This window comes from Pseudomonas auratipiscis (genome assembly GCF_036324085.1).
Lineage (GTDB): Bacteria > Pseudomonadota > Gammaproteobacteria > Pseudomonadales > Pseudomonadaceae > Aquipseudomonas > Aquipseudomonas auratipiscis.
The window spans coordinates 114,243-171,518 of record NZ_JAZDCU010000012.1 but is presented as its reverse complement, the minus strand read 5'-3'; the positions used below and the strand labels follow the sequence as shown (position 1 = coordinate 171,518).

The following is a 57,276-nucleotide window of genomic DNA, read 5'->3' as shown; positions in this document are numbered from 1 at the left end:
CTGAACGTCACCCCAGTTCCAGTACTGCTTGTCGGTCACGTTGAACAGGCCGCCGTTGATCGACACCTGTTCAGTCACTTGCCACCAGGCATTGAGGTCGAGTACGCCGTAGCCTGGGGTTTCGAACTGGCGATCGATCAGCAGTTCGGCATCGCCAGTATGGTCAACGCGGTCTTTGGCCTTGACCAGGGTCCACGTCAACTGTCCACCGTAGATACCGCTCGGGGCATCGTAGCCCAGACCAATGACAGCCTTGAGCGGGTCGACACTGTTGAGCGCCTGACCGCTTTCCTCATCCTTGCCGCGGGCATAGGCAATCGAACCCAGGGCACGCGTACCCGCGGGCATGAATGCATCGAGCTTGATATCCCCTTTGGCTTCGGCACCGCGAATGGTGACCTTGCCCAGGTTACGTGGCTGGAAGGTCAACAGACCGGTGCCATTGGGATCCGCTACCGTGTCGGTGGCGATGAAGTCTTTGTACTTGTTGTAGAACAGCGCCACACCGAAGCTGCCCAGGTCGTAACGCCCACGCAGGCCAAATTCATAGCTGTCGCTGGTTTCCGGCTTGAGGTCCGGATTGCCGATCTGCTGATAACCGAACTGCGGGTTGCTGAACTCGCCGTACATGTTCACCGGGCTTGGCGCGCGGAAGCCGGCGGCGTACTGACCGTAGACGCTTTCATGCTCGGTCAATTGATAGGTGACCGCAAACTTTGGCGAAATATGATCATCAGTAATGCGCGATGGATCGGTTTCGGCCGGCAGCCCGTTGAGGAATTCGTCGGTAACGTGTGGGGTCTGGCGGTAGTAGTCGTAACGCAGGCCTGGCAACAAGGTCCAGCGTCCCATCTTGATGCTGTCCTGCACGAACAGGCCCAAGGACTCACTGGTCGGATCCGGGAAGTCGCTGACCGGGAAGTTCTCGGTGGCCGGTACCGTAGCGCCGGTGTCGAGGCGCACCTCGCTGCCTTTGCGCAGGTTGCTGGCCTCGATACGTTTGAGCTCGGCCCCGTAAATCATGTGGTGACGGGTATCACCCATCGCGAACTGTTTGTCTGCCTGGGTGTTCAGGCTCCACAGGCGCTCTTGGTATTGCGAGTCACGCGAACGTACCCGATCAACCCCGGTAGCAGTTTGGCGTTGCTGCAGGGTTTGCTGCTTGTTGAAGCTTTCCTGATAGTTGAGCTGCCATTTCAACTGGTCTGCCAGCAAGCTGTTCAGGCTCAGGGTGTGCTCAAGGCTGTAGCGGTCACGATCGATGCTGTCCTTCGATTGCGAACCGAGAATAGCCGGGCTGGTAAAAGTCGCCCGTGAGGTGATGTCGCTGAGCAGGTTGCTGTTGGCGTCGTCCTGATAACGCTCGTAAGTGAACTGCAGGCGATCGCCATCGGCATAGTCCCAGCCCAGTTTTGCCAACAGGTTTTCGGTGGTGTAATCAAGCGGGTTGGCTTCTTCACGCGAGCTACCAACACCGCCGTTGCCGCCCCAGGTGTCGGTGGACTGACCGTCACGGCGCCCCAGATGCAGCAAGCCGTCTACCGGACCGGTACGCCCGGCGAAGGTGGCGCTGCGCTGCCAGCTGTCATCACTGCCGTCGTAGCCGGTCTTGAAGCGGGCGTAGGTGTCATCACCCGCTTCCAGATAATCAGCGGCATCCTTGGTCAGGAAGCTGACCGCACCGCCAATGGCGTCGCTGCCGTACAACGAAGACGCCGGCCCACGAATGATTTCTACCTGCTTGATGGTGTCGAGGTCGACGTAATTACTGCGCACATCCTGGAACGGACTGAAGAAGTTGCTTTGCGGTACCCGAACACCATCGACCTGGGTGAGCACACGGTTGCCATCGATACCGCGGATATTGGCCCCCGACAATCCGAAGCGGCTACCGGTACCACTCACCGAAACTCCCGGTTCGTAACGCACCAGATCCTTGAGGTTCTTGTCGTTGTGCTGATCGATTTCGCGCTCGTTGTGCACCGACACCGTACTGGGCACCTGCAGCAATGTTTGCTCGGTACGCGTGGCCGTCACGCTGACGGTATCGAATTGGGTAACCGGCTCGGCAGCCAGGGCCAGCGATGGCGATAGCAGTAGCAAGGCAAGCCAGGAACGCTGGGGAAATGGCGGGCGGATCGACATCTGACTGGACTCCTGAACGTCAGCCACGATCACGCGCTGGCGGCCTCAAGGCGCCCTGCACGAGCCGCTGCAGCTGACTGGCATGTGTTTTTTATGAGCCCGGCGATGGCCACATTCTGTGCATGGCTACTCACCGAGTCGTTGTTTTGGCAGCGGCGGCGAAGATAACCAGCTTGACTTGTAAATGCAAATTATTACCATGTGCATTCAATCTTATAAGAACGATCGTGCATGAAGCGCCTTGCCAGCTACCTGATGTTGTCCATTGCGCTGCACGCGGGCGTAGGTTGGCTGCTGCACGAGTTTCGGGTGAAACCCCAGGCACTGGCCTGGCAAGTACCCATCACGATTCAACTGGTGAGCCTCGCTCAGGCGACCCCGGCCCTGGCAACCGAGCCTGTGCGCCCAGCACTGCAGCCGCAGCCAGCTGCAACGGCTCCGCTACCGGAACCTGCAGTGAAACTTGCGGCAAAAGCCATAACGCCCAAGGCGGAGGCACCCCGCTCACAGCCTGCGATTGCCAAATCGGTGCCACCACCGCGCTCCAAACCCCTTGGCGAGCCACGCCCGGCCCGTTCAGAGCGCGCACCTGCGGCGCCGCCAGCGCGTCCAACTGCCGTAGCCAAGAGTGGCCCGGCAGTTGCCAGCACGGTGGCGAGCCCACCACCGCTGGCTCCGGTTGTCAGCCTGCGTCCCAGTTTTGTCAGCCCGCCACCGCCCCCGCGCTACCCGTCGCAAGCCCGACGCCGCAACCAGCAAGGGACTGTGCGAGTCGAGGTGAGCCTCGATGAGCGTGGCAACCAGCTCAAGCTCACCCTGGTGCGATCATCAGGCATTGAAAGCCTTGATCAGGCAGCACTTGAAGCCGTAACCCAATGGCGCTTCCGCCCTGAAGTTGTTGATGGCCGGGCCATGCCCAGCCGCGTCGAAATACCAATAGAATTCGCCCTGACGGCGAATCGATGACCCTGAGGAGTTAACCATGACCGCCCCTACTCTCGCCTTGGCTGCCGGCCCTGAGCTGTATCAGCAATGGCAACAGTTGCGCACCGAGCAATCGGGCCTGCGTGCGCGAGATGCAGCGAACAAGCTTGGCGTCAGCGAGGCTGAACTGACCGCCAGCCGCCTGGGTGTCGATACCGTACGCCTGCGCCCGGAATGGAAGACCTTGCTGCCTGCATTGGGCGAACTGGGTTACATCATGGCGCTGACCCGCAATGAACACTGCGTACACGAGCGCAAGGGTGTTTATCACGAAGTGACCATCATGGGCAGCGGCCAGATGGGCATGGTGCTGTCGCCGGATATCGACCTGCGCCTGTTCCTCAGCGGCTGGGCCAGCGTGTTCGCCGTCGACGAAGCCACCGCCCGCGGACCGCAACGCAGCATCCAGGTCTTCGACCGCCAAGGCACCGCCGTGCATAAGGTGTTTCTCACCGACACCAGTGAAGTATCCGCCTGGGCACCGCTGGTGGAGCGATATCGCGCCGATGAACAAAGCCCGGAGCTGGACCTGCAACCCCTGCCTGCCGTCAAGGCCGCACGTGCGGATGCCGAGGTTGACGCCGAAACCCTGCGCAGCGAGTGGTCGAAACTTCAGGACACGCATGACTTCTTCGGCTTGCTCAAGCGCAATGACGTGGTGCGTACCCAGGCTTTGCGCCTGGCCGGACCGCAATGGGCCGAACGTCTGGCCCCCGTCGAACTGACCCAGCTCATCGAAGAAGCGGGTAAGCGTGAAGTGCCGATCATGGTTTTCGTCGGCAACAAACACTGCATCCAGATTCACTCAGGCCCCGTCACTAACCTGCGCTGGATGGACACCTGGTTCAATGTCCTCGACCCGGCTTTCAACCTGCATCTGAAAACCACCGGTGTGACCGAACTGTGGCGTGTACGCAAGCCAAGCGTGGACGGCATCGTCACCAGCTACGAAGGCTTCGATGCCGAGGGTGAGCTGGTTATCCAACTGTTTGGTGTGCGTAAACCGGGTGTGCCTGAGCGTGACGACTGGCGTACTCTGGCAGAACTTGCGACTCCAATGACCGCCTGAGGAATGACTTTGATGCGTAAGAAAATCCTCCTGGCCTGCGCTGGCGTGCTCTTCAGCCAGCTTGTCAGCGCCAGTGAAGCCTTGCCCCAGCGCTGGGTCAGCGCCGGTGGTGCCTTTAGTGAATGGGTGGTTGCCTTGGGCGGCGAAAGCAAGCTGGTGGGGGTCGACAGCACCAGCCAATACCCGCGCTCGCTGCACACACTGCCCGGCGTCGGCTATCAGCGTCAGCTTGCAGCCGAAGGTATTCTGGCCCTGCGCCCGGACATCCTCGTCGGCAGTAGCGAAATGGGGCCGCCACCGGTTCTGGAACAGCTCAAGGCAGCCGGTGTGCGCATTGAACTGTTGTCGGCCAAAGCCGAGTTGCCCGCCCTGCAACACAACCTGACGACGCTGGGCCAACTGCTCGGAGCGCAGCCTCAGGCGCAAAATTTGTTCACTGACTACCAGCAACGCCTGCAACAACAGGCAGCAGTAGTCAAGCACGCACAACAGCAAAACCCTGCCCCACGCGTGCTGATGCTGCTCAGCCATTCCGGCGGCAACCTGCAAGTGGCCGGCAAGGACACGCTGGCAGCCTGGATGATCGAGCAGGCGGGAGGTAAAAGCCTGGGCGAACACATTGGCTACAAGCCGGTGTCCAGCGAAGCCATGCTGGCGCTCGACCCGCAGGTGATTATTCTGGCCGGCAGCCGCCTGCAAGGTGATGCCGCACGTGCCGCGTTGCTTGAGCAGAACCCGACACTGGCAACCACCCAGGCCGGTCGTGACGGTCGGGTACTGGTGCTTGACCCGACCTTGTTGGTCGGCGGCCTGGGCCCGCGCGTGCCGGATGCGCTGAAGACGTTGACCGCAGCTTTCTACCCCAATGACAAGGCGCTGAGTGCCGAGGCTAGCCAATGACGGCCATTGTCCGGCCGCGTCCGATGTTGTTTGCCCTGGGTTTGTCGTTGCTGGTAGTGATCTGGCTGTCGCTGGCCCTCGGGCCGGTCAGCCTGCCGCTGGGCGAAACACTCAAGGCCGGGCTGCGTCTGCTCGGCCTGACGCTGGAAGGCGATACCACGCAACAGGCGGATCTGATCCTCGGGCAGATCCGCATGCCGCGCACGTTGCTCGGCATTGCCGTAGGTGCGGTGCTGGCATTGTCCGGGGTGGCCATGCAGGGGTTGTTTCGCAACCCCTTGGCCGACCCCGGACTGGTTGGGGTGTCGGGCGGTGCGGCGCTGGGAGCGGCCATTGCGATTGTCGGTGGCAGCATGGTCGGCGGACTGCCGACGGCCATCGAGCCTTACATCCTCTCGGTGTGCGCCTTCGTCGGCGGCCTGATCGTTACCTTCGTGGTGTATCGCTTCGGTCGCAGCAACGGCCAGACCAACGTTGCCACCATGTTGCTGGCAGGTGTGGCAATGACGGCCATGGCCGGCGCCGGTGTCGGGCTGTTCACCTACCTTGCCGATGACGCCACCCTGCGCACCCTGACCTTCTGGAACCTGGGCAGTCTCAACGGTGCCAGCTATCAGCGCTTGTGGCCGTTGCTGATTGTCGCGGTGGGTGTGGCCCTCTGGCTGCCGCGCCGAGCGGCAGCACTCAATGCGCTGCTGCTGGGCGAATCTGAAGCCCGTCACCTGGGCTTCGATGTCGAGCGGATCAAACTGGAACTGGTGCTATGTACTGCCCTGGGTGTTGGCGCGGCTGTGGCCGCGGCGGGCTTGATCGGTTTTATCGGCCTGGTGGTTCCGCACCTGATGCGCCTGCTGGTGGGTCCGGATCATCGGGGGCTGCTGCCGGCCTCGCTATTGGCAGGCGCCGGCCTGTTGCTATTGGCCGACCTGATCGCCCGCCTGCTGCTGGCACCCGCTGAACTGCCGATTGGCATTGTTACCGCGCTGATTGGCGCGCCGTTCTTCCTCTTCCTACTCGTACGAGGGCGTACCTGATGCTTGAAGCAGACAACCTGCTGGTACGCCGCGGGCATCGCACGGTGTTGGCCAACATTGCTGTGCAATTGCATCCCGGTGAAGTGCTGGGGGTCCTTGGGCCCAACGGCGCCGGCAAGAGCACTTTGCTCGCAGCCCTGTGTGGCGAGTTGCCGATCAGCGACGGCCACGTCAGCCTGGATCAGCGCAAGCTGGCCGACTGGCCGGGCCAGGAGCGAGCCAAACGCCTGGCCGTGCTGCCGCAAAGTTCGAGCCTGAACTTCGCCTTCACCGTCAACGAGGTGGTTGGCATGGGTCGCCTGCCGCATGCCAGCGGCCGGGTGCGTGATGGCGAAATCGTCTCGCAAGCACTGCGTGCCGCCGATGCCCTGCACCTGGCCGAGCGCAGCTACCTTGCACTCTCCGGTGGCGAGCGTCAGCGCGTTCATCTGGCGCGCGTATTGGCTCAGCTCTGGCCAGGTGGCGAGGGACAGACGCTGCTGCTCGACGAACCGACCTCGATGCTCGACCCGCTGCATCAGCACACCATTTTGCAAGCGGTGCGCGATTTCGCCGAGCGTGGTGCCGCGGTAATGGTGATTCTTCACGATCTCAACCTGGCTGCTCGCTACTGCGATCAGCTGCTGTTGCTGCAGGACGGCCAGCCCCACGCCTACGGCCCTCCGGCCGAAGTCCTTACGGCAGATGCACTGGCGGCGGTCTATGGGCTGCAAGTCCTGATTCATCAGCACCCGGAACGCGGCCATCCTTTGATCATCGCGCGCTGAAACCTCATTACCTCGCAAGGAATCCCGATGCGCCTGCTATTGCTTTGTCTTGTCAGCCTGCTGGCGGCCTGCCAGTCCCCATACACAGCGCCACCTCCGGCACCTATTGCGCCACAGGGACGTGACCACGCCGAACTGGGGGTTATTCGCGAGCTGGCCACGGGTCGCAGCCTGACCCCGCAACAACTGGTTGAGCGCCTGGCCGCGGCGCCACGGGTGCTGGTTGGAGAGCAACACGACAACCCTGATCACCATGCCCTGCAATTGTGGTTGCTGCGCGAACTGGCCAAGCAACGTCCACAAGGCAGCCTGTTGCTGGAAATGCTTAACCCCAACCAGCAGGACAAGGTCAATGCCGCGCAAGCCTCGACCCGTGCCGGTCAACCGCCGAGCGATGCGTTCCAGGCACTTGCCTGGCAGGCCAACTGGGACTGGAGCGTCTACGGCGCACTCGTCACCTACGCCCTGCGCCAACCCTACCCGCTGCTCTCGGCCAACCTGGACCGTGCCCAGATCATGCAGATCTACAAACAACGCCCAGTGCTGGCAGGCAGCGCGTCAACACGCGCGAATGTGCAAGCGACGTTGCTCGATGATATTCGCGAGTCGCATTGCGGCTTGCTGCCCGAAACACAGATGCCGGCGATGCTTGCCGTGCAACAACAGCGCGACCGGCGCATGGCCGAGAGCCTGTTGGCCGCACCCACCCCTGCGCTACTGCTGGCCGGTGCCTTCCACGTGCGCAAGGATCTTGGTGTGCCTCTGCACCTGAGCGACCTGGGTGCCGGCGAAGGAAACCAGGTGTTGATCCTGGCCGAGGTCGGCAAGACGGTAACAGCCGAAAGCGCCGACTATGTGTGGTACACCGCAGCGCAGCCGGCGCAGGATCACTGCGCCAAGTTGCGGCGCTGATAGAAATGCCAATACCCCTGTGCAAGGGGTATTGGCATAGGGTGTTTAACGATCAGCCGAGCAAGGCCCGTGGCCAGCCAAGAATCTGTTTTGGCCGCGGTGGTGCATAGGTGCGGACCTTGGAAGTGCTCAGCTTCAGGCGTACCAGCGACTCAGCCAGCGCCACTGCAGCCGTGACGCCATCGACTACCGGCACCCCCGTGCGCGCCTGAATGCGCTCATCAAGGCCGACCATGCCGCCGCAACCCAGGCAGATCACTTCAGCCTTGTCGAACTGCACCGCAGCCTCCGCCTGCCCCACCACAGCCTCGATGGCCCGCTCGGGATCTTCCTCCAGCTCCAGCACCGCAAGCCCACTGGCCCGAACCGAGGCGCAGCGACTGTCCAGCCCGGCCAGTTTCAAACGGTCTTCAATCAGCGGCACGGTGCGATCCAGGGTGGTGACCACCGAGTAGCGGTGCCCCAGCAGCATGGCCACGCTGGCGGCCGCTTCGGTAATGTCCACCACCGGTACATTGAGCAGCTCTTGCAAACCTTCTCGGCCATGCTCCCCGTAGCCGGCCTGGATCACCGCATCATAAGGCTGGTCATAGCTGAGCACCCGCTCCATGACGGCAATAGCCGCCAGGTAACTCTCGAAATTGCCTTCCACCGACTCGGCGCCAAAGCGTGGGGTCAGGCCGACAATCTCGGTGCCTGGCGAGGCCACGCTGCGTGCCTGGCGGGCAATGGCCTCAGTGATCGACACCGTGGTGTTGACGTTGACTACCAGTATTCTCATGAGTCGTTTCCTTGTTCTACACGCTTAGTGCTGGGCGCTGTCGACGGCGAAGTGCTCGCCGGAACAGTCCACGTAATGTTGTTTGCGATCGGAGATCAGGTAGTACACGCCACCGGCAATTGCCGCGCCGAACAGCCAGGAGAACGGCGTCAGATCGCTGAATGCCGGAACCAGGGCCAGCAGCACCGCTGCAATTGCCGAGGGCACCAGGGCCGCGATGGCCTTGTAGTTGATTCCGCGGGTGTAGTGGTAGGTGCCGGTTACCGCTTCACTGTAGAGATCCGGGACATGCACCTGGGCTTTGCGGATCAGCCAGTAGTCGACCATGATGATTCCGTACAGCGGGCCTAGCAGCGCACCCAGGCCGGAAAGGAAGTACACGATCACCAGCGGGCTGTTGTAGAGGTTCCAGGGCAGGATCAGCACCGCCAAGGTGGCACTGATCAGACCGGCGCTGCGAAAGTTCAAGCGGCTGGGTGCCAGGCTCGAAAGCACAAAGGCCGGGGCGACAAAGTTGGCCATGATGTTCACCGCCACGGTGACGATGAGAAACGCCAGGCAACCGAGCACCAGGAAGGTCTTGTCGGGGATGGCCGCAATGATCTGCGTGGGGCTATCGATGACGGTGCCGTCGATGCTGAACTGCGCTCCGGACAACACGAAGCTGATGACCGCAAACACCAGAATGTTCACCGGCAGGCCCCAGAAGTTGCCCACGCGAATGGTTTTGCGGCATGGCGAGGAGCGTGCAAAGTCGCAGAAGTTGAGAATCAGCGTGCCATAGATGGCCAACCACAAGGCGCCGCCGGCAAAGATCTGCGTCCACATTTTCGCACCAGTCAGCGGCTCGCCCACCGACCAGGCCAAATTGCCATCCACGCGCAGGTACATCCACACTGCCAGCACCAGGACGGTCGAGAGAATTACCGGGCCGGCAAAGGACTCGTATTTGCGCACCATCTCCATGCCGAAGGTGAGGATCACCAACTGCACAAACCAGATCGCGACAAAACTGGCCCAGCCCAGGGTTGAAAGGCCAAGGATGGCGTTGTGATCGAAGCTTGCCAATTGCGGCCAGACCGCCACCAGCAACACCCTCAGAACCACTGAAGCCAGGTATGTCTGAATGCCGAACCAGGCGATGGCAATCACCGCACGGATGATCGCCGGCAATTGTGCGCCGTAAATCCCGAAGCTCATGCGGCTGATGACCGGAAACGGCACGCCGGTCTTCTGCCCCATATAGCCGGACAGGTTCATGAAGAAGTACACCAGCGCCGCACCTACCGCCAAGGCAGCGAGAATCTGCCAACCGGACAGACCGAGCGCGAACAGGCCCATGGCAAAGGAGTAGTTGGCGATGTTGTGCACATCGTTGGTCCACAAGGCGAAAATGCTGTAGCCACCCCAGCGTCGGCCGGCAGCCTTGGTTGGCGCAAGATCGGCGTTGTGCAGTTTCGGGCTCAGACTGCTGTGCCCCGAGACCTGCGCGGTTACAGCAGGGTCAGGTGACAGGTACGCGGTATCCAGAGGTTTGGAAGTATCCAATTGCATGTTCCCCGGGCTCCTGCTGCAGCGCCTATGGTGCTGCAGCAAATTATTGTTGGACTTGAGAGTTGGGACCGCTGTCAGCGCCTGGTCTGCGCTGCATACAAAGATTGCATACAATATTTGTATTACGATTTTCGAGGAACAATTTGTGTGCCAAATGAATAGCAATCAGCGCTGAAGGTACGCTGCCTTTTCGACCTAATCTGCTGTTTTATAACTGATTTAATTTTTGATCGAGCGCCTCTTCAAGGTGATTTAGTTGACCGTTTGGTCAGCGGAGATTGTGGTGAAAATGGGGCTTTGGGTAACGGCAGACGGTAACGTGTATCCAATCGAATGATACTTATGTGCACATTATCGCGTGAGCAGCCCGTTCCTACCGAGGCTCCATGGAGGGCGGGGGCGCGGATGAATTTTTATATCCAAACTTTTGGTCATCGCTCATTTGCGGCATGCTGGGGCCATCAAGGAATCTCGGAGCTGGTAATGACGGAAAAACTCCCCGCATCGACCGTAGAGCGCGTCTACCTGGGGGTCCACGAGGCAATCAGAAAGCGCACGTTGCGCCCTGGCATGAAACTGGGCGAGTCCTCGCTTGCCGAACTGTTCAAGGTCAGTCGCACGTCGGTACGCGCAGCGCTCAAGCAACTGGAAGGCGACGGGCTGGTGTCCACCGAGCTGAACAAAGGTGCCTGGGTGTCGCTGCCCAGCGACGAAGACATCCGCTCGGTGTTCGAAACCCGCCGGCTAATAGAGATCGGTATTGTCACCGAGCTTTGCCGACGTGCCGATAAGAGCTTGCTGCAGCCCTTACGCATACATGTGGCCGCAGAAGAAGCCGCTGCCGATGCTGGCGACCACGCTCGCTACGTCAACCTGCTGGGTGAGTTCCACCTGCGACTTGCCGAGGTGCTGGACAACCCGGTGCTCCTCGACTGGTTCCGCAAGCTGATCGAGCGCGGTTCACTGTATGCCTCTACCCTCGACGACGAACGCCATGAAGCGTGTCGCGGCAATGAACACCTGCGCCTGATCGAGTACCTGGAAGTTGGCGATCAGGCGGCGGCGATCGAACTGGTGTGCACCCACCTGAGCGGTATCGAGGAGGCCATTCTCAAGGCCACCCACAACCTCAAGGCCGACTACCATCCGCTTAAACATTTGATTGGTGGCTGAACAACGCATTCACGAATCCACTGCTATCGATCCCGATATTTAATTGGCCGATACCTTTGGCTTTTTATAGGGTACGCAGCCTCCTTCAAGAGGTCGTGAAATGATTGATCGTGTGTTCGTCAATGCCGTCGCTGCCGATGGTAGCCCCTTGTCCCTGGCCGTTGCCGATGGCCGTATCGCCCACCTCGGCAGCGACGTGGCTGCCATCGCAGGCGTTGAGTGCATCGACCTGGGTGGGCAACTGCTGCTGCCGGGCTTTGTTGACGGCCATATCCACCTGGACAAAAGCTTCGTCGGCGACCGCTGGCATCCGCACCAGGCTGTCGGCAGCCTGCGCGAACGTCTGGCCGTGGAAAAACGCGAGCTGGCCCTCGCGCCCTCGATCGTGGAACGAGCAGATGCGTTGATCGCCCAGGCCGTTTCGTTTGGCACCGTGGCGATGCGTAGTCATGTCGATGTCGATGCCACTACCGGTTTGACTAATCTGCATGCAGTGATGCAGGCACGGGAAAAGTGGCGAGGCATCGTCGACATCGAGCTGGTGGCTTTCCCCCAGGCTGGTGTGATGTCTTGCCCAGGCACCGCCGATGTACTCGAAGCGGCTATCTGTGACGGTGCCAATGTGATCGGTGGCATCGACCCTACTACCCTCGATGGTGATGCCGAGGGTCAGTTGGATGTGGTCTTCGGGATCGCCGAGCGTCATGGCGTGAAGGTTGACATTCACTTGCACGAACCCGGCCTGCAAGGCGTCGAGCAACTGCAGCGAATTGCTGCCCGCACCTGCGCTGGCGGCTTGCAGGGACGCGTCACTGTCAGCCATGCCTATGCCCTGGGCCAAGTGCCTGATGATGAACTTGCGCGGATTGCCGCGACCCTGGCCCAGGCCCAGGTATCGATCCTGACCAATGCCCCCGGCGATCACGCCTTTCCACCGATCCTGCGCCTGCGCGCTGCCGGGGTGAACGTGTTTGCCGGTAACGACAACATTCGTGACGCCTGGTGGCCCTACGGCAATGCCGACATGCTCCAGCGCGCCATGCTGATCGGCTACCGCTCGGGCTTCTACAGCGACGAGGACTTGAACGTTGCCTTAGCCATGGCTACCTCGGCAGGCGCCGCGGTGATGGAAAAAAGCGGCTATGGGTTGGAGGTGGGCAATGAAGCGACCTTCCTCGTGCTCAAGGCCGCCAATGCCGCCGCCGCAGTCGCCGGCGTACCTGGCGAGCGGCGCATGGTCCGTCGTGGCGAGCTGCAACCCTGAAGTTGCAGGCCCGCACAATTTCAAGACTCAAGTCCCGGATTTGAGCCGGCTGAAGGCACGCGTCAGTTCTCGGTTGAATGCTTTGCTATTGTCATTCTTGCTGTATAGCCGCGCCCGCACCGCTGTTGGTGGATAAGTGCCCGCATCATTGCGAATTGCCGGATCCACCAACGCGTCGGCTGCAGTAATGGCATTGGCGTACTGGATGCTGTTGGTGATCGGGGCGATCACTTCCGGGCGCATCAAGTAGTCCATCAACGCCAGCGCCGCCTCTGGATGCGGCGCATCCTTGGGTATTACCAGCGCATCCAGCCAGATCAACGTACCTTCACGCGGAATGCTGAAAGCAATATCGATGGCTTTGCCCGCCTGCTGCGCCTGATTGCGTGCGATGGCCACGTTGCCATTCCAGGACATCGCAAGACACGTCTCGCCATTGGCCAGGTCGTTGATGTTGCGGTCGTTGTCAAAATAGCGAATGTACGGCCGCACCTTCTGCAGCAACGCTTCAGCCTGGCGCAGGTCTTCGGTGCGCTGCTGGTTGATGTCCAGGCCAAGGTAACGCATGGCGGCAGCGAACACTTCGTTGGGATCGTTGAGCAGGCTCACGCCGCAACTGGCAAACTTCGAAACTACCTCGGGGTCGAACAGCATCGCCCAGCTATCGACCGGCGCTGTGGGCAACCGGGCGGCAATCGCCTGCTGCTGATAACCGACACCTGTGGTGCCCCAGGCATAGGTGCCGGCATAGCGATTATCCGGATCGAATACCGCCATGTGCTGGCGGAATTCAGTGCCTATTCCGGCCAAATGCGGTAGCCGCGCCTTGTCCAAAGGTTGCAGTGCGCCACTGCTGATCGCCCGTGACAGGTGCTGGCCGGCTGTAAGTACCAGATCGTAGCCACTGCGACCCGTCAACAACTTGGTTTCCGCGGTTTCCAGTGAGTCGAAGTGATCGGCGACAACGCGGATGCCGGTGCGCTTCTCAAAGTTGGCCAAGGTGTCTGGGGCAAGGTATTCGCCCCAGATATACAGGTTCACTGTCGGTTGCTCAGCGTTGGCGGCCAGCGCCTGCGACGTAGCGCACGCCAGCGCCAGGGCCAAGCCACAGGCGCGCAGGTTCATGAGATTTTTCCTCCCGCATATTGCGGCATGGTGATGCAGGCGACATTGCCCCCACCCAGCAAAATTTCGCGGGAATTGTCGATACCAATAATGCGATGACCGGGGAACAGTTCTGCCAGGGTAGCCTGGGCAACGGTGTCGTTGCGGTCACCAAACAGCGGCAGGACGATCGCCGAGTTGCCCGCATAGTAGTTGATGTACGAGGCGCAGATTTTCGTCCCGGCCTGGCGCAGATGAGTGCCATCGACCTGATCAAGGCCGGCGGCTTCTTCGGCGGTCCACTCCAGCACAGCGGGCTGTGGCAGCTTGTGCACCGTGAGCTCGCGGCCGCGGCTGTCGCGTGTGCTGCGCAGGATGTCATAGGCTTCCTGGTAGATTTCCCACTGCGGGTCATCACGGTTGTCAGTCCATTGCAGCACTACTTCACCAGGGCGTACGAAGCAGGCGAGATCATCGACGTGGCCATCGGTCTCGTCGAACTTGCAGCCCCGCGGCAACCAGATCACCTGCTCAGCACCCAGATACTCCTGCAGGCGCCGAGTCACTTCGTCCTTCCCCAAATGCGCGTTGCGGTTGCGGTTGAGCAGGCACTGTTCGGTGGTCAGGATGCTGCCCTGACCATCACTTTGAATACCGCCAAGCTCGGCAATCAGCGGCGCCCGATAGCGGTCGAGGTTCTCGATTTCGAGGATCTTCTGCGCAATCTGGTCATCCTTGTCCCAGGGGTAGTAAAGGCCTCCATCGAGCCCTCCGTAGGCATTGAACTCAAAGTCGACACCGCGCACCTCGCCGCTGGCATCGTTGACCACAAAGCACGCACCACTGTCACGAAACCAGGTGTCGTTACAGGTCATCTCCACCACCCGCACATGAGCGGGCAGCAGGCGGCGGGCATTGGCATACTGGGCGGCCGACGCACAAACGGTGACCGGCTCACTCGAGGCAATGGCGGTAACGATCTCGACCCAGACCTTCTGTGCAGGCTTGGCGCCGTTACGCCAGACATCCGGACGTTCTGGCCAGCCCAGCCAGCAGCCGGCCTTTTTCTCGAATTCGCCGGGCAGGCGGAAACCATCAGCCTTGGGAGTGGTGGTAAGCGAACGAGCCATGGACAACCTCTGCGTTGGGTGGGGATAGCTGCACGCTACGCCGCCCGGTCCGAGGCTTCCAACGATGAAAACTCAGCGATTGATGAATTGAATTCAGGGTTCGCTGATCTGAGTGGTGAACCATTCTATGAAATCGGCCACCGCACCGCGCTCCAAACGCAAGCGCTCACACACCAGGGCATATTGCCCCATCGCCGCCACACTGGCGCCGAACGGACGTACCAGGCGCCCGCTGACCAGGTCGGCCTGGCAGGTGAGGTTATCGCCCATGGCCACGCCCTGCCCCAGCGCCGCCGCCTCCAGGGCCAGCGCTGCGTGGGGAAAATACAGTTGGCGGCCAGGTTGCGCGTCATCGGCATGGGTGGCGAGCCAGGCGGTCCAGGTCTTGCCATCCTGGTCGTCATGCAACAGGCACTGGCGCACCAGGTCACGCGGGCGCTTGAGCCCACCGAGGTTGAACAACCCTGGGCTACACACCGGGAAGAACTGCAACAACGGCAAGGGCCGGACAAAATGGGTGCTGGCATCCATCGGGCTAGTGCCATAGGTGATAGCGATGTCGATGTCGGCCGCCGGGGCACCGGCATCAATGGGTTGCTCGTGCAGGTGCAGGGTGATATGCGGATAACGGCTGCTGAAGTCCGCCAGGCGTGCCACCAGCCACTTCTGCGCCAACTCCGCGGTCACAGCCAAGCGCAGCACCGCTTGCGAAGCCGGGTCGCGCAATTCATCGCAGGCCTTGCCGATCAACTCGAAGGCTTGCTGCAGATGCTGCAACAGCCGTCCCGCCTCACTGGTCAAGCGAACCTGACGGCCTTCGCGCACGAACAACGCGCACCCCAGTTGCTCTTCCAGTTGGCGGATCTGGTGGCTCACCGCACTGTCGGTCACACACAGTTCGGCGGCGGCCCGGCCAAAATGGCCGTGGCGGGCAGCGCACTCGAATGTACGCAGGGCGGTCAGCGAAGGCAGTCGACGCATCGGCAACTCGTTGATGGAGGATCGGCAGGCAGCATAGCCCAAGCCGATGCCTGACGGCAGCGGCCTGCTGGCAAAGTACCATCTGCTCCGCTAGCATGCCGCTGAAAACCGGCATTGGCCGGTGGGCCGCAAGGCTTAATACGGAGAAACTAACCGGTGCTGCTGAGCATCCCGACCCTGTTGATGGTGGCCGTGTTTATTTTCGGCCTGATGGGTGTGCTGACCTTGCACGCCTGGTCCCGGGGCACGCGTGAGCAAACACTCGGCTACCTGGGAAGCATGTTGATATGCGCCGCGATCGGCGCAACGCTGGTCAGCCTGCGCGGCCAGGCACCCGAATTTGCTTCGCTGGTGCTGGGCAACAACATCCTGCTACTGGGCGCCGCGCTGAATTGGACCGCGATGCGCGTATTTGGCGGTAGACCGCCGCACTTGCCGGGTATTTTTGCCGGCGCCCTGCTCTGGTCCTGTTGGGGGCTGATGCCGGACTTCTACCGCGACCTTGGTCTGCGCGTGGGTCTGTACTCGTCGATCACGGCGATCTATGGCGCACTGTCGGCATTCGAGCTGTGGCGCAACCGCAAGCGTCTGGAAGTGGCCTACCTGCCTGCGTTGATGCTGACCCTGGCACACACAGGCTTCTACGCCTTACGCAGCTTCGCCGATCATGGTATTTCCATTGAGCACGCGCTCGCCAGTGAAGGCCGTGGCACGCTCTTTTTCGCCATTCTGCTGTTCGAATCGATGCTCTACGCCATTGCTATCGCCTATGTAACCTTGGCCATGGTGCGCGAGCGTGCCGAACTGAAGTTCAAGGCGGCCGCCTATACCGACGCGTTGACCGGTATCGGCAATCGCCGCGCATTCATGTCACGTGGCGAGCAGTTGCTGGCGGGGTGTGCACGACGTGGCGAATCGGTGGCCTTGTTACTGTGCGACCTGGATCACTTCAAACGGCTCAACGATGCCTATGGTCATCAGTCCGGCGACCGCGCATTGATCGACTTCAGCCAGGTAGCCAATCAAAATATTCGCCAAGAAGATGTGTTCGCTCGCATCGGCGGAGAGGAGTTTGCCTGCCTGCTCGGCAATGCCGACGAGGATCAAGCACAGCAAGTGGCGCAACGCATCTGCAGCAGCTTCCATGCCTTACCACTGCCAGCGCCCGGGCTGCTGAGTGTGAGCATCGGCATCGTTACCAGCAAGGCCGGTGAGGATGAGCTATCACGCCTGCTATCAATGGCCGACAATGCGCTGTATGCGGCCAAGGATGCAGGCCGTAATCGCGTGCGCGTGTACCGGCGCCCTGTCAGTGCTCGCGAGCCAGCCAGTCCAGTAGCCACAACCCCGCCGGCCCCGGCGGAGTGAGCCGCGACCACGCCGCATCCACAGCGATCGGCCGTGGCCATCCGCCCACCACCAGTTCGACCAGCTGGCCATGGCCATACTGCTGCACTAACCCATGTGGCAGCTCGGCCCAGCCAAAGCCTTGCTCGGTCATTTCCAGCAGCAACAGGTAGTCCGGCGCCGACCAGACCCGACCTTGTGGTTTGTTTTCGCTGTCGGTGTAGGTGTTGAGGTACAACTGGCGATGGCTGGCCAAGTGCGCCTGGGTCGGTTGCTGCAAGGTCGCCAAGGGGTGTCCGCTGGCAACGAAAATGCCCATCTGTGCTTGTATGGGCAACCTGCGCGTGCCGATGTCGGGCGGGTAGCTCACTTGCGCCGCAAGCAAACCTACATGAGCCCGGCCGCTCTGCAGCAGGCTCAGGACATCGCCTGCCTCGGCGATCATGCACTCAAGCTCGATATCCTGGTAACGCTGCTCGAAGTGATGCATCACTTGATTGTCCGGCGTGAGCTGATACATGTCCGAAAGAACAATGGTCAGTCGCGGCTCAACGTTGTCAGCCAGGCGGATACTCAGCTCATCGAGCCGCTCACTGGCGGCGAGAATTTCCTGGACATGCCCCAACACCTTGCGACCGGCCTCGGTCAGCACCGGGTGACGTGCCTGGCGGTCGAACAGGCTGACGCCCAGGTCGGCCTCCAAATTGGCAATTGCCGCGCTGACGGTCGACTGGCTTTTGCGCAATTTGCGCGCCGCCGCCGAAAAGGAACCCAGTGCCACGGCTTCGACAAAGGCTTGCAGTGCTTCGGGAGAGTAGCGCATAGGTGTATCGCTTTTATCGATGGAACCTATTTTTAACATAGGCAAAAAAGCGATGACAATCCTCCCATCGAAACCAACTGTTCAGGTGCTGTCATGCTTGCTTCCAACAAAACCATCGTCGAGCGTATCGTCCACGCCGTGGGCTTCGAGGTCATTGCTGTGCTGATCTGCGCCCCTGTCGGTGCCTGGCTGCTCAATCGTTCGATGCTTGAAGTCGGTACCTTGGCGGTGGTGCTGTCCACCGTCGCAATGCTCTGGAACATGCTCTACAACAGCGTGTTTGACCGCCTCTGGCCTGTTGAGCGGGTTAGTCGCAGCCTCAAAGTGCGGGCCCTGCACGCCAGCGGCTTCGAAATCGGCTTTGTCGTGATCGGGGTTCCCATCGCCGCGCTGATGCTCAACCTGTCGCTGGTACAGGCCTTTATGCTGGAGATTGGCTTTTTCGCGTTCATGCTGCCCTACACCATGGCCTACAACTGGGTTTATGACCTGTTGCGCCAGCGCTGGATCAAAGCCCGGAGCGGCCGTCTGCAATTGCAATAGGCCCTGCATTCACCCGCGTTAATTCAGCGGGGGCTTGGACTCGTGAAATTTATCTGGTAGTTTTTCATGAAAATATACCAATAAAAATTCACGAGACTCGCCATGTTCAAGCAATCCGCCCAGCATGTCGCCAGCTACTACGCCCAGACCTACCCTGGGACCATTCCTTTGCGCCCTACCCTGCAAGAGGGGCTGGATACCGGGGTACTGATCATTGGTGCAGGCTTCAGTGGCTTGCACACCGCCCTGCGCCTGGCCCTGGCCGGCCAGCGGGTGACGCTGCTGGAAGCTAGCCGGGTTGCTTGGGCCGCCTCTGGACGCAACGGCGGGCAAGCCCTGCTGGGCTGGTCGTGCGACATGCAACCGCTGGAAAAGGCCCTGGGTGTAGACCGCGCCCGGTACCTTTGGCAGAGCATGTGCTGGGCAGCCAGCGAAATGCGTGAATTGCCGGAACGCCACGGCTTCGACGTCGATTACCGACCCGGCAGCCTGTGGACGGCGGTACTGCCACGGCGGGTCGAGATGCTCCGTGAAGCTCAACGCGAGGCAGCAGAAAAATGGGGCTACGACGAGCTGCAGGTAATCGAGCGCGATGCTTTGCCCGAGTGGATCGACAGCCCCCGCTACCAAGCTGCGCTCTACGATCCGCAAGGCGCTCACCTCAATCCACTGAAACTGGCCCAAGGCCTGGCGGCCGCTTTTGAAGCAGCAGGCGGACGTCTGTTTGAACAAACCCGCGTGCTTGACTACCGCGAGACATCCAACGGCTTCGTCGCCCGAACCGAACACGGCGAAGTGCGCAGCGACGTGCTGGTGCTGGCTTGCAATGCCTACATCGACAAACTCGACCGCCAGTTATCACGACGCTTGCTGCCGGTAGGCTCTTATCAGGTGGCCACTGCACCTTTGGATCCGGCCTTGGCGCACTCATTGCTGCCACGTAACAGTTGTGTGATCGACAACCAGTTCGTGCCTGATTACTTCCGCCTGACCCCGGATCACCGCTTGCTGTTTGGCGGTGGCTGTACGTACCTGGGCGGCATTCCCAAGGATGTTGCAGCTGCCACTCGGCCGGTACTTGAACGGGCCTTCCCGCAGTTGCGTGGAGTGGCCATCGAATACGCCTGGGGCGGACACCTTGACTGCAGCCTGCGCCGTACCCCGGACATTGGCCGAACCGGCCAACGTTATTGGCTGCAAGGTTTTTCCGGGCATGGCGTACTGCCCACCCTGGCCGGTGCCCGCGCCGTCAGCGACGCCATTCTCGGCGACAACCAATTGCTTGCGCTGTACCAGGGCATCGACAACGGTCACTTCCCTGGCGGCGATAGGCTCGCCGCCCCGCTGGAAGCCGCGGCGAAGGCCTGGTACCGCCTGCGCGACAACCTTTAAGAGGACAGCTACATGGACATGCAGGACGAAATCGAAGGACTGGCGATCCTGATCCGTGATCTGCGCAAACACCGCAACCTGACCCTGGGCGAACTTGCCCAGCGCATTGATCGTTCGGTGGGCTTCCTGTCCCAGGTCGAGCGGGGCCTCTCGCGCCCTACCGTGGCCGATCTGACCGCTATCAGTGAAACCCTGGATGTGCCCACCACCTACTTCTACAACCTGAGCAAACCCCGGGAAGTGGACTGGGTGACGCGTCCGGGAGAGCGGCGCACGCTCTACTACGCCGGCGGCATCACCGACGTGCTGGTCTCGCCCAAACTCACCGGTAGTTTCTCCATGCTCGAAAGCCATCTGGCACCGGGCGCCACCAGCGGTGAAGGCCACTTGAACGACAGCTCCGAACAAGGCGGCTTTGTGCTCGAAGGGCAATTGAGCCTGTGGCTCGATGACAGCGAAGACCCCGTGACCCTGGGCCCCAACGATAGTTTTCAGCTACCGCCACACAGCCAGTTTCGCTACGCCAACCTCACCGAGCAGCCAACACGAGTGCTCTGGGTATTCCGTTGAACCACGCTGCAGGACCGCAATCGATGACAACAACAAAAAGCTTTCCCGATCTGCTCACTGAAGTTCGTGAGTTTCGCACTCGATTCCCGCAAGTGCGCTATGTCGACTTGATCAGCCTGGACATTCCCGGGCACTTCTATGGCAAGCGCTACCCGATCGACATGCTTGAAAAAGTTGCCGCGGGCAGCCCTTTGAAACTGCCGCAGAACTGCGTGCTGCTGGGTACCCAGGGCGGCCTGTTTCCCATCGGCGATTATTGTTTCAACGATGGCGACCCCGACGCACCTCGGCGCCTGATCCCGGGTACGCTCAAGCCGGTACGCTGGGAGAATCAGCCATTGGGGCAAATGCTCATCAGCTCGGACGGCACCAACGCGCCCATCGAGTTCGAGCCACGGGAAGTGCTTGCCCAGGTATTGCAGCGACTGGAACGTCGCGGCATTCGTCCGGTGGTGGCCTTCGAGCTGGAGTTCTATCTGTTCGATCGCAATCTCAAGGAAGGCTTGCCACAATTTCCCCGCGATCCGTTCAGCGATGACCCGGACGATCAACCGAACATGCACATCGAGCGTTTGTCGCGCTACTCCGACGTATTGCGCGACATGGTTGAAGCGGCCAACGAGCAAGGCGTGGACGCCAACGTGATCACTGCCGAGCTTGGCCCCGGCCAGTTTGAAATCAACTTCGGCCACTGCGATGACGGCCTGCGCGCTGCTGACTGGGCGGCGCTGTTCTGCCGTAGCACACGTGGCGTGGCGCTCAAGCATGGCATGCGCGCCAGCTTCATGAGCAAGCCTTACCTGGAAGCACCGGGCAGCGGCATGCACGTGCACGTCAGCTTGTATGACCGGGATGGCAACAACCTGCTCGCCGCTGATGAACAACGTCCATTGCGCCATGCGGTGGCGGGCTGCCTGGAGCTGCTGCCAAACTGCATGCCGATCTTTGCCGCCAACCACAACGCCATGCGCCGCTACGGCGCCATGGTCAACGCTGCCAGCCGTGCCAGTTGGGGTTACGAGGATCGTGATGCGTGCATTCGCATTCCCGAGTCCGACCCGCGCAACTTGCGCATCGAACATCGCCTGGCCGGTGCCGACGCCAACCCTTACCTGGTGCTGGCGGCCATTCTCAGTGGCATGGAACATGGGTTGGATGCAGGCCAAGAGCCTATTGCGCCTCTCAACGACGATCGCGCCAGCGGTATCGAGTTTCCCAAGGACATGCTTACGGCTGTCAGCGCCATGCGCCAGCACCCTGTGGTCAACCAGAGCCTGGGCAGCGAATTTGTGATGGTCTACTGTGAAAACAAGCGCCAGGACCATCTGGCCTTCTTGCATGACATCAGCGCCCGGGAGTACCGCTGGTTCATGTGATTGTGCACACCTGCTGCGGGCTCGCTCTGCAATCGGCCCGCATTTGCGACAGATTGCGGGGCATGTCCGCTACTACTGGGTTAGATGACGTCTTTTTACCCAATTCACTTGGCGCCCAGGTCCTGGGCGAAACGCAAGAGGTAACCGTCGGGATCGAGGACGAGAAAGTTTCGCTGTCCACGGTGTTGATCATTCTGACGGTACCAACGTTCTTCAACCGCTTGGCGCAGTTCATACCCCGCCTCCAGCAAAGCACCCGCCAATGCCGAGGCGTCGGGGCATTCGATGGACAGGTTCATGCCGCGACCATAAGGTCGCTCCAGTGGTCCAACACGCCACGGCGACTCGCTGTGCCAATCCTGCTCAAGCATGATCTGGCTGGCACCAAAGGAAAGGACGGCAAACTTGTCTTCTTCGCGCTGGTATTCAATTTTGAAGCCCAGCACATCGCAGTAAAAGCGTAGGCTGTGTGCGAGATCGGAAACGATCAACTCTGGCACCAGCGCATTCATTTTGAACATGTGTTGTTTCCCTTCCGTTATTTGCGCGCCAATCTACCCACAACTTCTTGAGCTAACCAGGAAATTGACCCTATGAGCAAAGCCACCTACACCCCGCCCAAGGTCTGGAAGCATGACGCACCGTCGGGAGGCGAGTTCGCCAATATCAACAGGCCAACCGCTGGGCCAACCCACGACAAGGCCCTCCCGGTTGGCAAGCATCCATTACAGCTCTACTCGTTGGCGACGCCCAATGGCATAAAGGTCACGATCCTGCTCGAAGAACTGCTGGCGCTCGGAGAAACCCGTGCCGAATACGACGCCTGGCTCATTCGCATCAACGACGGCGATCAGTTCTCCAGCGGATTTGTCGAGATCAATCCCAACTCGAAAATTCCGGCGCTGCTGGACCGTAGCGTGGAGCCTGCCATTCGGGTATTCGAGTCCGGCTCTATCCTGCTGTACCTGGCGGAAAAGTTTGGCCACTTCCTGCCCACCGAACCAGGCGCACGCACAGAAACCCTGAATTGGCTGTTCTGGCAAATGGGTGCCGCGCCCTATCTGGGCGGTGGCTTCGGGCATTTCTATGCCTATGCGCCGGAGAAATTCGAGTACCCGATCAATCGCTTCACCATGGAAGCCAAACGCCAACTCGACGTACTCAACCGTCGCCTGGCTGAAAGCCCATACTTGGCGGGTGACCACTACACCATCGCTGACATCGCGGTCTGGTCGTGGTACGGCCAACTAGCACTGGGCAACCTGTATTCGGCGGCAGAATTCCTCGATGTCCAGGAATACACCCACGTGCAACGCTGGGCCGAGGAAATCGCCAAACGTCCTGCGGTTCAACGTGGTCGGCGGGTCAATCGGACCTGGGGCGATGAAGCGAGCCAAGTACCGGAGCGGCATCAAGCAGCAGACTTGGACTGATTGGTTCGCCAAGCGGGGGAGCATTTCACCCATAACCAAATATGGGGAACTCCCCCCACTTTCCCCAGCGGCGCCTCGCTTTACCCCGTCCTACTTTCCCTTCAAGTCTTTGAACAACTGGGAGTTTTTTATTCAAGCGTCCTCGAATACCGGACTTGGTGCGGTTTTTGCCCCATGCCATCACAAAGTGGCAATTTGATATTTATTTGGGCAAAGCCGAAGAAACCGAACGGATAGGCACGAGGCAAACGCTATGTACAACTCCACTACGCAGCGCCGGGCAACTCTTCACCTGTTCCGATACTCAGGCATTGCGTCCGCACTGCTGATCGCCATCACCAATACCAATGCCGCACCGATGGACGATACCAGCCCGCCATCGCCTACCGACCCTTCGGCCTACACCTATCACCCCACCGACCCTCAGGCTGCGCTGCAGGCACTGGAAGCACTGAAGTTACTTCCCGAGGGTAACCATGGCTCGCTCGCCCTGCCCAATGGCGTCTACGGCGACAGAACGACGCCACGCAGTGAAAACGTGATGCCACCGTTGAAGCAGACATCGTTCAATTACCCAACCAACGGTTTGGCCAGCCCTTTGTTTGGCGCGCAACCCTTTACCCAGCAGATGCTCTTGTACGAAGAGTTCGGCCCGGAAAAGCTGGACCCCACTGCCGAAGCCGGGAACATCCCCTTCCCCATTCCCACGACCGGACCAGCGCCGGAGCAAGACCCCAACAGTGTCGCCCGCAGTGGCCCCGCAGGCGCTGCACTCGAAGCGTTTTTACGTCAACCGGGACTCTCGCCGTTTCCGACCCAGTATTCCAATGTGCTGGACCGCAATCCCTGGAAAGCGCAAATCGAAGCATTCCTCAACCGCCATCCGGTGGGCTCGCCGGCCGAGGGACGTCCACCAGGAAAAGGTTGGTCGCATCAGCGTTGGAACGAGTTCTACCCCCAGGCCGCGATCAAGACCGCGCAAGCCGGGGCACGGGTAAACCAGGGTCTGCGTGACAACCGCCAGATGCACGGCTACGCCAAGGGCGAATTCGGTCCCGGCGGTCTTTATCACAATACCGCCGGCGTACCGGCCACCGAGGGTACGGCCAAAGGCATCAGCATTCGTTTTCACCCGAACATGCCCATTCAGAACCACAACGCACTGTGGACCTTCGACGGCACCTTGCCCCCCAAATTGCTGATGGCCCGTTATGGGCAACCGATTCTGATGCGTCATTACAATGCCTTGCCGATCGACCCGGCAGCCAATGGCGGCTTTGGCCTGCATACCCTCAGCACCCATGAACACAACGGCCATAACCCCGCCGAAAGCGACGGTTACACCAATGCGTTCTTTTTCCCAGGCCAGTACTACGACTACCGTTGGCCGGTACAACTGGCAGGCTACGACACCATCAACACCAGCGCCCAGGACCCAAGGGCCGCCTTCCCTTGCGCCCAGGGCGAAACGCTGTGGGTCAACGACCGCAACCCTGGCATCAAGACCTGTGAGAACGGCAGCATCAAGGTACGCGGGGACTGGCGCGAGACCATGAGTACCCACTGGTTCCACGATCACATGCTCGATTTCACCGCCCACAACGTCTACAAGGGCAATGCGGCGATGATGAATTACTACAGCGCCCTCGATCGCGGCAACGAAGCCCTGGAGGATGGGGTCAACTTGCGTCTGCCCAGCGGCTCGGCGCTGGCCTGGGGTAACCGCGACTACGACGTCAACCTGACCTTCGCCGACAAGGCCTGGGATCAGAGCGGCCAACTGTGGTTCAACCCGTTCAACATCGACGGCTTCATCGGCGACCAGATGATGGTCAACTGGCTGTACAAGCCCTACTTCGACGTACGTGCCCGCAGCTATCGCCTGCGCATCCTCAATGGCTCGGTTTCGCGCTACATGAAGATCGCCGTGGTGCGTGAAGTGCGTGGCAATGGCGGCGAGTTTCGTGGCCCGCAAGGCTCCGGGGTTTCCTATAGTCGGGTACCGTTCCACATGATCGCCAATGACGGCAACATCATGGAACACGCCATCCCGTTCGACGGTAGCCTGGACCTGAACGGCAATGGCGACCTCAAGGACGACAACGGCATCATGCCAACCATGGCGATTGCCGAGCGCTACGACATCATCATCAACTTCGCCAAACATGGTATTCAACCTGGCGACAAGATTTTCTTCGTCAACCTCATGGAACATGACACCGGCAAAGGCCCAAGCAAAGATGCCGTGTCCCTGGCTGACGTGCTCTCGGAAAAGTACAAGGCCGTCATCGATCAAACCAGCAAGGGCCCCAGGTGGCGTGACGGCGACCCTGTCGTCGGCAAATTCCTGCAGTTCAACGTCAAACCCTACAGCGGTGTGGACCAGAGCCTGGACCCGGTAGCCTACGAGCCGGCCAAGCCTGGCAAGGCCGCGGGCAAGAAAATGATCCCGCTGACCATCGATCGCGACGATCAGAACATGCAAGCCAGGCTCAAGCAGGCACGCCATCGCAGCTTTGAATTTGGACGCTCCGACGGTACCGACACCGCCCCCTGGACGATCAAGACCGATGGTGGCTTTGGCTACTCCATGGACCCGCGGCGAATTACCGCCGCGCCTCAATTGGCCAACGGGCCGACAGACGCAGGCTATGCAGGAGATGGCACCCTGGAAGTCTGGAAAATCAAGAATGGCGGCAACGGCTGGAGCCACCCGGTGCATGTGCACTTCGAAGAAGGGGTCATTCTCAACCGCGACGGCAAGGCACCGCCGGAATGGGAAAAATGGGCCCGCAAGGACGTGTATCGGGTAGGCCCGGAGGTTGACAGCTCCGGCGAGTTGGAAATGGCGATTCGCTTCCGCGAGTTCGCCGGCACATTCATGGAGCATTGCCACAACACCCAGCACGAAGACAACTCCATGTTGCTGCGCTTCGACCTCGAGAACCCTGGTCAGCTCGAACTGATGCCCTCGCCCATGCCCACCTGGGACGGTGTGACCTACATTAGCTCTGCAGCCCTGCCCTCGTTCCGTGACGAGGAAGAACAAGGACCGGGTGACGACGATGACGACGATGACGAAGACAATCAACTACCAATCGCCCGGGATGACAGCGGCACGACCAAAGCCGGTGTCGCGGTCACGCTCAATGTACTGAGCAACGACAGCGACCCTGACGGCGACATGCCGCTCACAGTGGTCAGCCTGGGACAGCCCGACTCCGGCCAGGGCACTGTCAGTACCGACGGCACACGGGTGACCTTTGTACCGCCTGATACGGTGAGTGAAGCCTATACCGCGCTCTTTGAATACAAGGTCAAGGATGCTCGCGGCGCGGTCTCGCAGTTGGCGGCCAACGTAAGGGTTTCGGTGGCCCCCGCGGTTGTCGAAGTCGATCAGAACGTAAGGGTCAGCAACGCCACTGTCACCGTGCGCAGCAACAACCGCTACGCCTGGGAGCTGGCGGGAACCAGTGCGCTGAAAGTCGGCGATACCTTGGCGGTTACAACCTCGACCACCAGCGGCACGTTGAACCTGGGAACTGCCACGGTGCTGTCCGGTGGTATGTGGCGGCTGTCGGCGAACACCGTCGGCACAGTGCCTTCACAGCCGGCCACGGTGACGATCAAACCTGCCAATGGCAAAGCGGTTACCGCACCGTTGAGCATACGCTGACCCCTCCGGCCTCCCGCTCAGTGCAATCTGATCGGGGGGCTGGCATTCACGGCAATAGCCACAGACCTATCGGGAGGCAACTGTCATGGGCTGGAGAACCTGGTTAGCCCTCGGCCATCTGCTGCTGTCAGCTTGCAGCGTGGCGCAAGCAGGCGTCAGCGAGAACACCTCCGCTCAGCAGTGGGGGCAGGCCTATTTTCCCAACACCGCCCTGATTACTCAGGATGGCCAGCCAGTGCGCTTTTTTGATGACCTGATCAAGGACAAGGTTGTGGCGATCAACTTCATCTTCACCACCTGCACCGACTCATGCCCGTTGGAAACCGCACGCTTGCGCCAGGTGCAAAAACTGCTCGGCGACCGGGTCGGTCGCGATGTGTTTTTCTACTCGATCAGCATCGATCCCGAAACCGATACCCCAGAAGTACTCAAACAGTACACGGAGAAATTCAAGATCGGTCCCGGCTGGCAGTTTCTCACCGGCAACAAGGAGGAAATCACCTTGTTGCGACAAAAGCTCGGTCTGTTCATCAAGGGGGTCGATGACGGCCAAACCAAAGACCACAACCTCAGCCTGATTATCGGCAATCAAAGTACCGGGCGCTGGATGAAGGCCTCGCCGATGGAGAACCCCTACGTACTCGCCGACCGCCTGGGAAAAAGCCTGCACAACTGGAAGCTGGCCAGTACCGATACCAACGAAGCTGCTGACGCCCCCAACGTGCGCCCACCCAGCATCGGTGAACAGATCTACCGCACGCGCTGCTCTTCGTGCCACACCCTCGGCGATACCGAACACGCGGGTATGCGCAGCATCGGCCCGGATCTTCTCGGCGTAACCCAGCAACGTGACCCGGCCTGGCTCACTCGCTGGCTGAAAGAGCCAAATCTGATGCTGGCAGAAAAGGACCCGCTGGCGATGCAACTGTTCGAGCAGTACAACCGCCTGGCGATGCCAAACCTGCGTCTGGGCGATGTCGAAATCACCGCGGTGCTGACGTACCTGGATGAAGAGAGCAAGCGTATGCAAGCGCGGACGCTCGTCAAAACTTCGCAAACAGCCAACTAAGCAAGGAGTTCTGCCATGGTCGCTCGTCTCTTGGTTTTTGCCGCCCTGCTTGCAAGCAGCACCTTGAGTGTCGCGCATGATTATCAGGTCGGTGAACTGCTGATCAAAAGCCCTTGGTCGCGGGAGTTGCCGGTGGACCTGCCAGGCGGTTCGGCGTATTTCAGCATCGACAATCTGGGTAGTGAATCCGACCGCCTGATCAGCGTCAGCAGTCCCCGCGCACAAAAGACCAGCCTGCACGCTCAAGCGAGCAGCGATGGCATGATGAACATGCAGCACATGACCACCATGGAGATTCCCGCCCACTCACAGACAATCTTCAAGCCTGGCGCCAACCATGTGATGTTGTCCGGGATGGAGCAACCACTAAAAGCCGGCGAACAGTTCCCGCTGACGCTGGAGTTCGAAAAGGCAGGCAAGGTGGAGGTACAAGTAGACGTCCGGCCGGCGGATGAACAAACCGGCCATGTTCACTGAGTGCCCTGAGTTCGCCTGTCTAGCTCTGGTATTCCCGGGCCTTGGCGAGCGCAGCCTGGATAGCGGCACGTGCCTGCGGGCTGTTCTTCCAACAGGTAGAACCAACAAGCGCCGAGGCCTGGGTAACGATAGCCAAGGCATCTGCCTGGGCCAGTTCGGATAACGTCTTGAACCCCAGTTGTTCAAGGCGTTTGACCACGGTCGGGCCTACGCCCTTGACACTCAACAACAGTTGCGTTTCTTCCGCTGAAAAACCCATCTCAACTCCTTTTGATCTTCACCAACTAACGGTTTACAGCGATGGAGAACACTGCTCGCCCGGCCTCTCGACAACACTGGCGTAATGCGCTGTCGCCTGGAGAATCAAAGCGTTTCTTTCTTCAGTGGTTATCACACCCTGGCGTTGGAGCTTGTCCGCCATCTTCATCAGTTCTTCGTACTGTTCAACGCAATTCATCTCGATCCCGGGTACTTCGAGCAGTCGATACCAAGAAGCCAAATTGCTGCAACTGTTGCTGCCCATCACGAGTTCCTCCACTGATCATACTTCTGTAGAGGTAACGACGGCGGCAGAGGTTCATAGATTTACCCAGCCACTACGGAACCAGCCCCAAAGGCAAGGTAACGCGAAAGCGTGTGCCCTGCTCAAGCGTTGACTCGACTTCTATATTCCCACCGTGGCTTTTGACAATTTCGGCGGCAATGAACAGGCCCAGACCCAGGCCTGCCGACGCGCCCTCTTCACTGGCGGCAAACCGTGAAAAACGCCCCTGCGGGTTGAAAAGAAACGGGAGTGCACTGGGCGGGATAGGCTCACCGAAATTCAGCACGGTAACACAGGCATGCTCGGCATTTTTCCCCAATGTGATCTGAATTTCTCGTCCACTCTCACCATGCTGTACAGCGTTGTTGACCAGGTTGGTGATGACTTGTCCCATGCGCAGCGGATCGAACGCTCCAGGGACCGGGCTTGAATCACCGAAAACAATCTTGGCCTGCGGATGACAGGCTGAGACTTCCTCCACCACCGACTTGCAGACAGCTTCCAGATCAGTGGTTTGAGGCTTGATCGGTATTCCCGAGCCCAGGTTGCAACGCGCCAGGTCGAGCAAGTCGTTCACGATCTGATTGGCACGGCGAACGCTGGCAGCAATCTGTACAGCGAGCTTTTGCGGACGCCCGCTCAAATCCTGATCCTGGCGCAACAAATCGGCGCCCATCATGACCGCAGCCAGTGGCGTTCGCAGGTCGTGTCCTAGGACGCCAAGGAACATCTTGCGCGTTGTATCGGCTGCATGTCCAAACGCTGCAATCGACTCGCCGAGTGCCTGATCGATCGATTCATTGAAACGAATGATATCGCGCACATGATGCTCGTCCCCTGCAAACTCTTTCGCCAGCCATAGCCTGAGTACGCTGGATCTCAAGGCACGATACTCAGAGACCATCTGGTCCAGCGAATAGCCATCAATCAGGCACAATACCGCGTGAGTCTGAGCCGCGGTTTCGGCTTCGCTCACAGGCCCAAGACCTTGAGACTTGTCGATACCCTCCTGCACGGTCTGCGGCGTGTCCATGTCTCTGGCTACAGCCTTGAGCACATACTCCGCATGATTTCTCAAACCCTTAGAATCGAGGGCTTGCGCAGGTGCATCGACGGTCCTGGCAAAATTTTCCCACTCCTGCAGGATCGGCTCGAGATTGTTCAGAATAAAATGTGAAAGCCGCATAGCTAACCTCTGGTTCTCGACGCATCGAAAATATCGAGTGAGATCGGCTCAGCCGAACCTGGACCCTGTATGAGAAGCACAATGATGCCGCAGATTGGCAGCATCGAATGCGCCAAGCGGTGCCTTTGGCTGCCATCTTAGAAGGATGGCAGATGATCAGTCTAGGCTATGCAAACTGCTTGCGCAGGTCCCCCGTAACCTGACTTGAAATTGTTTCAGGGAAACGGCTACAGCGTCTAGCAGCATGGCAAATTGAGACTATAGTAATCGGCGAGCCACCGGGTCAGGGACGTCGTTATGCCTTCGATTGATTTGTCGACACCGTTGAGCCTACGCAAGCGGGCCCTATGGGCAAGCGTATTAAATATCGGTGCGATATTCGCGTCCCAGGTCATACGCTTGGGCGGCAACCTGGTTATCACCCGACTGCTGGTGCCGGAAATGTTCGGCATCATGGCTATCGCAACTACCGTGACTGTCATTCTGCAACTGCTCTCTGACGCGGGCCTGCGGCAGAACATCATCCAGAGTCAACGCGGCGATGATCCGGTGTTTCTCAACACTGTGTGGACGGTGCAGATCATCCGCGGTTTCGTGCTGTTCCTGGTGATGCTTTTGCTGGCCTTTGCGGCGCATTACGCACAGCAAGTCGAACTATGGCCGGCACACTCTACCTACGCATCACCGGAGCTGCCGCTGGTGCTGGCCTTGAGTGGACTTTCCGCGGTTTTCTACGGCTTTCAGTCGACCAAGGTCGACGTCGCCATCCGCACGTTCCAGCAGAAAAAAGTGGTACTCGCCGAGCTGATCTCGCAAATCGTCAGCCTGGCCGTGATGTTAGTGGCAGGCTATCTAACCCGCTCCATCTGGTCGCTGGTGGCAGCAGGCCTGGTAGGCACGCTGGTGTTCACTGTGCTCAGTCACATAATTTTCCAGGGACCACGCAACCGTCTGCAGTGGGACCGTACTGCCCTGCGCGAAATGCTCGACTACGGCCGCTGGATTTTGTTGTCATCGGCGGTTGGCGTGCTGGCCATGCAAGGCGACCGGATCTGGTTCGGTGGCAGCATGACGGTCAACGAGTTGGGCATTTACTCCATCGCCGTAACGCTTCTGGGGGCCATTCAACTGGTCCTGCAGCGCCTTGCCGGAGCGGTTGCGCTACCGGCCTTCAGTGAGGCGGCCAGGACCGGCGACAAAGAGCGGGTGCGCAGTATTTACTATCGCTCCAAGCTGCTCTTCGATCTGGTCACCCTGTTCACTTGCGGCGCCTTGCTGACGGCCAGCCCGTTGCTCATTGGTTGGCTGTACGACGATCGCTATGCCGGCGCCGGGCAGATGATGGCCATTCTTTCGCTATCGTTCTTTACCCTGCGCTTCGCCCTGGCGCAGCAGGTGTGGATGGCCCTGGGACTGACCAAGTACATGGCTATAGACAACGTTATCCGGGTGGTATCGCTGTTTGTCCTGCTGCCTGTGCTTCTTTCCATCGGCGGGGTGCACTATGCGATCTGGGGTGTAGCGCTACATACCTATACAACGCTGTTCCTTATTTACTATGTGAACCGCCAGCTTGGCCTTTGGGATACCAAGCGCGAGCTCATCGTGCTCCCAGCCATGGTGCTCGGTGCCCTGTGTGGAGAGCTCGCCACTTGGCTGTTTACCTGAGCCTGACGATGGCGAACAACGTGCACCGCAATCGAGTACAGGTGGAGACAGCATGATCTACAGATCAGTAGCGAAAAGCATCTGGGTGCTGCATCCCGGTTATTCCTTGCGGGCGATGCGCAACAAGTTGCGCCTGGCCCTGCTGATTGCCCGCGGTTGGCCCGGCCTTCACGGGTATCTGCAGCGCTTGATCGGCACCGTTGGCCGCGATGGACTCCAACGCATGGGGGTAGACTGCATCGGTATCATCCACTGGCCTTACATCAGTAAATCGTGGCGCCCGTCCACGCGCTTCGACGTGCTCGCCTCGCACTATGAAGTGGTCAGCCAACGTTGCCAGCCCCTGATGCTGTTGGGACGCGAGGACTCGCTGCAGTTGGCTGACCTGACGCAATACTCCCGCGGCTGTTCCCTGGTGCTTGACCGGGCGTTCTGGTTCATGCGCGAAGGAGAACTGGTGCTTAACTTGTTCCAGGACGAACTGCGAGTGGCCTCGTTGGCGTTTACCCTGTCCCGCACCGACAACGGCACGTGTATGTTCATCGGCGCTGTGCAGGGCATTCATAAAGGTGTGGACAGCGAACGCTCGTTGGCCATTTACCGGGATTTGACCAAGGACTTTGAAGGGCTGCGCCCCAGAAGTCTGTTGATCGAGGTGCTCAAGCATATTGCGCGTGGCCTTGGGGTTACTCAAATCTATGCCATTGCTGACAGCTATCGCCACCATCGCCACCCGTACTTTGGTGTTGAAAAGTCCCAGGAGCTACTCGCCAACTACGACGTTATATGGCAAGAGCACGGGGCAATATCGTGCGAGCGTGAAGACTTTTTCAGCATGCCTACTGCCCCGTCAAGAACACCCCTTGAGGACATCGCGGCCAAGAAGCGCGCCATGTACCGCCGCCGCTACGAACTGATGGACGCAATTTTCGCCAGGGTCGATAGCGTCTTGCATGATCGGGCATCGAGCACCAACAAACAAAGCGAGAATCAGCCAAGTCTGCCTGTTTTTGCCCCGCAGCAACCTTAAGCTGCCCTCCCTCCACGCGCTCACGCGATAGTCACCACTGCTTCAGGGCAGCGAATATTTGACGTCATTTAACAGGCCTAATACTGCTTCTCGACTGTGCTTGACAATCGTCGAGAGCGCATCTTTACTGACCATAAATATTCAATAACATTTAGTTACAAGTATTACCGCTACAACTAAAAAGTTATAAGGATTCAATTAACGTCATTTTTGATTTTTTTAGAAGTCACTATTAGAAACTTCAAAGGATATCAAAGAAAAATGAGAGAACAGCTGGCAGTCGTGTTGCGCAAGCTCATCACTCCATCGGTGCGTTTCAAAATAAGAACCAACATGGCCTGGGCACGAGATATTCTCGGGCGGGCATGCCTGTGGAGTTGGGAGGTCGCCCGGTTTCGCCTGCCGACCAGCAGTGACTATGAGATTCTTTATGTGGGCAGGAAAACCCGCCGGGACATGGCCAAACTGCTCATCGGCGGCAAGCCTCAGTTGGAAGCCAGTGCAGACGCCGGTACTGAGCAACCCAGCGCCACACCCCATGTTGTCGTCGTCAGCGAAATGCCCAGCGCGGGTGCGCTGTATGTGCCCCACTACCTGAGCGCCGTGATTCCCTTGGGCCGTCCTTTGGAAGAGATCATTGCCAGATACGACGGCGAACTGCGGCGCAACATCCGCAAGTGCCGACCGCTGTACCGCATGCAGCAAGTGTCTACCGACGAAGATATCGCCAAAGCCGATCGCGAAATGCTTCAGCCCTATGCCCAGGCGCGCCACGGCGTGCTCGCCAAGCAGTTCGACTCAAACGACCTGGCCCGCATCGCCAAGACGGTCGGCCGCCTTGACCTGATCCTCAAAGGTGATGAGGTGGTCGCTTGCCACTTCGGTTGCGTGATAACCAGGGACGGCAAGCGCTACTGGAGCACCCTGCGCTTTGGTTACCCCGAGTCGGTTTTCAACGACCCCAAGCAACTGCGCGAGGTCAATTCAATTACCACGTTCATGGCACTGGAATGGGCCATCGAACAGGGCTTTGACTATTACGATATCGGCCAGTGTCTGGCCCGCCCGGATGACGGTCTGTTGAAATGGAAACGCCGCCGCGGTGGTGATGTAGATACATTGGGCAATCAGGCTTATATGTTCGTCCGTTTACCAAAGACCGGCATCGCCAAGTTCCTTTGGGAGTTCCCGTTGTTTGCCGTCGAAGATAATAAATTGACACTTCATCTGGGCCTGCCTAATGGGCCGAGTGACGAGGAAGTTGTCAATCGCTATCGCGAAATGGTGTTTGGCGGCTTATTCAAGATATACCTCTACTGCGCAAAAAATCCTGGCGAAGTGTTGCTGGAAAACCTACGTGACCGTTACGCCCACTTCCAGTCTCCGCCTATTGTCGAAAAAATCCCGTCTAACTGAACGTAGAAGATAGACCTCCATTGCGGGCAGGCTGTTCATGGAAAGCGATATCTCGGATGTACAAACGGCAGGGTCGGACCACAAGCTCTGGAGCCTTGCCGCCTATCGGCAACTGGCCAGGGAGCGACTGTGGCGCAAGCCGTCGCAAAGCCTGAAACAGCTTGCGGTCAAGACCTGGGAAATAGCGCCTGCCGAGGTTACCCCTGCACCCGCGGCGTTTTTCTTGCCCAACCAGTTGGAACGGGTAAGCGGATGGGAGGCCGCGCGTTTTTTTCCCTATGAGCACCCGCGCCGGACCATGGAAGGACTGGGCAGCGTGGAGCAATCGCCTACCCGCGGCTACCTGATCAAAGATGTACTGTTGATCGACGGCACACTGTACAAAGGCACTGCCAGCCACCGACTGTCCGATCACTCCAGCCGGCTGCCAGCCATCGTGGTGGAAAAGGAGATCGAGCGCGCCGCTGCCTATTGCTCGCCCTACGGCGCCCGCTGGTTTGGAACCTGGCTGGCTGAGGACTGCCTCACCTACGCATTGGCCTGCAACGAGGGTACGCCAATCACCACCGCGCCCTCTGCCCGCTTTCCATTGTTCCTCCAGGCCCCGCCTTATGAGGACCTGCTAGGCATGCACCCGCTTCGCCTGCACAACGCGTTTATCCGCGAACTGGTGCTGTTCGACGATGCGAGCCACAACAGCAACCAGTACCTGCGCCACCGAGCGCTTGGGGAAAAACTCCTCGCCCGCGTGAACTACAAGCCTCATCCGGGAATTTTCATCCTCCGTGGCGAAGCCGGTGATCTGCGCTTGTTGCGCAATGAGCTTGAGGTAGCCGAACACCTGAGGGTAAATCGGGGCTTTCGCATCATCGATCCGTTAAAAAACGACGTTGCGACAATTATCGCAGCCTGTGCCGGCGCGCGCGTTATCGCCGGCGTCGAGGGCAGCCAATTGGTCCATGCCGTTCACATAATGGAGCCTGGCGCGACTATGCTAACGCTCCAGCCCCCTGATCGTTTTGTCTGCTTCTATAAATACCTGACCGACCGCGACAAGCAACATTTTGCCTTCGTAGTGGGCACACCTGATGGCAATGGCTTCAAAATCGACTTGAATGAACTTGAGCAAACCCTGGACCTGTTGCCGCCACCCTAGTACGCGGTGAACTGAATTCCACTGAGGACCTGATGGATGAACGTGATTGACTACTTTGATCAGACCAGAATCATCAATATTCCATCCAGAAAGGACCGCCGCGTAGAAACAGTGGAAGAGTTCAGCCGCAACGGTTTTCACATCGATCACAAGAAAGCCGGCTTTTTTGAGGCGGTTAAGCCCAGCGAAGAAGATGGCTTCCCCAGCATTGGTGCCAGAGGCTGCTTTATGAGCCACCTGCGGATCATTGAAGATGCAATCCGCCTGAACCTGAACAACATCCTCATCCTCGAAGACGACATTCAGTTCTCCAAGCATATTGGCCAATACGGAAAGCAGGCCATCGCATTGCTGGAGGGCATGGAATGGGACATCGCCTACTTTGGCCACCCGTTTGAAGGAAACGCCAACCTACCAGGCTGGAGCGTGGTCGACCGGCCCATCCACTTGTCGCACTTCTATGCGGTGAACGGGGCATTCCTGCCACAGCTGCGCGACTTTCTCCTGCAGATTCTTGAGCGCCCAGCCGGCCACCCAGACGGCGGCCCCATGCACTACGACGCGGCGCTCAATACCTTGATCCACCAGCGTAAGGATGTCCGGGCCTACTACTTCACCTGGAACCTCGGCTATCAAAGGCCCTCGCGTACAGACCTGCATGAACTGTCGGTGCTTGACCGCACGCAACTGCTGCGGCCGATAATGTTCATGCTGCGCAAGCTGAAGTCGTCGATGCTGCGTATTACGCGATAGTTCATCAAAAAACAGATGCTACTCACCTTGAACGAGATAATGGCACTTTGATATCTTTGGATTCTTTCAAGTTTTGGCTGGTACACATTGAACTCGAGAGAACCCGACGCAACCGAACACGCAAGCGCCGCAAATGACAATGACGTCACTGATTGCGATACGCACACTCGACGCAAACTGCCCAAAATCAAGCTGATCGACCAAGTCCGTGCGCCGATTAACCATAGGCCCCGTCACACGCCCGAAAAGCCTGCGCATACCGGTGACAAATACCGCCCCGATGTAGCCGTCGGCACCGCGTTCGGAACAAACGAAACCAGTAATCTGTACTCCGACCAAGTTCGATTCAACGCCAGTGGCGGTCACGGCTTTGCCGCAGAACAAGGTAACCACCTCATCGATCGGATTAACCTGAAGAAAGCCAGAATCATCGGCGATGACAACGCTTTGAATGGTGCTGACCGAATCATTGACGGGGTAAAGATTCAATCCAAATACTGTGCGACCGGTGGGCGGTGTATCTCCAGTTGCTATGACAAATCTGGAAACTTTCGCTACATCCACGATGGCAAGGCCATGCAGATCGAAGTGCCGTCGGACAAATACGAGGATGCACTCAAATCTGTCAGGGCCCGGATCGAAGCAGGAAAAATTCCGGGATACACCGATCCGAATGACGCAGAAAAAGTTGTTCGCAAAGGAAATCTTACCTACAAGCAAGCCGTTAACATCGCCAAGTTTGGTACCGTCGAAAGCGTCACTTTCGATGCGCTCAATGGTGTCAAAGTCGGCGTTGCAGCAGGCTCACTTTCTGCCGCAGTGGCGTTCGCCCAAGGCATCTGGTCGGGACAACCTCCTGCTGTCGCCTTGAAAAACGCCGCTTGGGCAGGCCTGAAAGTAGGTGGCAGTGCATTGGCTATCAGCGTGATCTCAAGCCAACTGGGGCGAACGGCCTTCGAACAAGCGTTTCGCGAAGTGAGCAAGGCATTCGTCGAGAAGCTGAGCCCCAAATTGGTATCCGCTCTGGTCAAGTCCATGACGGGGAAAGTGCTAACCGGCGCCGCCGCGACTAACACGCTCGCCAAACTGCTGCGCGGCAACCTGGTCAGTTTGGTGGTATCGACTGTCGTGCTGTCGACCGGCGATATCATTCGAACGTGTCGAGGACGTATTTCCACGCTGCAGTTCGCCAAGAACCTTACCAGCACCGCCAGCAGCGTTGGAGGCGGATACGCAGGTTTCACCAGCGGCGCGCTGGCCGGAACTGCATGCTTTCCGGGTCCAGGCACGCTGATTGGCGGTATCCTCGGGGCCATCGGTGGCAGCTTGGCCGCAGGCTACTTGACCAGTTCGGTGATGGACAACCTAATCATCGACGACGCAGTGGCCCTACAAGCCTTGTTTGAAATGCAGTTAGTGAAAGTTGCCAAAGACTACCTGCTGCTAAGTGATGAAATCGAAGACATCGTCAGCCTACTGGACGAAGATGGGTTGCCAGACTTCTTCATGCAGGCGCACGCCATGGGCGATGCAGGTCGAGCCGAGTTCATGAGTCAGCGGCTTGAAGGTTATGCTCAAGTAGCTTTGAAATTACGCGCGGCGATTGGAGCGCCCCCAGAAGATGAGCTGATACAGCAACAAGCCCGCATCATCGGTGAACTAAGCGCCGCAGAGTACAACGGCGAATTGCCAATAAACCCGGACACCGCCGAATTGACGGCCACCTTCGCAGAGGCCTTAACAGACTTTTTGAAGGTAGAAGGCGTCAAGTCCGAGTCTGTGATCTGGGGCGAAGAACTCGTCAGCACGAAAGGCCTGAAAAAATTGGGCAATGCACTGAATTCGTTTGGTCGAATCGAAGATGGCGCACCGATAGATGCCGTCATCGCCGTTATCGATACCACTAAACTGGGCACCGCAACCGATGGAATTATTCTGACCAACGCGTCTATGTGGATCAAACCCCTATTCAGCGACGCCTATAAAATCGACTATCACGCATTACCGTCGAACACACGGGTTGGTGATGAAAACCTGGAGATCAATGACTGTGCACCCATTGGCTTGTCATCCAAAGAGCTTCGGATTGATATGCGCAGGATTTTGCGCCTGATCAAAGGACACTTCCGGCTCTAGTACAGGGACGAATCGGGTATGAATTCGATAGGACTCAGCGCAAAGGTGGTCTGCAGGCGCGTCAATCTGTTGTAACTGCCATCGAAGGCTTACCCTTGATCGCCTGGACAAACAGCGCCAACAGCTCGGATTGACTGCCGATTCCCAACTTCTCATAAAGGTTCTTTCGATGAACCTTGACCGTCGCCGGGCTGATCCGCAGCTTTTGCGCGATGGACTGGCTGGAGTGCCCCTGCAACAGCAACCTGACCACTTCGCACTCGCGCTCGGTGAGCAAGCCACGGCCAAAGTTGGCAAAGGCTTCCTGGACCAGGTGATCGTGATCATCCAAGGGCCGGACTGCAACTTGCCTGCTTGCCTCCCATGCGGCCCGCACCGCGGCACTGACAACCGGAACGGCACTCTCCAGTTGGCGGATCTCATCATCATAGAACCGGGTGCGCCCGCGCCGGCGCATCAACGACAGGACAGCATGGGTGTCGGGGCCAAGGTTGATGAAAAAGCCGACTTCTTCACATAAACCAAGATGGTGGTAGTAGGTACGAAAGTATTCACTGTTGTAGAACTGATCCGGCGCCAGCTGACGCATGCTGTACACGCCTTCAGGCTGGGACGGTTGCGAGGCCAGGTAGAAAGGATCCAGTAGGTAGGGTCCCGTCTGGTACTCATCAATGAAGATGCACCGCTGCTCGTCGGTGAACGTGTCGAACAACGACAGCGGCCGATAACTTCCCTCATAGATGAACAGCACGAAATGATCCGCAATGCTCAAACGCCTCAACCAGGCGGCAAGGGCCTGTAACTGCCGACCACCGGCAGGTTGGCTCATTACCTCGACGACACTGCGCGTCCAATCAGTCAGGTGCATTTGCATGGTGTGATGCCTCTATGAGGTTCGGCCAACGAGACAGCAGGTGGCGCCCTGATGTTATCTTCAAAAGCGCCACCGGTGCAGCGGGCATGCGCCCTATTTGAGGTACCAGCCCCACTTCTGTTCACTGTCGTAGCGAGTGATCTGTTTAACTTCCAGGTAGTTGTTCAAGCCCCATTCCCCCAGCTCGCGGCCGATACCACTCTGTTTGTAGCCACCCCACGGCGCTTCGGTGAAAGTTGGCTGTGAGCAGTTGATCCAGACAATACCGGCACGCAGCTTGCGGGCCACGCGCTCGGCACGTTCAAGGTCTGCAGACATCACCGCGGCAGCCAGACCAAAGCGCGAATTGTTGGCACACCGCAGCGCTTCGTTTTCATCATCGAATGCACGGATACACACCACCGGACCGAAGATCTCTTCCTGCCAGATCCAGCTGTCTTGCGCGACATCGGCAAAGATGGTCGGCTGCAAGTAGAACCCCTTGTCGAATCCGGCCGGTCGCGCGCCCCCGTACACCCGTCGAGCGCCCTCCTCCTGACCTCGAGCGATCGCCGCCAGCACTTTGTCGTACTGACCTTTGCTCACCAGCGGCCCGAGCAGTACACCCTCCTCCAGGCCATTGCCGATGCTGACTTTCTCCGCTTCCTGCTTTAGCCGCTCAAGCAATGGCGCATACAGATTGCGCTGGACAAGCACGCGAGACGTCGCGGAGCAGACCTGGCCCTGGTTCCAGAAAATACCGAACATGATCCATTCGACCGCGGCCTCCAGATCACTGTCATCGAAGATGATGAAGGGCGACTTTCCGCCCAACTCCAAGCTGATGTTTTTGATGTCGTGCGCGGCCGCCTGCATGATCCGGCTGCCCGTGGGCACGCTGCCGGTGAAGGCCAGTTTGTCGATCCCAGGGTGCTGCGCCAGTGCGGCGCCGGCATCCTGGCCCAGGCCTGGAAGCACGTTCAACACCCCTGCAGGTAGCCCGGCGTTGTGGGCAATACGCGCCAACTCCAGCGCGGTGAGTGGCGTCAGTTCGGACGGTTTGAGGACCATGCAGCACCCCGCAGCCAGGGCCGGAGCGACTTTCCAGGCGGCCATGAGCATGGGAAAGTTCCACGGGATAATCGCCCCCGCGACGCCGACCGGTTCTTTACGCGCCAGCGAACTGAAGCGCTCGTCGGCCAGGGCGACCGCCTGTTCACGTTCGCTGTCCAGACCTTCGGCAAGGTCAGCGTAATAATCGAAACAGCCTGCGGTATCACCTATGTCCCACAGCGCCTCGGGCAGCGGCTTGCCGTTATCGCGCACTTCCAGCACTGCCAGTTCCTGCTGCCGATCACGGATGCCCTGGGCGATGCGTCGCAGCACTTCGGCACGCGCCGCGCCGCTCATCTGCGGCCACGGCCCCTCGTCGAAGGCGTGACGGGCAGCCCGCACCGCCAGATCAACGTCCGCGGCGGTGGCCGCAGCAACGCTGGCAATCAGCGTCTCACTACTGGGGTCGATGGTATCGAACGCCCCGCCCTCGACCGGGCCCACCCATTGGCCATTGATATACAGCTGAGTATCGGCATTCATGTTTGCACTCCAAGCGAGCAATACGGTTGACGCTTGCGCGCCAACCGCCTCGGGATCAGGAAATCTTCAGCACCTTGCGACCCACTACCGTGCCTTTACGAATCTGGTCGAAAATCTCGTTGATCTCATCCAGAGTGGTCAGGCTGGCCTGGACTGCAACCAGGCCATTGGCAGCAAACTCCACGGCCTCGTGCAGGTCTTGCCGGGTACCGACGTTGGAGCCACGAATGGACAGTTCCCAGTTGACGATACGGTCGATGGAGCTGCGCACCTCGTCGGCGGCGCCCCCCGGCTGACCGATATAGATTGCCGTGCCACCAGGACGCAACAGTTTCACTGCAAGTTCGAATGCCTTGTTGGAGGTCGCCGTCACCAGCACACCGTGCACCCCACCCAGCTCTGCGTGAATGGCAATTTCCGGGTCATTCATCACGTTGTACACCCGCTCGGCGCCCAAGCGATGGGCCAGCTCCAGCTTTTCATCACTGACGTCGACCGCAACCACCCTCAGGCCCATGGCCTTGGCATATTGCACCGCCACATGGCCCAACCCACCAATGCCGATGACCGCCATCCATTGCCCCGGCCGCGCCCCCGATCGTTTCAGGCCGCGGTAGGTGGTAACCCCTGCGCAAAGGATGGGCGCCAGGCCATACAGATCAGCGCCAGCCGGTACTTTTGCGACAAATGCCGCCGGCGCGATCATGTACTCGGCATAGCCGCCGGGCTTGCTGTAACCGGTGGCCTCGCCTTGCTTGCAGATGGTCTCCATGCCGGCGCGGCAGTACTCGCAGGCGCCACAGGCGCTGTACATCCAAGGCACACCAACGGTGTCGCCGAGCGCATAGCCGGTCACGCCTTCACCCAGCTCGGCAATATGCCCGGTGACTTCGTGACCGGGAATCAGTGGCAGATTCGGCGGGCTCGGCCAGTCGCCGTCGCAGGCATGCACGTCACTGTGGCAAACACCGCAGGCGACTACCTTGATAAGAATTTCGCCAATGCCCGGTTTTGGAATCGGCACCTGTTCAAGTTTCAGTGGCCCGCCAAGCTCGCGGAGAATGGCGGCGGTCATGGTTTTATTGTTCGAGTCCAACATGGCTACATCCTCATGAAACAACGGTTTTTGCCTAGCTCTGAGCAACACGCCCAGGTTGTTATCCAGGCGTGAGTCAGTGATCCGTTTCGACCATCAGCTGGCGAGTGCTACAGGACGATTGGCTTGAAGAATCAATGAGATTTGCTGAATGAGCAGCACCGTGCTGTCCACTTCCGCTGCGGTGGGTTGGCGTGCGTACTTCACCGGTGGAATAAGCATCCAGACGAAGTCTCCATAGTTGGGTGTCAGCACCACTTCACAGGCCTTGTCCGCTGGATGGTAATGAATACTCAAGCCGCCAAGCTCCATCGCAGCACACAAGGGAAGCACCACGTCACTGGCATTGAGCGGGTCCCGTAAGGCAGCGCTGATGGCGGGCCCAACAAACTTCGCGGTTCGGCTTGAAGGCTTCCAACCTCGATAATCAAGACGGATAGTCATCGCCGTGGGCCCGAGGTCCGCAGCGACTTTCCAGCGCCAGCGGCAGGTGTAGATTCTGCCAATCACCTTGCTCGACAAGCGATGCTCAAGCACCAGGTCATCGGCTGCCAGGCGATGGTCGACTCCCGACACTGTGCGGGCATCGGTGACGACGTCGTGCCCCATGTATTGGCCAAAACGTGAAACCGTATCGCGCAGCGTTTGCTCGGCGCGCCGGTCGATGACTGAATAAAGATCCATGCTCACTCCGACCTACGGTTATTGGCGTTTCAACTGGGCAAGCAATACCGCTTCGCTGCCATTGCTGGACTCATCGATAGATTCGGAACGATGGATAATGCGCCGCAACACGTCATCCAGTGGCACGGGCTTGAACAGGTCCTGGCCGGTCTTCTTCAGGTAGATAACGCCAAACGCCAGGATCAACGCCGAGCACACCACCGCGATACCCAGTACTTGGGCGTCTGCGACCAATGTCCCGATCATGTACAGGCACGCAGCGATACCAATCAATTGCGGCAGCGGATAAAGCGGCGTCCGGAACGGACGGTTGGCGTTGGGATACTTGAAACGCAGAATCACTACGTTCACCTGGGCAATCAGGTACGACATCAACCAGGTGGTGCAGGCCACGCTGATCATCATGGTGATCAAGGCAATATCGGCATGATTGGCCATGGCGTAGACCAGCACGATAAGGATCAACGCCACCACGAAGAAGATACTGAACCATGGCGTTCTGGCGGTGGGGTGCAGCCAGGAGAAAATCTTCGGCAGCATGCCTTCACGCGACAAGCCATAGAGCATGCGCGGCACCGCGATCAGATAAGTGTCACAGGTGGTGACCGCAGCCAGAATCGAGATGCTGCCCATCAGAATCAGACCCGGTTGACCGAGCATCGCCGCGGCGCCATCGACATGTGGAATGGTCGACGCGGCGAGTTCTTCCAGCGACAAGTAGCGCGTGATGCTCAAGCCGAAAAGCAGATCGACAAGCCAGATACTGGCGCAGCCAAAGATCATTGCCAGCGGAATGGTTTTACCCGGATTCTTGACCTCCTCGGCCAGGGGCGCAACGAACTCCATGCCGATGAACAGCCAGATCGCCAAACTCAAATGGCTGAATTGATCCTGCCAGGAAATCACCGAAAACGGCGGCTGCTCAGCCAATTGCGGCGCGGTTTCGAAACCGGACAAGCCCCAGACACCCACCAACCCAAGCATCAGCATCATTGCAATCGCCAGGGTGGTTTGCACCCGCCCGAACAGATCGACGCCTTTAAGGTTGATACCCACCAGCACAGCCAGAATACCGAGGGAAAACAGATACCAGGGGAAACCGGTCAAGCGCTCAAGCGACTGGCCGCCGATGATCATGTTGGTACCACCATCGGTGCCCACCAGCACGATGTAGCCTGCCAGTACGGCGAACAGCGCAGGAAGTTTTCCCAGGGCGGGCAGCGTGTACTCCCCCACCATCCCCGCCCCCGGCAGCATTGCTGCCAGCTCGGAATAGGACATCGCGATACACAGAATCACCAGCAGCGCCAACAGCGCAACGACGCTGAAGGCCGGCCCGGAAACGCCGTAACCATTACCCAGCGCCACCATGGCGGTGCCCGAAACCACCAACCCCACCGATGTGGAGTAGGCCGCCCAGAACCCCAGGCTTCGGCTCAACTTCAAACTACTCATAACGCACCTCTCCACTATTGTTGTTTTAATGAAAAGCGGTGTGACGTAAACAGGAAGTGGGAGCAACGCTATCAATGCGGTCGACGGGGTGTACATACACCGCGGGGGGTAGATGGATGGGGGGATAGTCGGGGGCGCGACATTGCGTGGCTCGGCAGGTCCTGCGATGGCGTCTAGATGCTGATATCGGCGCCCTTGAGACTTCCGGGAGCAATCAGTGGCCAGGACCAAGTCCACAACGCAATAACCGCGCGGCATTGCTGGCAGCCGCGTCGTAGTCCATCGCGTCGTGTTGCCAACCCGGGTTTTGCCAACCTCGGCTGAGGCAGGACTGCGCCAAGGCCCAAATGGTAAGCAGCACATGTTCCGGATCAACAGGCGCCAGCAAACCACGATCGATCCACTCGCGAATGCTCGCCACACTCCTTTGGGCCTGAACAGTCCAGGAGGCGAAGAATTCACCGGGCAGGTTTCTGGCGCCATCGCGAAGTTCGGCAATGAAGACTTTCGAGGCACCGGGTCGGTGTTCAAACAGGCGGACCATACGCACCAACGTTTGCGTAAGCGCGTCGAGCGGCGCCTGTGATTCGTCCAGCACCGGCATGCACGCAGCCAGATAGGAAGGTGCGATGTCCTCGAGTAGCTTGGCGTAAATGTTTTCCTTGGACTTGAAGTAGTAATGCACATTGGATTTGGGCAGACCGGCCGCCTTGGCAATGGTCGATACTTTGGTAGCTGCGTAGCCCTTGTCAGCGAACGCTTCGCTCGCCGCATCGAGGATAGTGCGGCGGACTTCCTCCGAGACATCAGCGCTGCCCCTGCTTCTCCTGGCAGTCAAAGGGGCATCGAGACGGTTGTCGAACGGCATGATGTACATCGGATATTTCCTGAATTGCCGGGCTAGCGCCCGATGTTGAGGTGGCCCGAAAGACGCAATATACAAAACTATACAGCGGTAGCGTAAGTACGCAGGCCGGCGTATTGTTCCGTTCGAGGTGAATTACCCCAATTCAACGTAAGGAGAGCAGCGATGAAGGTCAGTGCACGCAACGTGTTTAAAGGCAAAGTTACGAAACTGAACCCGGGCGCGGTGAACGCGGAAGTCGTCCTTGAATTGGCCGGCGGGGAGTCCCTGGTAGCGGTGGTTACAATGGAAAGCGCAAAAAGCCTGAACCTGGCACCGGGCAGCGATGCATTTGCCCTGGTCAAAGCGCCCTGGGTCATGTTGATGACGCAAAGCAGCGACATCCGCTTGTCTGCACGTAACTGCCTGGCGGGAAAAGTGGTGAGCGTGGCCGATGGCGCGGTCAACGCCGAGGTCGTGCTGGAGCTGCCGGGTGGCACCAAGGTCTACTCTATCGTCACCCGCGAAGCAGTGAATGAACTGGGGCTGGCTCCTGGGGTGAGCGCAACGGCGATCATCAAGGCGTCCCATATCATTCTAGGCGCCCCGGTCTGACCTCACCTTGCCCGCACTACAATGTCGTTGTTTCGTCCTGATAGCTGCGGCCAGTCAGGACGAATTCGGGGGTTGATCTATTTGTATCGAAGATAAAACCCGGATGCCGTTAGCACCACCGAGAACTCGTAGGTGATACCAGCGCTTCTCGTTGTTGACCTATAGACATTACACAGCAGCCTGCGATCACCCTCCGCTGGAATCAACGAAATCGGCCGTGTTTTATAAGTACTCAGATCGCGTGGCGCAGCCGTGAGTTCTCCCGACCTGACATCAGTAATTACAGCTACAGCGACCGTGTTAGTGTCTCTTGCCTTGATCCGAGCGCGGCGGACCTGATACTTCAAAGAATGGAGCGATTCCGAAATCAAGAGCACACACTGCTTATCGATTTCAGCGCCGAGGCTCTTTCCTGCATCCTTCTCACTCCACAAAAAAGCCTCGTGCCGGCGAGCCGACATAGGGAGCGCTTGATGCACAGAAAAACCTGAGCCGGACACAGGGGCATCAGCGGCGTAGGCGTATCTGACGGTTTTGTGAAAAGCACCTGTAACTAGCGTTGGATAGTTTTTTACCAGATAGTCTTTCACATAAGCCTCTGTGTACCATCGATGGTCAGACAAGACTCTTTTATCGTCTACAAAGGCAAGGGCTGGCTGCAGTGGGATCAGGGATAAGCCAACGATCGCGAGTGCGTTGAACGTCAGCAGGGCTCGTTGCAACATATACATCCTTGTTCTGTGGTGCGTCAGGGGTCGCGAAGATGATTGCTATCGAACATCTCGCCTGTTTAGTGGATTTTCCGGTAGGTAGCCGTTGCTACAAACACGGTGGAAATGTCGTATACCAAATCACCTCTGGTTGTTTTATACAGGAACTGCATAGGCCGGGGATGCCTGACTTTTCGGACGCTGTCCAGTTTGACGTAAAGAGGAGCCTATAGAATCAGGGGGCGATCCAAAAACCAGCCCAAGCATGATGAATTCTTCGGTTACATCATGCACTCTGCCCATCGGCAAATCCCATTCTCACCCCACAAAAAGTCGCATAAGTGTTTTGTGCCGCCGGCGGTGCTAGGCTCCGGTCGAATTCACCATCCAGGGAAATGGAAATGAGCTTTGACTGGCACGCAGGACCAATCACCCGGTCCACTCTCCTCGACAAGAACTACCGCAACACTCAGAAGGTCCGGCAGTTTCTGGTGAACGAGTGTGGCAAAGCCTTCAAGTTTGATCGAGCCCTCATGGCGTGGATCAAAAGCGGCGCCCCGTCCAACATGGGCGACGTCGCAGACGAATGGATGCGAACGCGTCGGTGATCAAGACGTTCTTCCATTCGCCCCTGCACCACCCCGCAGGTGCATAGCCATGGTTGCCACAATCTTGCAGCCAGTATCCACCGCAGTACGCGCCGGCGATAGCTGAAACAACGGATGAGCCGTAAGGCGCGTATCAGCGCATCTCTTATAAAAAACAGAAGCGGATAAAGACTACTGCCTCCTTATATTTATCGAGAAATATAGAAAATTTCGTTCAGCGTGCCAGCCATTAAAATAAAAAGTGAAACTTTCCCACATCACCACATAAGAAATAAATTGTAACAAAGACCCCTTGAAATATTCTAAACACTAAGAAACCAATATTTACCGAGCCAAAACGAGAAATCCAACTTTTTATAGCTGGATGGAAACCCAGTTCATTAAAACCGTACCCAGTGGTAACGTATGCTTTCGCAATGCTCAGTACTAGAAAAAACATGAGCAAACTTGTTGGTTGAATAAAGGATTAACAAATGACTATCGAGCGAGAGATTTTCTCGGCCCTTATCGCACAAAACGCATTTCAAGGTGAAAAACCGAGCGTGCAAAGCTACGCCCAGCTCGCCGTCGACAAGGGGTTTAGAGCGCTTTCGTCAAAGCAACAGGCAGTGGTAAGCCCGTTCCTGCAAAAAAAATGCGAGGGCGTGAAAAATCCAAATGAAAAACATAACAACTGCCAAAATACTATAGGCGGTCGTGATTTGGTTACAGCGCTTGAGAAAGCCGAAAATTATAAAGAGTGGCGCTGCGAAAGCTGCCGCAATGAAGCTGTACATCAATAAAACGACCGAGCTAGAGCAATAGTCTAAAACCCTATAGAAACAGCCAAAAAAATTAGTATTGCGCTCGCCACAATTTATCGTTATTGCAGCAGGCCACCCCAGGCCTGCTCGCAGCGTTTTCTTTTCTTTATGCCTGATCAGTTTAAAACTGAAGTGCCAAAAGATGGGCTGGATTGATTGCCGGCACCACACTACCCTGCCAGCGGCCTAGCCTGGCATTCTTTTCAGTTTACTTGTTGGCACCCAACCAGCCTCAGAACTTCCCTGCTTACGGCACCATGTCCACTCGTTCAGGTGGTTCTGGCCGAACAAGATATCGCCCGGATCAACGCTGAGCTCGACAGAGGAATAGTCTGCAATCGCTCTTGCGCTGTTTTCATCGATGCGTTCGAACACCTGCGCTGGAACCCATCCACTCTGCTGAGCTTCGGTGGAGCAAAAATACCAACCCGGCCAACCCTCTGGCCCACTGTACTCGCCACCGACCACCAGAAGTGCTCCCTGCCTAAAGGAAATCGGCTCTGGGAGTTCCGGTCTATGACATTCAATAACGAGAAGCTTCAACGGTCTGATCCTTCAGTGGGTAGTGGTTTGTAGATAATACCAGCGCCTCCATGGCTCCAAAAATCATCCGTGCCGACAACCAATTTCCGATGACCTTGCGAATAGAAGTCTCTTGGTTCGTTTTCAGCAGTATCTCGGCGCAGCTTGGGTCTCCGTCCTCTGGATCATGCTTCCAGTCCAGAAGTCGATCGACTGCCGCGCTATCCCAGCTACTGATGGAATTTAGGCAGCGAAATACGAGCAGTAACTCGTAGCTGCCTGTCCACCGGTTCCAGAACTGACCACTTATCCCCGAGCACCGTTACTACGCCAAATGCTGCCTGTCTGCCTTATCCAGCGTAACCATGGCTAGAAAATCGGATTCACCGATGATGCGAATCTCATGTCCCGCCTTTATGAGCTCCTCAGCTTTCAGGTGCTTGCTGCTCTTCTCTTTACCGGCAAGCCTGGTGAGATCCTGGTCACCGACAACGAGAATGGTGGTCTTCTTGGTCACTCCGTTGGAGGGCGCGCATCCCATGGCAGCAGCTAGATCCTGCGCCTTCTGTCGAGGCATTTGCATTGCACCGGTAAACACGATGCTTTCATCCGAGAGAGGCCCTGCTGTGTTCACTACCATCGCAGCCGCAGTGTTGATTGGCTGTCTATTGAGCGCGATCCAACCAGCAGGTGAGATACCGGTTTCTTCACATGCTCTCAGAAGAACCAGGCCAGCAGCCCTGGCATCTTCAATTGCGTTGTGATGTCGGGCGAGCGGAATACCAAGGTACTTGCAGACCGCGTTGAGCCTGTAACCGCCTGTGGCATACCTATCGGGCCACGCACGTCTAACCGCAAGCTGGATGTTCAGCCATTGGTTGCTCATGGGCACAAGATTGCGGGTGTCGCATGCCTGACTGAAAGCGGAGCGATCGAAATGGCCGTAACTGGCGATCAGGTTGTCAGCGGCCAGAGACCTAACGGTTTCGAGCACAGTCTGGAAGGGAGGTTGCCCTGCTATCATCCCTGAGGTAATGCCGTGGATCCGCGTGTTGAACTCGAAAAAATCATCTTCGGGATCAACTAGGCTATCCCACTCGTTGGTTATCTGGCCATCGACGAATTCCACAACGCCGATTTGGCAGATGGAGCCAAACCAAGAATTCGCGGTTTCGACATCTATGGAGACGAAGCGGTTAGAAGACATAGCCATCCTTGGTCAGGCAAAGGCTAAACGCTACTACTCCGCTGAGAAAATCACCAGAGGCCGCTTTTCACCTACTTGCTCAATTCCGATGAACTGCTCACCGATGAAAATACGAGTCATCGGCCAGCAACGCTGATCAAGCGCACAGTCACGCGAGATGGACCAGCCAGGCCAGGGGAGCTGCGAAACCAACCCGATGAAAGCTTTTTACGAAGGAGTTGCGGAACACCTGGCCTTTTCAGTGTCAATCTTTCCGCCCCAAAAAACGCAAAAAGCCCAGAATAATCAGGGCTTTGAATTTGGCGGAAGCGTAGATATTCGAACTCTAGGATAGTTGCCCATCGACGGTTTTTAAGTCCATAATATTTTCTTTTTAAAACAGATAGTTACGTGATTTTTTGTTCCGCAATTTACCTAATCTTGATTGCCCGAACCCCTGATGCTGCAAGGGTCGGCTTTTCGATTGCGGAACTGATTTGAGCCCCTGAGAGCACCAGGCTTCAGTGAATAACTGGTTCTTCTCCCACGAGAGCTCGACGTTGATAAAGCTGCAAAGCTTCAAACATCGACTCAGCCCGAATACGAAGCTGCTCAACCTCATTGGGAGCGCTCACACCTTTCGCAGCTTCATAGCGTCGCAAAGCCTCAAAGGCTTGAGCCATCAATGCCTCCCCCTGCACCATCCGTTCACGCAACGTTTTCGCATCGATCATCGTCTTCCTTAACGCCTCCCGGTGGGATTTCTCTCCAGCATAGGCCACTGTGGATAGGACAATGGAACAGGGTGAATCGCCCCTGACACTCTAGACGCTCTCTAAGCTCTTCTCCCCCCCCCCCGAAAATCATCAGGTAGATGACGATCAACACCTGAATCGATCGTAATGTCCAAAAAGCCACCCTAAACAACAGCATAATCAGCACAAGCTTCTTCATGGGACCTCCAGCACAGCATGACGGAGAGCAACCTCTTAGCTCTCCTATACGTACTGGTAAGCCGACATTCTCTTGGTCTCTGCAAATCGGCATAAAAGCGATGAATGGCCAAAGCTCATACGTCAAGTATGATTTGGAATTTCCATTGACCCAACCTCAGCGACTACGAATCATTCGCATAAAATACGGTATTACATCCCCTCCCTTCCTCTTCTAGCCTATTGGCCAGACGACGTGCATAGGGTTATATTCAGGGGTTGTTAGATACACATATCAAAATACTTTAATACAGGGATGAAACAATGATAGGTTCATTGTGGAACAAGTGGGATCTGCATTTACACTCACCACTAACCAACTTGAATAACAATTATAAGAATGCAAGCATCGATGATTTTGTACAAAAAATCAAAGCGGAAAACCTATCACTAATAGGAATTACAAATTATTTCTACTTCAAAGAAAACGAACTAGAAATAATTAGAGAGAGCATCAAAAGAGCCGAAATCCATACAACCGTCCTGGGAAATATCGAATTAAGAATTAACCAGCCAAACAAAGATGGAGAATGGATCAACATACACTTAATTTTTGCCGAACACATCACAACGAAAACCATAAACGATTTACTCTCAAAACTATCTGTCACCAACACAACTCTCGACAGCAAAGCAATTTGGTGCTCAGAAGATTCATTCTTATCTAGCCAAGTGGACGCTGGTCAAATAGTGGTTGACCCTCAAACCGTGATCCAACATTTAGAAAGCAACCTCACCGTTGGCAAGGATTACATAATCGCTATGTGTCCGAACGGATATGGTGGCTTCCAACCCGATAGAAAGGAAGGCCGATCTGTTGCGGTTGCTCTTGAGATAGATAAATTTAGCCATATAATATTCGGCCGCCCCAGAGATCGAAGTTTCTTTTTAACTACTTCACGCTTCCCAAATGCCCCCGCCAAGCCCGTATTTACATGCTCTGATGCCCATGCAATGGACCAGCTTGGCGAAAAATACACTTGGGTGAAAGCGAAGCCAAATTTTCAAGGTCTGCGCCAAGCGATATATGAACCAGCTGACAGAGTTCAACAGTCAGATGAATTCACTGAGAGAACTTTCATAAAGCCTTATTTCAGCAAAGTTTCTATTGAAGGTAAAATTTTCTCAGACGGCGAGATCAGTTTTACAGAACAGACTATTCCGCTAAACCCAAACATGGTGGCAATCATTGGCGGACGAGGAACCGGCAAGAGCCTACTTCTTGATGCGATATTTTCTAGACTAGGCAATTGTCAAGGAACTGATCGAGTCAGAAACGTTAAAGTAGAGAAACTATCTATTACTCTAAACCAAGGTGGAACCCAAGGCACTGAAATCGAATTTGACGAACTATCAGAAGATTCATATTCATACCTTCATGTTTCACAAGGAAACATACACAACTTCAGCAAAGACCCAACAGTTCTGAGTGACGAAATCAAGAAGATGCTTGGCATAAGATTTGTACCTTATGACCCAATTGCTTCACAAGAGCTAACACAAAACCTTGGTGGCTATCGAGCTTTTGTCGAGTATTGGAAAGAAAAAGACCCTAGCGGCGCACAGACGAATACACCAAAGTATCAAAATAGTATTATAGAAAAGAACACTCAGCTCATTAGCACCTTAACCAACCCACAAAATCACGAGTTAATCCAGCGGTACCAGACAAACTCCAGCACGATCAATGAAAACAAGGCCTTCACTGGTAGATCTCTAGAAATACTATCTGAAATAACGCGCTCAATCGAGCAACTCAACTCGCGAATAACAGAATACAACGGGTATCGTGATTCGCTCACAAAGCTACCACATATTGTAGTTGATGAAATCATCCAAGGTATCAACCTCAATAATGGCATAGCTGAAGCCAAGATATTAGAGCTTGGCAGAGACAATGACAGCATACGCGCCGAGTTTGCAAAGCAAGGTATAAACCAAGATATATCATCACTACTACACAAAGTCGCTGACTATCAATTCGCGATTGACCAAGCAAAGCGTAAGATCACTGAGATCGATTCTAAAACAAAAGAGTACCATAGCTACGTAGCAAGAAGGGGGGAACTCGCCGGAAAATATAATTCCTACATTGAGAATACCCGCCTCGAGGTTGACAGTGCCTTTGGAAAACTGCAACAGCACAACCCTGAATGGAATACCGAACAAAACGAACTTGTACAACACATCATCAGGGACATCAATATAATTGGTACAACTATTTTCGATACTGCTGAATTCTATTCAGGGCTTGAGCGCTGCATTAATAGGGGAAAATTCAGAAGCTCTGGAGACAAAACATCTCTAGAAAAATTGGTTTCGACTTTCTGCGTAAACAACAAAGAAGACTTTTTCAGGCTACTTTCCGGCCAAAAAATAATAAACATAGAAGGCACCCTAACTTCAGCCGAGGAATTTTTTTGGAAAGATGAATATTTCAACCAAGGAGGAAGATACGAATTAATCAACTACTTATTCTCACCAACCAGCATTAAAAATTATCTTTATGTAAATGCCGACTTCACATACAAAGGCAAACCAGTCAACAAACTTTCCGTTGGTCAGAGAGGCACTTTTTACGTATGCCTTAAACTAGCAACCGATCCATTTGGCAGCCCCTTTATATTCGACCAACCAGAAGACGACCTTGACAACGAATTTATCGTAAACCAATTAGTCCCACTATTTAATACAATAAAAAAATATCGCCAAGTCGTAATTGTTACTCACAATGCCAACTTAGTAGTCAACTCGGACGCAGAGCAAGTAATTGTCGCAGACAACGACGGAGATTTAATATCCTACTCTGCCGGTGCTTTGGAGGATGGTGACGTTCGGACAGGCTCAGGGGTCCGATCGAAAATATGTTCTATTCTTGAAGGCGGCCACTTAGCATTTGAGAAAAGAGAGCGCAAATACGGAATATAGAGTGCCAAATAACACAAGGCCTCGAAGCCCAAACTATACGAGCCTCGAGGCCTAGCTTCATAAATGCGCGCACCATCGATGATTAGCTTTTGCAGGACGCATCTATCCCTTTGTATTTCGTTCTAATTACAACTCACTCGCCAGAGCTGATCAAGCCGAGTAGTGTAACTCTGACTCATCATATCGCGGCGCACCCCCCAATCAGGATCCACCGGTACGCTGGCAGATCGAAGCGATCCCCTACCCCATCGTTCGTTGATCTGATCAAGGACTGCCATCACTCGACTTGCCTCAGCGGGCTGGGCCGCAGCGAACAGGTCGTCTGTATACTGGTCGCGCTGACTAAGATTCATCAGTAAGACTTCAGCCTTGCTGTATTGAACCCAGGACGGAACACGCGATCCAGCGCACCGACGGCAGCCTTCGTCAGCAACCGCACATCGTCAGTTGGATATGGCAACTCGACCAGCACCCCGTTGGCGTACTTGGCTTCTTCAGGATTGAACATACCGGTGCGGATACTGACGCGCAGTTTCTTGCACACAGAACCCTGGGCGCGCAGCTTTTCCGAGGCGCGCATCATGTAGGTGGCCACCGCCTCCTTAATCGGCGCCAACTCCTGCAGGCGCTTGCCGAACATCCGGCTACAGCAGATCTCCTGCTTCGGTGGATCCGGCTCATCCAGTTCCAGGCAAGGGGTACCGGCCAGCTCACGAGCGGTTTTCTCGACTACCACGCTGAACTTCTTGCGCAGCATCCAGGGATCAGCCTTGGCTAAGTCCATCGCCGTCTTGATTCCCATGCCTTCAAAGTGCGCGCTCATCCGCCGACCGACTCCCCACACTTCGGATACTGCCGTGTTACGCAGCACCCAGTCGCGCTTGAATGGGTCGCAGATGTTGACCACCCCAAAGATACGACGCTAGTAAGTCTTGTGACTCAGTTTCAGTTCAAAGATATTCGCCCGAAAGCCGCGAGCGAGATAGGTGATCTAGGTCATGCAAGTAGGCTTCTAGGCCATACAGACAAACGCATCACCGCAATGGTATATCGTAGAATAGGGGAAACTGTATTACCCACTCGATAAACTTCTACGATTTTAAAAATCGAGCGCCATATTAGCCCTGATCTCCACCTTCAGTTTTCCTAGGAGAAAAACCTGCATTACTAGTTAAGTCTCGCAACGTACCAGCGCGGCGCTCCTCATGTTCTGATCTCGATATCACAACATCTGCCGGGACGAGTGACAATACTACGGTCCACAATTGCCACAGCGTCAAAATGGCGAGCGAACCATATGATAAAGAACGCATAATCTCAACATGCGAAACTAAAAAGTCAAACCGTTTCAGCAGCGGAGCAATGATACCAATCAACAACACTAAACAAAGTATTGCAGTTGAATGAACAATCGGCGTGAGAAGCCGAGACATCCCTCCACCATTACTCGGCTTGGGGGTGGTAGCTTTGCGAAAGGAGAGTTTTAATCGATCCGGATAGATGATAGCCAACCAAGCCCCGACTACAGCAAAGATAATAGAGGCTGTAGCTCGCAGAGCTTCAAACAAAGGCCACTGGTCTTTGAAAGGCACTCCACTACCTTGCCAGAATGCAAGCACAACTATGGCAAGGGAGAGGACAAGAGCGACAGCCTTAATAATCACCTTCAGTCACCTCATAAGGTTAAGTATATCTACCCGCTGGGCACGAAGCGCTCGAAGCAGCGATTCTGGATTGACAACTTCTAGGTTGGTACGTTCAATATCAAAGCTGAAACTGCTACGAGCGATCGCGTGACTCAGCCAATGCGGAGAGCTCTGACCACTAAGAACAAACCCGTAGTCATCCCATTCAGTTTCATGATCTTCGGTCCAAGCCTCGATGATATCTTGAACCTCGTCGCGATCCATTCGCGCCTTCACTTCATATTTGAAGTTCACTTCATCAGGAAGGTTCTGCGCATAGCGAAGTGTCGCCATCCTGTACGCTTTTTGCCAAAAAGCTAACTCTTCGGGACGGTTTAGCTGTAGGCTTGTCTTCCTAATAACCTTACGGATCAAGTGCGCACTATCAAGGAGCAGATTATGCTCTCCAGCTTTTTTCAATATCTGCGTCCGAAATCTTGGATATACATCGTTTCGTACAGGATCGTTCACTCCGCGACGGTAACCAAGTATTTGCAAGTCCGCATCAGCATCCGGGTCAGTAAACACCACCGATGTTGAATAATGCCCAAGGTACGCCTCCATGTATTCCTGCATAGGTTTTTGCCCCGTGATTAGGTGCTGAAACCGAATACTGGCGAATGCACCTTCTTCTGGAACAAACCAAAAATACGTGGCGAACCCAGGGATCCCTCCCTCAGGAATATCATTCATGACAACTTGCGCATTACCCACTGCCGAGTTACCCATCGCAGCTGCAACCTTCCCCTGGGTAGCCGGCGTTTGATTCCACATGGTGACCAGCCAATCCTGCCGGTCTGCAGTGATGTCCATCAAATAGACCGGCAGGAAATCCGATCCTTCAGCAGGCTCAAAGGTCTTAGTCACAGCGAGGCTCTTGCCTTGACTCCACCCTGACAACTCCTGGAGCAATGTGGCCGAGCTACCAAATTCTGGGTGTTCAGTTTCACCCCGCTTATAAAAGCCGGTTTGATTAATTTTGTAAAAGGTGATCTGTGCCTGCTCTAACGCCACTGCGCCGCTCCTGTGCTCAGCAAAATGATAACTACATCGGCAATCCCAAGGAGGATACGCCTGAGGGCATCATGGCATCAAAGTGCCGTCAAAAGGAGCTCTATATCACCCGCGAACGGACAGCCCTGAAGGTACGTAATTGGAGCGAAGCGGAAATGATCCGAAAAATGCGGAAACGAGCAAGCGCCCAGCTAGGTTGAAACGGGTATCTCTGAGAACGCAAAAAGCCCTGAATAATCAGGGCTTTGAATTTGGCGGAAGCGTAGAGATTCGAACTCTAGGATAGTTGCCCATCGACGGTTTTCAAGACCGTTGCCTTAAACCACTCGGCCACGCTTCCTCGTATTGCGGGCGCCATAATACCGAAATGAAACAAGCTGTCAAACTCTCTGTGTAGCTGGTTGCCATCGCTCTGTTATGATCTTTGCATCTGAACGTTTCAAACCCACAGGAGTGTCGCCATGCGCGAACAGGATTACGCCGTCAATCACGGCCAGCAGGTCGAGCAGCAGGAGGTCAGCCGAGTCCTGCGCAATACGTACGGGCTGTTGGCTATCACCCTCGCCTTCAGTGGTCTCATGGCCTTTATTGCGCAGCAGATGCGCGTTGGCTACCCGAACATTTTCGTGGTGCTGATCGGCTTCTATGGCCTGTTCTTCCTCACCAACAAGCTGCGTGACTCGGCGTGGGGCCTGGTGTCTACCTTCGCCCTTACCGGTTTCATGGGCTTTATCCTCGGCCCTATCCTCAACCGTTACCTGGGCATGGCCGGTGGCGCCGAGGTTGTCAGTTCGGCCTTCGCCATGACCGCGCTGGTGTTCGGTGGTCTGTCGGCCTATGTACTGATCACCCGTAAGGACATGAGCTTCCTCGGTGGTTTCATCACCGCAGGTTTCTTCGTGCTGATGGGTGCTGTGCTGGCTAGCCTGTTCTTCCAGATCAGCGGCCTGCAACTGGCAATCAGCGCTGGCTTCGTGTTGTTCTCGTCGGTCTGCATCCTGTTCCAGACCAGCGCGATCATTCACGGTGGCGAGCGTAACTACATCATGGCCACGATCAGCTTGTATGTTTCTATCTACAACCTGTTCGTCAGCCTGCTGCAACTGTTCGGCCTGATGGGTCGCGACGACTGATCATAAGCTAGGCAGTTTGTAGGAAAGCCCGCTTCGGCGGGCTTTTTTGTGCCAGCTATTACTACCCCAAATGCCCATAGCCCCGTAGAATGCGCTCCTTTTTTCTTCCGGGGCAGCACTCCCATGAGTTCAATCGAGCAAGGACCCGGCGCACCCGCG

General features: G+C 57.0%; 52 protein-coding genes, 1 tRNA gene and 2 pseudogenes (2 of these 55 running past the window's edge). 30 read left to right on the top strand and 25 right to left on the bottom strand.

All coding sequences use genetic code 11. The features are described from left to right. Window positions 1–2,145: the 5' portion of a TonB-dependent hemoglobin/transferrin/lactoferrin family receptor gene (locus V0R60_RS17815; protein WP_330080360.1), read on the bottom strand. The gene continues 84 nt to the left of window position 1, outside the view; the window shows 2,145 of its 2,229 coding nt (coding positions 1–2,145); its start codon is at window positions 2,143–2,145; the stop codon falls past the left edge of the window. Window positions 2,146–2,376: 231 nt separating this feature from the next. Here V0R60_RS17815 and V0R60_RS17810 point away from each other — a divergent pair, with 231 nt between their 5' ends. From V0R60_RS17810 to V0R60_RS17785, 6 genes are read left to right on the top strand one after another with little or no spacing between them, the layout of a single operon-like run. Next, complete coding sequence (locus V0R60_RS17810) at window positions 2,377–3,111, top strand: energy transducer TonB (RefSeq protein ID WP_330080359.1); 735 nt, start codon at window positions 2,377–2,379, stop codon at window positions 3,109–3,111. A 16-nt stretch (window positions 3,112–3,127) separates the two neighbouring features. Then, entirely contained in the window at window positions 3,128–4,198 is a 1,071-nt protein-coding gene (locus V0R60_RS17805; protein WP_330080358.1) for a hemin-degrading factor, read from the top strand. A 12-nt stretch (window positions 4,199–4,210) separates the two neighbouring features. Continuing rightward, window positions 4,211–5,098, top strand: coding sequence for a heme/hemin ABC transporter substrate-binding protein (locus V0R60_RS17800; RefSeq protein ID WP_330080357.1), 888 nt, complete (start codon window positions 4,211–4,213; stop codon window positions 5,096–5,098). A gap of 50 nt (window positions 5,099–5,148) precedes the next feature. Beyond that, window positions 5,149–6,132, top strand: a complete 984-nt coding sequence (locus V0R60_RS17795) for a FecCD family ABC transporter permease (protein WP_330080363.1) — start codon at window positions 5,149–5,151, stop codon at window positions 6,130–6,132. After that, on the top strand, window positions 6,132–6,899 hold the full coding sequence (locus V0R60_RS17790) for a heme ABC transporter ATP-binding protein (protein WP_136477084.1): 768 nt from the start codon (window positions 6,132–6,134) through the stop codon (window positions 6,897–6,899). The genes V0R60_RS17795 and V0R60_RS17790 overlap by 1 nt, the downstream gene beginning before the upstream one ends. A gap of 27 nt (window positions 6,900–6,926) precedes the next feature. Beyond that, on the top strand, window positions 6,927–7,811 hold the full coding sequence (locus V0R60_RS17785; RefSeq protein WP_136477085.1) for a ChaN family lipoprotein: 885 nt from the start codon (window positions 6,927–6,929) through the stop codon (window positions 7,809–7,811). Between the two features lie 52 nt (window positions 7,812–7,863). Here the strand turns inward: V0R60_RS17785 and V0R60_RS17780 are convergent, their stop codons facing one another. Together V0R60_RS17780 and V0R60_RS17775 are read right to left on the bottom strand one after the other, a co-directional pair. After that, a complete protein-coding gene (locus V0R60_RS17780; RefSeq protein WP_136477086.1) occupies window positions 7,864–8,592 on the bottom strand; it encodes an aspartate/glutamate racemase family protein in 729 nt (242 codons plus the stop codon). A gap of 24 nt (window positions 8,593–8,616) precedes the next feature. Next, window positions 8,617–10,146 (bottom strand): NCS1 family nucleobase:cation symporter-1, encoded by a 1,530-nt coding sequence (locus V0R60_RS17775; protein WP_136477087.1) that lies wholly within the window; start codon window positions 10,144–10,146, stop codon window positions 8,617–8,619. Between the two features lie 483 nt (window positions 10,147–10,629). Between V0R60_RS17775 and V0R60_RS17770 the strand changes: the two genes are divergently transcribed. Together V0R60_RS17770 and V0R60_RS17765 are read left to right on the top strand one after the other, a co-directional pair. Further along, on the top strand, window positions 10,630–11,319 hold the full coding sequence (locus tag V0R60_RS17770; protein ID WP_330080356.1) for a GntR family transcriptional regulator: 690 nt from the start codon (window positions 10,630–10,632) through the stop codon (window positions 11,317–11,319). A gap of 100 nt (window positions 11,320–11,419) precedes the next feature. Continuing rightward, entirely contained in the window at window positions 11,420–12,583 is a 1,164-nt protein-coding gene (locus V0R60_RS17765; RefSeq protein ID WP_330080355.1) for an amidohydrolase family protein, read from the top strand. 27 nt (window positions 12,584–12,610) lie between these two features. On the opposite strand, the gene V0R60_RS17760 is transcribed toward V0R60_RS17765, so the two are convergent. The 3 genes from V0R60_RS17760 to V0R60_RS17750 all read right to left on the bottom strand — a co-directional run bounded on the left by V0R60_RS17760 (window position 12,611) and on the right by V0R60_RS17750 (window position 15,798). Further along, a complete protein-coding gene (locus tag V0R60_RS17760; protein ID WP_330080354.1) occupies window positions 12,611–13,708 on the bottom strand; it encodes an extracellular solute-binding protein in 1,098 nt (365 codons plus the stop codon). Continuing rightward, window positions 13,705–14,817 carry an agmatine deiminase gene (gene aguA, locus V0R60_RS17755; RefSeq protein ID WP_136477091.1) on the bottom strand — a complete coding sequence of 371 codons (1,113 nt, stop codon included), beginning with the start codon at window positions 14,815–14,817 and terminating at the stop codon, window positions 13,705–13,707. The genes V0R60_RS17760 and aguA overlap by 4 nt, the downstream gene beginning before the upstream one ends. A gap of 93 nt (window positions 14,818–14,910) precedes the next feature. Beyond that, a complete protein-coding gene (locus V0R60_RS17750; RefSeq protein ID WP_136477092.1) occupies window positions 14,911–15,798 on the bottom strand; it encodes a LysR substrate-binding domain-containing protein in 888 nt (295 codons plus the stop codon). A gap of 156 nt (window positions 15,799–15,954) precedes the next feature. Here V0R60_RS17750 and V0R60_RS17745 point away from each other — a divergent pair, with 156 nt between their 5' ends. Beyond that, window positions 15,955–17,166, top strand: coding sequence for a GGDEF domain-containing protein (locus tag V0R60_RS17745; RefSeq protein WP_330080353.1), 1,212 nt, complete (start codon window positions 15,955–15,957; stop codon window positions 17,164–17,166). Here V0R60_RS17745 and V0R60_RS17740 read toward each other — a convergent pair. Next, a complete protein-coding gene (locus V0R60_RS17740) occupies window positions 17,108–17,968 on the bottom strand; it encodes a LysR family transcriptional regulator (protein ID WP_330080352.1) in 861 nt (286 codons plus the stop codon). The two genes, V0R60_RS17745 and V0R60_RS17740, sit on opposite strands and share 59 nt — an antisense overlap. A gap of 93 nt (window positions 17,969–18,061) precedes the next feature. Between V0R60_RS17740 and V0R60_RS17735 the strand changes: the two genes are divergently transcribed. The 4 genes from V0R60_RS17735 to V0R60_RS17720 all read left to right on the top strand — a co-directional run bounded on the left by V0R60_RS17735 (window position 18,062) and on the right by V0R60_RS17720 (window position 21,849). Further along, window positions 18,062–18,511: a multidrug/biocide efflux PACE transporter gene (locus tag V0R60_RS17735; protein WP_136477095.1), complete on the top strand. Its 450-nt coding sequence runs from the start codon at window positions 18,062–18,064 to the stop codon at window positions 18,509–18,511. Between the two features lie 102 nt (window positions 18,512–18,613). Then, window positions 18,614–19,903, top strand: coding sequence for an NAD(P)/FAD-dependent oxidoreductase (locus tag V0R60_RS17730; protein WP_330080351.1), 1,290 nt, complete (start codon window positions 18,614–18,616; stop codon window positions 19,901–19,903). Window positions 19,904–19,915: 12 nt separating this feature from the next. Further along, window positions 19,916–20,473 (top strand): helix-turn-helix domain-containing protein, encoded by a 558-nt coding sequence (locus tag V0R60_RS17725; protein WP_136477097.1) that lies wholly within the window; start codon window positions 19,916–19,918, stop codon window positions 20,471–20,473. Between the two features lie 23 nt (window positions 20,474–20,496). Beyond that, entirely contained in the window at window positions 20,497–21,849 is a 1,353-nt protein-coding gene (locus V0R60_RS17720) for a glutamine synthetase family protein (RefSeq protein WP_203481137.1), read from the top strand. Between the two features lie 104 nt (window positions 21,850–21,953). Here V0R60_RS17720 and V0R60_RS17715 read toward each other — a convergent pair whose 3' ends face one another. Further along, a complete protein-coding gene (locus V0R60_RS17715; RefSeq protein ID WP_330080350.1) occupies window positions 21,954–22,370 on the bottom strand; it encodes a bleomycin resistance protein in 417 nt (138 codons plus the stop codon). Window positions 22,371–22,442: 72 nt separating this feature from the next. Here V0R60_RS17715 and yghU point away from each other — a divergent pair, with 72 nt between their 5' ends. From yghU to V0R60_RS17695, 4 genes are all read left to right on the top strand, one after another. Then, window positions 22,443–23,282, top strand: coding sequence for a glutathione-dependent disulfide-bond oxidoreductase (gene yghU / locus V0R60_RS17710; protein ID WP_136477100.1), 840 nt, complete (start codon window positions 22,443–22,445; stop codon window positions 23,280–23,282). Between the two features lie 253 nt (window positions 23,283–23,535). Further along, on the top strand, window positions 23,536–26,958 hold the full coding sequence (locus V0R60_RS17705) for an Ig-like domain-containing protein (protein WP_330080349.1): 3,423 nt from the start codon (window positions 23,536–23,538) through the stop codon (window positions 26,956–26,958). Between the two features lie 85 nt (window positions 26,959–27,043). Then, complete coding sequence (locus tag V0R60_RS17700; protein WP_136477102.1) at window positions 27,044–28,027, top strand: SCO family protein; 984 nt, start codon at window positions 27,044–27,046, stop codon at window positions 28,025–28,027. Between the two features lie 15 nt (window positions 28,028–28,042). Next, window positions 28,043–28,504: a copper chaperone PCu(A)C gene (locus tag V0R60_RS17695; protein WP_330080348.1), complete on the top strand. Its 462-nt coding sequence runs from the start codon at window positions 28,043–28,045 to the stop codon at window positions 28,502–28,504. A gap of 19 nt (window positions 28,505–28,523) precedes the next feature. On the opposite strand, the gene V0R60_RS17690 is transcribed toward V0R60_RS17695, so the two are convergent. From V0R60_RS17690 to V0R60_RS17680, 3 genes are all read right to left on the bottom strand, one after another. Further along, window positions 28,524–28,763 carry a helix-hairpin-helix domain-containing protein gene (locus V0R60_RS17690; RefSeq protein ID WP_136477104.1) on the bottom strand — a complete coding sequence of 80 codons (240 nt, stop codon included), beginning with the start codon at window positions 28,761–28,763 and terminating at the stop codon, window positions 28,524–28,526. A gap of 33 nt (window positions 28,764–28,796) precedes the next feature. Then, window positions 28,797–29,027 carry a hypothetical protein gene (locus V0R60_RS17685; RefSeq protein WP_330080347.1) on the bottom strand — a complete coding sequence of 77 codons (231 nt, stop codon included), beginning with the start codon at window positions 29,025–29,027 and terminating at the stop codon, window positions 28,797–28,799. A gap of 73 nt (window positions 29,028–29,100) precedes the next feature. Next, window positions 29,101–30,234, bottom strand: coding sequence for a sensor histidine kinase (locus V0R60_RS17680; RefSeq protein WP_330080346.1), 1,134 nt, complete (start codon window positions 30,232–30,234; stop codon window positions 29,101–29,103). 297 nt (window positions 30,235–30,531) lie between these two features. Between V0R60_RS17680 and V0R60_RS17675 the strand changes: the two genes are divergently transcribed. The 6 genes from V0R60_RS17675 (at window position 30,532) to V0R60_RS17650 (ending at window position 38,393) form a co-directional block, all read left to right on the top strand. After that, complete coding sequence (locus tag V0R60_RS17675) at window positions 30,532–31,902, top strand: oligosaccharide flippase family protein (RefSeq protein WP_136477107.1); 1,371 nt, start codon at window positions 30,532–30,534, stop codon at window positions 31,900–31,902. Window positions 31,903–31,954: 52 nt separating this feature from the next. Then, on the top strand, window positions 31,955–32,932 hold the full coding sequence (locus V0R60_RS17670; protein WP_330080345.1) for a DUF535 family protein: 978 nt from the start codon (window positions 31,955–31,957) through the stop codon (window positions 32,930–32,932). Window positions 32,933–33,193: 261 nt separating this feature from the next. Further along, the gene (locus V0R60_RS17665; RefSeq protein ID WP_330080362.1) at window positions 33,194–34,348 is read left to right on the top strand and encodes a hypothetical protein; all 1,155 of its coding nucleotides are present in this window, start codon (window positions 33,194–33,196) and stop codon (window positions 34,346–34,348) included. 37 nt (window positions 34,349–34,385) lie between these two features. Then, complete coding sequence (locus tag V0R60_RS17660; RefSeq protein WP_330080344.1) at window positions 34,386–35,504, top strand: glycosyltransferase family 61 protein; 1,119 nt, start codon at window positions 34,386–34,388, stop codon at window positions 35,502–35,504. Window positions 35,505–35,540: 36 nt separating this feature from the next. Beyond that, window positions 35,541–36,257, top strand: coding sequence for a glycosyltransferase family 25 protein (locus V0R60_RS17655; RefSeq protein WP_330080343.1), 717 nt, complete (start codon window positions 35,541–35,543; stop codon window positions 36,255–36,257). 87 nt (window positions 36,258–36,344) lie between these two features. Further along, a complete protein-coding gene (locus V0R60_RS17650; protein WP_330080342.1) occupies window positions 36,345–38,393 on the top strand; it encodes a hypothetical protein in 2,049 nt (682 codons plus the stop codon). 61 nt (window positions 38,394–38,454) lie between these two features. Here the strand turns inward: V0R60_RS17650 and V0R60_RS17645 are convergent, their stop codons facing one another. The 6 genes from V0R60_RS17645 to V0R60_RS17620 form a co-directional block, all read right to left on the bottom strand. Then, window positions 38,455–39,267 carry a helix-turn-helix transcriptional regulator gene (locus V0R60_RS17645; protein WP_330080341.1) on the bottom strand — a complete coding sequence of 271 codons (813 nt, stop codon included), beginning with the start codon at window positions 39,265–39,267 and terminating at the stop codon, window positions 38,455–38,457. A gap of 93 nt (window positions 39,268–39,360) precedes the next feature. Then, window positions 39,361–40,842, bottom strand: a complete 1,482-nt coding sequence (locus V0R60_RS17640; RefSeq protein ID WP_330080340.1) for an aldehyde dehydrogenase family protein — start codon at window positions 40,840–40,842, stop codon at window positions 39,361–39,363. 55 nt (window positions 40,843–40,897) lie between these two features. Then, window positions 40,898–41,941, bottom strand: coding sequence for an alcohol dehydrogenase catalytic domain-containing protein (locus tag V0R60_RS17635; RefSeq protein WP_330080339.1), 1,044 nt, complete (start codon window positions 41,939–41,941; stop codon window positions 40,898–40,900). A gap of 93 nt (window positions 41,942–42,034) precedes the next feature. Then, window positions 42,035–42,622, bottom strand: coding sequence for a hypothetical protein (locus V0R60_RS17630; RefSeq protein ID WP_330080338.1), 588 nt, complete (start codon window positions 42,620–42,622; stop codon window positions 42,035–42,037). Window positions 42,623–42,640: 18 nt separating this feature from the next. Further along, window positions 42,641–44,077: an APC family permease gene (locus V0R60_RS17625; protein ID WP_330080337.1), complete on the bottom strand. Its 1,437-nt coding sequence runs from the start codon at window positions 44,075–44,077 to the stop codon at window positions 42,641–42,643. A gap of 214 nt (window positions 44,078–44,291) precedes the next feature. After that, complete coding sequence (locus V0R60_RS17620; RefSeq protein WP_330080336.1) at window positions 44,292–44,954, bottom strand: TetR/AcrR family transcriptional regulator; 663 nt, start codon at window positions 44,952–44,954, stop codon at window positions 44,292–44,294. 153 nt (window positions 44,955–45,107) lie between these two features. Here V0R60_RS17620 and V0R60_RS17615 point away from each other — a divergent pair, with 153 nt between their 5' ends. Beyond that, window positions 45,108–45,536, top strand: a complete 429-nt coding sequence (locus V0R60_RS17615) for a TOBE domain-containing protein (protein ID WP_136477115.1) — start codon at window positions 45,108–45,110, stop codon at window positions 45,534–45,536. Window positions 45,537–45,613: 77 nt separating this feature from the next. On the opposite strand, the gene V0R60_RS17610 is transcribed toward V0R60_RS17615, so the two are convergent. Then, window positions 45,614–46,261, bottom strand: a complete 648-nt coding sequence (locus V0R60_RS17610; protein WP_330080335.1) for a hypothetical protein — start codon at window positions 46,259–46,261, stop codon at window positions 45,614–45,616. Between the two features lie 386 nt (window positions 46,262–46,647). On the opposite strand from V0R60_RS17610, the gene V0R60_RS17605 reads away from it, so the two are divergent. Together V0R60_RS17605 and V0R60_RS17600 are read left to right on the top strand one after the other, a co-directional pair. After that, window positions 46,648–46,854 carry a DUF6434 domain-containing protein gene (locus V0R60_RS17605; RefSeq protein ID WP_136477117.1) on the top strand — a complete coding sequence of 69 codons (207 nt, stop codon included), beginning with the start codon at window positions 46,648–46,650 and terminating at the stop codon, window positions 46,852–46,854. Window positions 46,855–47,327: 473 nt separating this feature from the next. Next, window positions 47,328–47,636 (top strand): hypothetical protein, encoded by a 309-nt coding sequence (locus tag V0R60_RS17600; RefSeq protein ID WP_203542609.1) that lies wholly within the window; start codon window positions 47,328–47,330, stop codon window positions 47,634–47,636. Window positions 47,637–47,843: 207 nt separating this feature from the next. Here V0R60_RS17600 and V0R60_RS17595 read toward each other — a convergent pair whose 3' ends face one another. The 3 genes from V0R60_RS17595 to V0R60_RS17585 form a co-directional block, all read right to left on the bottom strand. Continuing rightward, the gene (locus V0R60_RS17595; protein ID WP_330080334.1) at window positions 47,844–48,200 is read right to left on the bottom strand and encodes an SH3 domain-containing protein; all 357 of its coding nucleotides are present in this window, start codon (window positions 48,198–48,200) and stop codon (window positions 47,844–47,846) included. 304 nt (window positions 48,201–48,504) lie between these two features. Next, window positions 48,505–49,386, bottom strand: coding sequence for an exonuclease domain-containing protein (locus tag V0R60_RS17590; RefSeq protein ID WP_330080333.1), 882 nt, complete (start codon window positions 49,384–49,386; stop codon window positions 48,505–48,507). Window positions 49,387–49,886: 500 nt separating this feature from the next. Further along, window positions 49,887–50,099 (bottom strand): hypothetical protein, encoded by a 213-nt coding sequence (locus tag V0R60_RS17585; protein ID WP_330080332.1) that lies wholly within the window; start codon window positions 50,097–50,099, stop codon window positions 49,887–49,889. A gap of 522 nt (window positions 50,100–50,621) precedes the next feature. Between V0R60_RS17585 and V0R60_RS17580 the strand changes: the two genes are divergently transcribed. Next, a complete protein-coding gene (locus V0R60_RS17580; RefSeq protein ID WP_330080331.1) occupies window positions 50,622–53,285 on the top strand; it encodes a TrlF family AAA-like ATPase in 2,664 nt (887 codons plus the stop codon). A 122-nt stretch (window positions 53,286–53,407) separates the two neighbouring features. Here the strand turns inward: V0R60_RS17580 and V0R60_RS17575 are convergent. Next, window positions 53,408–54,195, bottom strand: a pseudogene (locus V0R60_RS17575) (DinB/UmuC family translesion DNA polymerase); the annotation flags it as partial. A 27-nt stretch (window positions 54,196–54,222) separates the two neighbouring features. Between V0R60_RS17575 and V0R60_RS17570 the strand changes: the two are divergent. Continuing rightward, window positions 54,223–54,372 (top strand): annotated as a pseudogene (locus V0R60_RS17570) (integrase); the annotation flags it as partial. Window positions 54,373–54,403: 31 nt separating this feature from the next. Here the strand turns inward: V0R60_RS17570 and V0R60_RS17565 are convergent. The 3 genes from V0R60_RS17565 to V0R60_RS17555 form a co-directional block, all read right to left on the bottom strand. Continuing rightward, complete coding sequence (locus V0R60_RS17565) at window positions 54,404–54,949, bottom strand: hypothetical protein (RefSeq protein WP_330080330.1); 546 nt, start codon at window positions 54,947–54,949, stop codon at window positions 54,404–54,406. Window positions 54,950–54,955: 6 nt separating this feature from the next. Beyond that, window positions 54,956–55,984: a hypothetical protein gene (locus tag V0R60_RS17560; protein WP_330080329.1), complete on the bottom strand. Its 1,029-nt coding sequence runs from the start codon at window positions 55,982–55,984 to the stop codon at window positions 54,956–54,958. A gap of 252 nt (window positions 55,985–56,236) precedes the next feature. After that, a tRNA-Ser gene (locus V0R60_RS17555) sits at window positions 56,237–56,324 on the bottom strand. A gap of 121 nt (window positions 56,325–56,445) precedes the next feature. On the opposite strand from V0R60_RS17555, the gene V0R60_RS17550 reads away from it, so the two are divergent. Continuing rightward, window positions 56,446–57,117, top strand: coding sequence for a Bax inhibitor-1/YccA family protein (locus V0R60_RS17550; RefSeq protein WP_136477145.1), 672 nt, complete (start codon window positions 56,446–56,448; stop codon window positions 57,115–57,117). Window positions 57,118–57,240: 123 nt separating this feature from the next. Further along, a protein-coding gene (locus V0R60_RS17545) for a nucleobase:cation symporter-2 family protein (RefSeq protein WP_330080328.1) crosses the window boundary here: on the top strand, window positions 57,241–57,276 show its 5' portion. 1,344 nt of this gene lie beyond the right edge of the window; 36 of the gene's 1,380 nt are visible here — the first part of the coding sequence; its start codon is at window positions 57,241–57,243; its stop codon lies off the right edge, out of view.

Excerpts from the sequence above, each read along its gene's own strand:
- V0R60_RS17780 (WP_136477086.1), bottom strand. The coding sequence starts at position 8,592 with ATGAGAATACTGGTAGTCAACGTCAACACCACGGTGTCGATCACTGAG.
- V0R60_RS17770 (WP_330080356.1), top strand. The coding sequence starts at position 10,630 with ATGACGGAAAAACTCCCCGCATCGACCGTAGAGCGCGTCTACCTGGGG.
- V0R60_RS17750 (WP_136477092.1), bottom strand. The coding sequence starts at position 15,798 with ATGCGTCGACTGCCTTCGCTGACCGCCCTGCGTACATTCGAGTGCGCT.
- V0R60_RS17580 (WP_330080331.1), top strand. The coding sequence starts at position 50,622 with ATGATAGGTTCATTGTGGAACAAGTGGGATCTGCATTTACACTCACCA.
- V0R60_RS17705 (WP_330080349.1), top strand. The coding sequence starts at position 23,536 with ATGTACAACTCCACTACGCAGCGCCGGGCAACTCTTCACCTGTTCCGA.
- V0R60_RS17610 (WP_330080335.1), bottom strand. The coding sequence starts at position 46,261 with ATGTTGCAACGAGCCCTGCTGACGTTCAACGCACTCGCGATCGTTGGC.
- V0R60_RS17730 (WP_330080351.1), top strand. The coding sequence starts at position 18,614 with ATGTTCAAGCAATCCGCCCAGCATGTCGCCAGCTACTACGCCCAGACC.
- V0R60_RS17600 (WP_203542609.1), top strand. The coding sequence starts at position 47,328 with ATGACTATCGAGCGAGAGATTTTCTCGGCCCTTATCGCACAAAACGCA.
- V0R60_RS17685 (WP_330080347.1), bottom strand. The coding sequence starts at position 29,027 with ATGGGCAGCAACAGTTGCAGCAATTTGGCTTCTTGGTATCGACTGCTC.
- V0R60_RS17790 (WP_136477084.1), top strand. The coding sequence starts at position 6,132 with ATGCTTGAAGCAGACAACCTGCTGGTACGCCGCGGGCATCGCACGGTG.
- aguA (WP_136477091.1), bottom strand. The coding sequence starts at position 14,817 with ATGGCTCGTTCGCTTACCACCACTCCCAAGGCTGATGGTTTCCGCCTG.
- V0R60_RS17765 (WP_330080355.1), top strand. The coding sequence starts at position 11,420 with ATGATTGATCGTGTGTTCGTCAATGCCGTCGCTGCCGATGGTAGCCCC.
- V0R60_RS17585 (WP_330080332.1), bottom strand. The coding sequence starts at position 50,099 with ATGATCGATGCGAAAACGTTGCGTGAACGGATGGTGCAGGGGGAGGCA.
- V0R60_RS17735 (WP_136477095.1), top strand. The coding sequence starts at position 18,062 with ATGCTTGCTTCCAACAAAACCATCGTCGAGCGTATCGTCCACGCCGTG.
- V0R60_RS17760 (WP_330080354.1), bottom strand. The coding sequence starts at position 13,708 with ATGAACCTGCGCGCCTGTGGCTTGGCCCTGGCGCTGGCGTGCGCTACG.
- V0R60_RS17695 (WP_330080348.1), top strand. The coding sequence starts at position 28,043 with ATGGTCGCTCGTCTCTTGGTTTTTGCCGCCCTGCTTGCAAGCAGCACC.
- yghU (WP_136477100.1), top strand. The coding sequence starts at position 22,443 with ATGAGCAAAGCCACCTACACCCCGCCCAAGGTCTGGAAGCATGACGCA.
- V0R60_RS17725 (WP_136477097.1), top strand. The coding sequence starts at position 19,916 with ATGGACATGCAGGACGAAATCGAAGGACTGGCGATCCTGATCCGTGAT.
- V0R60_RS17680 (WP_330080346.1), bottom strand. The coding sequence starts at position 30,234 with ATGCGGCTTTCACATTTTATTCTGAACAATCTCGAGCCGATCCTGCAG.
- V0R60_RS17810 (WP_330080359.1), top strand. The coding sequence starts at position 2,377 with ATGAAGCGCCTTGCCAGCTACCTGATGTTGTCCATTGCGCTGCACGCG.
- V0R60_RS17645 (WP_330080341.1), bottom strand. The coding sequence starts at position 39,267 with ATGCAAATGCACCTGACTGATTGGACGCGCAGTGTCGTCGAGGTAATG.
- V0R60_RS17640 (WP_330080340.1), bottom strand. The coding sequence starts at position 40,842 with ATGAATGCCGATACTCAGCTGTATATCAATGGCCAATGGGTGGGCCCG.
- V0R60_RS17675 (WP_136477107.1), top strand. The coding sequence starts at position 30,532 with ATGCCTTCGATTGATTTGTCGACACCGTTGAGCCTACGCAAGCGGGCC.
- V0R60_RS17700 (WP_136477102.1), top strand. The coding sequence starts at position 27,044 with ATGGGCTGGAGAACCTGGTTAGCCCTCGGCCATCTGCTGCTGTCAGCT.
- V0R60_RS17665 (WP_330080362.1), top strand. The coding sequence starts at position 33,194 with ATGAGAGAACAGCTGGCAGTCGTGTTGCGCAAGCTCATCACTCCATCG.
- V0R60_RS17775 (WP_136477087.1), bottom strand. The coding sequence starts at position 10,146 with ATGCAATTGGATACTTCCAAACCTCTGGATACCGCGTACCTGTCACCT.
- V0R60_RS17720 (WP_203481137.1), top strand. The coding sequence starts at position 20,497 with ATGACAACAACAAAAAGCTTTCCCGATCTGCTCACTGAAGTTCGTGAG.
- V0R60_RS17670 (WP_330080345.1), top strand. The coding sequence starts at position 31,955 with ATGATCTACAGATCAGTAGCGAAAAGCATCTGGGTGCTGCATCCCGGT.
- V0R60_RS17805 (WP_330080358.1), top strand. The coding sequence starts at position 3,128 with ATGACCGCCCCTACTCTCGCCTTGGCTGCCGGCCCTGAGCTGTATCAG.
- V0R60_RS17625 (WP_330080337.1), bottom strand. The coding sequence starts at position 44,077 with ATGAGTAGTTTGAAGTTGAGCCGAAGCCTGGGGTTCTGGGCGGCCTAC.
- V0R60_RS17690 (WP_136477104.1), bottom strand. The coding sequence starts at position 28,763 with ATGGGTTTTTCAGCGGAAGAAACGCAACTGTTGTTGAGTGTCAAGGGC.
- V0R60_RS17800 (WP_330080357.1), top strand. The coding sequence starts at position 4,211 with ATGCGTAAGAAAATCCTCCTGGCCTGCGCTGGCGTGCTCTTCAGCCAG.
- V0R60_RS17620 (WP_330080336.1), bottom strand. The coding sequence starts at position 44,954 with ATGTACATCATGCCGTTCGACAACCGTCTCGATGCCCCTTTGACTGCC.
- V0R60_RS17550 (WP_136477145.1), top strand. The coding sequence starts at position 56,446 with ATGCGCGAACAGGATTACGCCGTCAATCACGGCCAGCAGGTCGAGCAG.
- V0R60_RS17605 (WP_136477117.1), top strand. The coding sequence starts at position 46,648 with ATGAGCTTTGACTGGCACGCAGGACCAATCACCCGGTCCACTCTCCTC.
- V0R60_RS17590 (WP_330080333.1), bottom strand. The coding sequence starts at position 49,386 with ATGTCTTCTAACCGCTTCGTCTCCATAGATGTCGAAACCGCGAATTCT.
- V0R60_RS17635 (WP_330080339.1), bottom strand. The coding sequence starts at position 41,941 with ATGTTGGACTCGAACAATAAAACCATGACCGCCGCCATTCTCCGCGAG.
- V0R60_RS17655 (WP_330080343.1), top strand. The coding sequence starts at position 35,541 with ATGAACGTGATTGACTACTTTGATCAGACCAGAATCATCAATATTCCA.
- V0R60_RS17785 (WP_136477085.1), top strand. The coding sequence starts at position 6,927 with ATGCGCCTGCTATTGCTTTGTCTTGTCAGCCTGCTGGCGGCCTGCCAG.
- V0R60_RS17740 (WP_330080352.1), bottom strand. The coding sequence starts at position 17,968 with ATGCGCTACTCTCCCGAAGCACTGCAAGCCTTTGTCGAAGCCGTGGCA.
- V0R60_RS17630 (WP_330080338.1), bottom strand. The coding sequence starts at position 42,622 with ATGGATCTTTATTCAGTCATCGACCGGCGCGCCGAGCAAACGCTGCGC.
- V0R60_RS17615 (WP_136477115.1), top strand. The coding sequence starts at position 45,108 with ATGAAGGTCAGTGCACGCAACGTGTTTAAAGGCAAAGTTACGAAACTG.
- V0R60_RS17660 (WP_330080344.1), top strand. The coding sequence starts at position 34,386 with ATGGAAAGCGATATCTCGGATGTACAAACGGCAGGGTCGGACCACAAG.
- V0R60_RS17715 (WP_330080350.1), bottom strand. The coding sequence starts at position 22,370 with ATGTTCAAAATGAATGCGCTGGTGCCAGAGTTGATCGTTTCCGATCTC.